General features: G+C 67.0%; 30 protein-coding genes and 1 tRNA gene (1 of these 31 only partly in view). 8 read left to right on the forward strand and 23 right to left on the reverse strand.

All coding sequences use genetic code 11. The annotated features are described in order from the left end of the window. From KA383_15090 to KA383_15105, 4 genes are all read right to left on the reverse strand, one after another. Positions 1-147 carry the 5' end (the start) of an endonuclease/exonuclease/phosphatase family protein gene (locus KA383_15090; GenBank protein MBP7747441.1) on the reverse strand. 651 nt of this gene lie to the left of the window's left edge, so 147 of the gene's 798 nt are visible here — the first part of the coding sequence; its start codon is at positions 145-147; its stop codon lies off the left edge, out of view. A 20-nt stretch (positions 148-167) separates the two neighbouring features. Beyond that, positions 168-2684: a tetratricopeptide repeat protein gene (locus KA383_15095; protein ID MBP7747442.1), complete on the reverse strand. Its 2517-nt coding sequence runs from the start codon at positions 2682-2684 to the stop codon at positions 168-170. Between the two features lie 123 nt (positions 2685-2807). After that, entirely contained in the window at positions 2808-3845 is a 1038-nt protein-coding gene (locus KA383_15100) for a type II secretion system protein (protein MBP7747443.1), read from the reverse strand. Beyond that, complete coding sequence (locus KA383_15105) at positions 3842-4291, reverse strand: hypothetical protein (protein ID MBP7747444.1); 450 nt, start codon at positions 4289-4291, stop codon at positions 3842-3844. The genes KA383_15100 and KA383_15105 overlap by 4 nt, the downstream gene beginning before the upstream one ends. Before the next feature lie 191 nt (positions 4292-4482). Here KA383_15105 and KA383_15110 point away from each other — a divergent pair, with 191 nt between their 5' ends. Together KA383_15110 and KA383_15115 are read left to right on the forward strand one after the other, a co-directional pair. Beyond that, on the forward strand, positions 4483-5172 hold the full coding sequence (locus tag KA383_15110) for a hypothetical protein (GenBank protein MBP7747445.1): 690 nt from the start codon (positions 4483-4485) through the stop codon (positions 5170-5172). Positions 5173-5254: 82 nt separating this feature from the next. Further along, positions 5255-6226, forward strand: coding sequence for a hypothetical protein (locus KA383_15115; GenBank protein MBP7747446.1), 972 nt, complete (start codon positions 5255-5257; stop codon positions 6224-6226). A gap of 137 nt (positions 6227-6363) precedes the next feature. Here the strand turns inward: KA383_15115 and KA383_15120 are convergent, their stop codons facing one another. Beyond that, positions 6364-9381, reverse strand: a complete 3018-nt coding sequence (locus KA383_15120; protein ID MBP7747447.1) for a hypothetical protein — start codon at positions 9379-9381, stop codon at positions 6364-6366. Between the two features lie 209 nt (positions 9382-9590). Here KA383_15120 and KA383_15125 point away from each other — a divergent pair, with 209 nt between their 5' ends. Continuing rightward, on the forward strand, positions 9591-10235 hold the full coding sequence (locus tag KA383_15125) for an RNA polymerase sigma factor (GenBank protein ID MBP7747448.1): 645 nt from the start codon (positions 9591-9593) through the stop codon (positions 10233-10235). A gap of 3 nt (positions 10236-10238) precedes the next feature. Continuing rightward, the gene (locus KA383_15130) at positions 10239-13619 is read left to right on the forward strand and encodes a protein kinase (protein MBP7747449.1); all 3381 of its coding nucleotides are present in this window, start codon (positions 10239-10241) and stop codon (positions 13617-13619) included. A gap of 121 nt (positions 13620-13740) precedes the next feature. Here KA383_15130 and KA383_15135 read toward each other — a convergent pair whose 3' ends face one another. The 15 genes from KA383_15135 to KA383_15205 all read right to left on the reverse strand — a co-directional run bounded on the left by KA383_15135 (position 13741) and on the right by KA383_15205 (position 37545). Continuing rightward, positions 13741-15042, reverse strand: coding sequence for an exo-alpha-sialidase (locus KA383_15135; protein MBP7747450.1), 1302 nt, complete (start codon positions 15040-15042; stop codon positions 13741-13743). A gap of 306 nt (positions 15043-15348) precedes the next feature. Then, positions 15349-16296: a hypothetical protein gene (locus KA383_15140; protein ID MBP7747451.1), complete on the reverse strand. Its 948-nt coding sequence runs from the start codon at positions 16294-16296 to the stop codon at positions 15349-15351. A 205-nt stretch (positions 16297-16501) separates the two neighbouring features. Next, complete coding sequence (locus KA383_15145; protein MBP7747452.1) at positions 16502-17503, reverse strand: SUMF1/EgtB/PvdO family nonheme iron enzyme; 1002 nt, start codon at positions 17501-17503, stop codon at positions 16502-16504. A 117-nt stretch (positions 17504-17620) separates the two neighbouring features. Continuing rightward, a complete protein-coding gene (locus KA383_15150; protein ID MBP7747453.1) occupies positions 17621-19438 on the reverse strand; it encodes a M48 family metalloprotease in 1818 nt (605 codons plus the stop codon). 12 nt (positions 19439-19450) lie between these two features. Continuing rightward, positions 19451-19858, reverse strand: coding sequence for a BlaI/MecI/CopY family transcriptional regulator (locus KA383_15155; GenBank protein MBP7747454.1), 408 nt, complete (start codon positions 19856-19858; stop codon positions 19451-19453). 126 nt (positions 19859-19984) lie between these two features. Further along, positions 19985-23458, reverse strand: a complete 3474-nt coding sequence (locus KA383_15160) for an N-acetylmuramoyl-L-alanine amidase (GenBank protein MBP7747455.1) — start codon at positions 23456-23458, stop codon at positions 19985-19987. Positions 23459-23635: 177 nt separating this feature from the next. After that, positions 23636-24769, reverse strand: a complete 1134-nt coding sequence (locus KA383_15165; protein MBP7747456.1) for a PEP-CTERM sorting domain-containing protein — start codon at positions 24767-24769, stop codon at positions 23636-23638. Positions 24770-25129: 360 nt separating this feature from the next. Then, a complete protein-coding gene (locus KA383_15170; protein MBP7747457.1) occupies positions 25130-25792 on the reverse strand; it encodes a hypothetical protein in 663 nt (220 codons plus the stop codon). Between the two features lie 307 nt (positions 25793-26099). Then, positions 26100-27362, reverse strand: a complete 1263-nt coding sequence (locus tag KA383_15175; protein ID MBP7747458.1) for a methyltransferase — start codon at positions 27360-27362, stop codon at positions 26100-26102. A 31-nt stretch (positions 27363-27393) separates the two neighbouring features. Beyond that, positions 27394-28941, reverse strand: coding sequence for a sodium/solute symporter (locus KA383_15180; protein MBP7747459.1), 1548 nt, complete (start codon positions 28939-28941; stop codon positions 27394-27396). 177 nt (positions 28942-29118) lie between these two features. Continuing rightward, positions 29119-29463, reverse strand: coding sequence for a hypothetical protein (locus tag KA383_15185; GenBank protein ID MBP7747460.1), 345 nt, complete (start codon positions 29461-29463; stop codon positions 29119-29121). A 161-nt stretch (positions 29464-29624) separates the two neighbouring features. Then, positions 29625-32099: an ATP-binding protein gene (locus tag KA383_15190; GenBank protein MBP7747461.1), complete on the reverse strand. Its 2475-nt coding sequence runs from the start codon at positions 32097-32099 to the stop codon at positions 29625-29627. Positions 32100-32255: 156 nt separating this feature from the next. Beyond that, a complete protein-coding gene (locus tag KA383_15195) occupies positions 32256-33554 on the reverse strand; it encodes a hypothetical protein (protein ID MBP7747462.1) in 1299 nt (432 codons plus the stop codon). Between the two features lie 326 nt (positions 33555-33880). After that, on the reverse strand, positions 33881-34840 hold the full coding sequence (locus KA383_15200) for a hypothetical protein (GenBank protein ID MBP7747463.1): 960 nt from the start codon (positions 34838-34840) through the stop codon (positions 33881-33883). 230 nt (positions 34841-35070) lie between these two features. Further along, positions 35071-37545, reverse strand: a complete 2475-nt coding sequence (locus KA383_15205; protein MBP7747464.1) for an NPCBM/NEW2 domain-containing protein — start codon at positions 37543-37545, stop codon at positions 35071-35073. A gap of 451 nt (positions 37546-37996) precedes the next feature. On the opposite strand from KA383_15205, the gene KA383_15210 reads away from it, so the two are divergent. Further along, positions 37997-38914, forward strand: a complete 918-nt coding sequence (locus KA383_15210; protein ID MBP7747465.1) for a PEP-CTERM sorting domain-containing protein — start codon at positions 37997-37999, stop codon at positions 38912-38914. Between the two features lie 115 nt (positions 38915-39029). Here the strand turns inward: KA383_15210 and KA383_15215 are convergent, their stop codons facing one another. The 3 genes from KA383_15215 to KA383_15225 form a co-directional block, all read right to left on the reverse strand. Then, on the reverse strand, positions 39030-39200 hold the full coding sequence (locus tag KA383_15215) for a hypothetical protein (protein ID MBP7747466.1): 171 nt from the start codon (positions 39198-39200) through the stop codon (positions 39030-39032). Between the two features lie 143 nt (positions 39201-39343). Continuing rightward, positions 39344-39823, reverse strand: coding sequence for a hypothetical protein (locus KA383_15220; GenBank protein ID MBP7747467.1), 480 nt, complete (start codon positions 39821-39823; stop codon positions 39344-39346). Between the two features lie 1177 nt (positions 39824-41000). Further along, positions 41001-41085, reverse strand: a tRNA-Leu gene (locus KA383_15225). Between the two features lie 125 nt (positions 41086-41210). Here KA383_15225 and KA383_15230 point away from each other — a divergent pair. The 3 genes from KA383_15230 to KA383_15240 form a co-directional block, all read left to right on the forward strand. Beyond that, positions 41211-42401: an AAA family ATPase gene (locus tag KA383_15230; GenBank protein ID MBP7747468.1), complete on the forward strand. Its 1191-nt coding sequence runs from the start codon at positions 41211-41213 to the stop codon at positions 42399-42401. Positions 42402-42674: 273 nt separating this feature from the next. Continuing rightward, positions 42675-43853 carry a PilT/PilU family type 4a pilus ATPase gene (locus tag KA383_15235; protein MBP7747469.1) on the forward strand — a complete coding sequence of 393 codons (1179 nt, stop codon included), beginning with the start codon at positions 42675-42677 and terminating at the stop codon, positions 43851-43853. A gap of 331 nt (positions 43854-44184) precedes the next feature. Then, on the forward strand, positions 44185-46105 hold a 1921-nt coding region (locus tag KA383_15240), incomplete at its 3' end, for a hypothetical protein (GenBank protein MBP7747470.1).

Below are 46105 nucleotides of genomic sequence, written 5' to 3' on the forward strand. Positions count from 1 at the left end.
TTCGAGATCCACCCGGCCATCCGCGCCTGCGGCATGGTGGATGTTGTAGGTCAATACCGCGACGTTCCGCTGACAGCCCGCGCTGCATGCCGTTCCGGCGATCAGAGCGGCGAGCACCAATCCGCGCCACATTCTGCTGTACTGCATGGTCTACTCCCGGGTCAGAGTCACGGACGTCCACCGGCGGGCGGTGGGGGCGCGGCCGGCGGCAGATATGCCTGGCCGCGCTGGTACGACTCGATCTGCTCCGCGATGCCGGCTGCGATCTGCGTCTCGCCGGAGTCCAGGGCCAGCCGGCGGGCCTGCTCCGCGGCGCGAATTGCATCGGGAAATTGCCCGGCGGCGGCATGGCAAACCGCCAGGACGCCGAGGGCGGCAAACGCCTGGTAGTCTGTGAATTCGCACGCCCGGCGAGCCAGTTGGATCGCGCGCGGCGCATCGCGCAGCCTCGGATCGGGACACGTTGCCAGCAGCCACGCCAGATCGACCAGGATGCGCGCATTATCCGCTTGCAGCGCCGCGGCGCGTTCCAGCGGACCGAGCGCTTCCGCACCGCGTCCCTGCTGCACGAGCAGTTGTCCCAGCAAGTGCAGTGCCTCGACGTACTCCGCGTTGAGCTGCACCGCCGCGGATAGTTCGCGAACCGCGTCCGCCATCCGCCCTTGCGCCGCCTGCGCCTTGCCCAGACAGAAGCGTGCCACCGCATCGCGTGGATCGAGGCGCGCGGCCTCCGATAAATGCCGTACACCCTCCGCGACCGCACCCCGGTTGCACAAGAGTGCACCCAACACGCGCTGTGCATCGGCGATTTCCGGCCGATAGCGTACCGCGCGCGTCAACAGCTCGACCGCTTCATCGACCTTCCCCTCGCGCGCCCGTAGCATCCCCAGGTTGTAGTACGGACTGCCATTCGTCGGATCGAGACGCAGCGCCTCCTTCAAGTGCGTCACACCCTCCTCCACGGCGCCCTGCGTGACCAGCACGCCGCCCAGATTGCTGTGCGCGATCGCGTTCTGCGGATTCAGCTCCAGCGCCTTGCGGAACTGCCGCACCGCGCCATCCACGTCGTGCGCCCGCAGAAAAGCGTCCGCCGCCCGCACGTACGACACGTCGTCGATGAACGCCGTGCCGATCTTTGCAATCGCGTCCGGCGTCGCGTTGACGAACTCCGGGATGTTCGCCGCCCGGTCCGGCGCCGTCAGCGCCGCCAGCCGCACCGCCGGCGTGCTGTTGCCTTCGGCGTTGATGTGTGTCAGATAGAGCTGCGTATACTCCGACGTCGCCTTCGACGAGAACACCAGCCACTTGCCGTTGGGCGACCAACTGTGCCACGAGTTCATGCGCCCCGTGTTGCACGGCATGCGCCGCGGCTCGCCCCCCGCCGCCGGCATGATGTATAGTTCGCTGTCCGGCTGCAGCAGCATGTAGCTGCGCGCCTGGCAGAACACGATCCACTTGCCGTCCGGCGAGAACTTCGCGAAGTAGTTGCTCCTGCCGTTCTGGGACGCGCCCGGCAGCGGCTCGGCCACGCCGGCGGCGCCGCCGTTGAACGGCACGCGATACAGATCGAAGAGAAACGTCCGTCCCTCCTCGAGAAACTCGGCGCACTCCTCCTTGGTTAGCAGCACCTGGCCCGAGTCCTGCTTCAGGTGATGCGCCTTCGCCCGCGCGAAGATGATGGTCTGGCCATCCGGGCTCCACGTCGCGTTGCTCTGCACGTACTCCGGATCGTCCGCCCCCGGCAGCGCGCTGAACGTCTGCGTCATCCGGTCGTACACCGCCAGGATCCCGCGGATCGGAAAAAAAAGCTGCGAAAACGCCAGCTCCGGCTTCGCCACGAATACCGACCGATCCTTCACCGTGCTGACCACGTAGCGCCCGTCCGGCGAGACCTGCGACAGCAGCCCGAACGTCGCCTGGCCATCATCACGGCGAAAATCACTCCAGGTGATCAGGTCGCTCGTCGCCAGCGGCATCTCACGCCGCACCGGCGTCAACGCATACGAACCTTTGTCGTTGGCGTAGTCCACGTCCATCCCGAGCATGGCGCCGTCAGCCGAGAACGAATGGCAGTTTCCGCAGACCGGCAGGTTTTCCAGCACGATCGGTGGCGGCTGGCGCGACGACACCGGCCCGAAACGCCAGCGAATGCGGCTCGGGTCCTTGACGGCCTCGGCGAACGGCAGGTTGACTTCGCGATAGAACAGCGGGGCGCCAACTTCGTCCGCCGATGTGCGAATGGCAATGCGCGCGCCCGACAGAATCGTCCCAGGCGCCGCCCGTTGCACACCGAGGACGATCACCCGCGCATCCTGTTCGCGCGTGCGGCGTTGAATCTCGGTCCATTGCGCTTCATCGGGCGTCCATTGGGGCTTGTCCGTGGTGCAGCGCAGCGGCGCGCGGCCATCGGCAAACCGGAACGCGAGCGCCCATGCATCGACACGCGGATTGCCGTCGTGCCACTGAAACGTCGGCGGCGCCAGCTCCGGCGGAAACAGCGTGCCATCAAGCGGATAGTCAACCGTCAACCCCGTGTATTCGGCGTCGTCGCGGTAGCTCGCCCACACGGCCGCGGGCACGTCCGGTGCGCGCGTGCAAGCCGTCACGCAACCCAACACCAGCACCGCACACCCCCACAGCCAGAGAGTCCGCCGGCGGGACCGTACATCCACGGACGACTGCATGCGGGATAGCTCCGCTGCCAACCGCGCAGCGCCAGCCACCCGGTGGCCGCCGCACGTGACAGCGCCCACGATAGCACGCAGGCCCCCCGTTGCCCAGTTGAAACAGTGCCGCCGCCGGCGCGCTCACTCCAGGTTGCACTCGTACGCCGGAAACGGCCACTGCGCCCGGTTGAGGCACGGCGATATGGCATCCGCGGTGAAAGGCGGCGGGTCGGCGGTCCACAAGCTGGGCGCTCCCCAGATGCGTGCCCCCGGCGTCGGCCAGGTATCCAGCCGCCAGCCTGGTCCCTCGCTGAGCAGCCCAGCGTTGCACGGGAGCGGCGGGCAAGGCAAATCCATCTTCACCAGCGTGCCACAGGCCGGCAACGCGTGGACCTGCGTCGAAGTCGCGCGGGCGCCGCCGTCCACAAACAGCACGTTCGCTTTCTTTCCGCGCGCGTGCCAGTCGCCGCCCGCGGTATCCAAGAACGGTGGCTCGGCGGCCAGCACGAGCTGACCCGGCGTCGGAAGCGTCTGCAGGCGATGGCCCCACACACCCCACGAGAAGGCCCCCGCCTGCGACGGGCTGTCGTCGATGAACGACGTCAGCGTCTGGGCCTGGTAGCTGTTGCCGAAGACCTCGTAGCACGGGAGGCCGCGCACGACGGGCGGCACCGCCGGGCTCTGCCCGGAAAAACCCCGGTCATCCGGGCAGCGGAACACGGCCATCTCCGCCGCGTCGCTCGCGTGGATGTTGCGGCCGAGATAGAAGCGGTTCAGCGGACGCTGTGCGGCCCCGTACATCGGCCCGCCCATTTCCGGCGGCACGTAACCCTTCGCATCGCCGGAGAGCCAGATGTCGCCGCTCTCCCCCGGCAATGGAAACTGCCCGTCACGACCACCCCACACGAAGCTGTGCCCGGTGCCGCTGATCCAGGGGTTGCCCGTCCGCCGGATCATCATGTCGTGAATGGGAATCACCTGGTCGGCCTGGTCTTCGTCCGCGTAGGCCAGCAGCAGGTACCCGAGCTGCCGCAGGTTCGAGAGACACACGGCGGACTTGGCCTGGTGGCGCGCCCGTGACATGCTCGGCAGCAGGATCGACATGAGCAGGCTGATGATTGACACGACCACCAGTAACTCAATCAGGGTGAAGGCCGGCACGCGTCGCTGATTGCTCATCGCTGTCGCACCTCCGGCTGGCCCGCGACCAGCACCCCGCGCGGCGTCCAAACTGGATACGCCGTCTGCTGGCGACATCGTTCACACTGGTACGCCCCCGCGCGACTGACGCCGCGATCCATCCCCGCCGCCCCCAGCGGCCGGGTCCAGCCGCACTGCCGGCAGCGAATGACGAACACGAAGGCCGGCTCTTCAGAACCTGCTACGCCGGACGGCCCACCTCCGACCGGCGTGTCTCCGCCCAGACGGATGCACGCCAGCACCACGACAAGGAGGGTGCCGCCGAACATCAGGCTTGCAGTCCATGTGCGCAGCTTCAGGGCCGAGAGGTTGCATGCCGGCAGCCGGCCGCAGGTCGCGATCGTGATGCCCTGATACCACGTCAACAGTCGCTCGCCCACGCCATCCAGACTGTCCACGAGGCCCCTCAGCCAACGCCTCGTCAAGTGTCCTCCCATCATGTCACACCGTCCCCGCGTCAGCGGCCTGGCAGTCGCATCCGGAAGTTTGGACGCCCCGACTGGCGAAGAAGTTCCCGCGGGTCCGGAAACTGCCCCCACCACCCATGCCCACCGGCATCCGGCAGCCCACCTGCATCGCCAGGCTTTGGGAACCGCCCTGCCCCGGATCACGCCCAATGACTGCCGGGAACCACGCCGCGCTGCAGCGCACCCCACAGTATCATGCCACCATGTCGCCCCAGGCAGTCCCGATGCGCCGCGCACCGCGTCCCCGCTGGCTGTTCGTCTGGCTGCTGCCGCTGCTGTGGTGCGCGACCAGCGCCGCGGCAACACGACACCCCGGCGACGAGTATGCGATGTTCGCCGTAGGCGCCCTCGCGGGCGCGTGGATCATCCCACTGGTGGGCGAAAGCGGCTCGTTCCTCCGCATCTCCGCCTATGTGATCGTGGCCGGAGGTGTCACAGTCGGGATGCTGGGCTTGGTGCTGGACCTGCTGCGGGCGCCGCGCCGCTTGTGGCTGATTGCCTGGCTGGTGAGCGCCGCCCTGCTCGTCCTCGGCGCCATCGGCGGCTACCCATCGTACCAGCGTGCGTTGTCGAAGCACGGCTCGCTGTGGGCCTACATACTCAACGCCTCGAACCTGGGGCTCTGCGCAGCCACGCTCATCGCGTTGCCCGCCGGCGTCGCGCGACGCCTGTTGGCCCGTCGCAGGCGGCCTCAAGACTGCATCCACTGCGGCTACGACCTGACCGGCAACGTCAGCGGCGTCTGCCCGGAGTGCGGCCGCGCCACGCCCGACCGCGTTGCCAACGTCAATTCTGGCGAGCCGCCGGCTGACGCCAGTTCGTCGGCTGTGCATCGCTGACCAGTCGCGACGGGCGGATACTCCGCGACCGCACGCGCTACACGGCAGTCGGATAGAATCACGGCACGAAAGAGGAGCGGTCGTGAACCAGGTTCGAACGCGCTGGCTGGCCTTGTCTTTGCTCACGGTGCCGTTGCTCGCGGCGGGTTGTACTGATCTTCAGTATTTCATTCCTGCTGTGAACTGCACAGCTCCGCCACTGCCGGAGGTGGTCGTCGTCGAGGAACACGGCCGGGCGGCCCGGGGAACGCTCGCGGGTGTCGACGATGCCCAGTGGCTGCAGGTGGCGCGGCAGAGCCGCCCCGGCGTGATCGGTGGCTACCTGTCACCCGAGCCAGGCACACGCGGCAGCCTCGTGCTCCTGCTCAGCGGCGCAAGCACATCCTACGCGGAAGCCCGGGTCGCCGCCGTGCTGAGTTTCTTCCGCGGCTACGGGGACGAGTTTCGGCGGGCGGGCTTCCGCCTGTGGGCGCCCGTCCTGAGCGAAGTCGGGCCGTACGCCACCGACGAGGTGGACGACGTCGTTGAGGTGCTGGAGTGGCTGGACTCCGGGGGTCTGGAGCTGCTCAGCGTTGACCGGGTCTTTGTGGTCGGGTACTCGACCGGAGCGACGACGGCCAACTTCGTGAACCTGCGGGCCAAGGCGACCGCGGTGGTGTCTCTGGCAGGCTTGACCGAGCCCGAGCAGTTACAGCGCAACGCCGTTTTGTACCGCCGTATCACCGACCTGTTTCCGTGCACCACCGGCATGCTCCAGTTCCGCCGCACGCTCGATCATTACGACGCCGTCGGGTGGGACGAGTTCAACGTGGTCGCACGGGTGACCGAGATGCGTAACCCGGCGCTGTTCATGACGGCCGCGGACGACATCATCTATGAGCCAGCCAACGTGCGAAACCTCCAAGCGGCGTACGAGCAGGCCCTCGCGGCCGGAGCGATGCTTCCGGAGCTGACGTTTGAGTACGTGCCGAGCGGTGGGCATTTCGCCTACGTGCAGGCGCCGGAGCTGTTTGACGTCGTCGTTCGCTACTTGGAGCAGTTCGAGGTGCCCTGAACGCACACGGGCTTCCGTGCCGTCGAGCCGCCGCGCAAAAGCGGACGGGCGGTCAGCGTCGCGCCAACCGCCCGTCTACTGACTCGAATCCCACCGGCAGCGATGTTGTCCGCCAGCGTTACAACCACGCGACCGGGTCAGCGACCCGAGCTGAGTAAGGCCACAAACGGGTTGATGTCGTCAAATCCGACGACGCCATTGTTGTTGATGTCCGCGTTGTAGCTTGGGCAGTTCGGGAACGTGCCGGCGTACGTCGCGGGGTTGGCCAGCCGCAGGACGAACGGGTTGATGTCCTTGAAGTTCGCCACGCCGTCGCAGTTCAGGTCGCCCTTGAGACCCGGCGACACGCTGATGTCCTCGATGATCAGCCCCTCTGGATCATCGCTGACCACCTCAAGCCGGACCAGCCGCCCGACACTCGACGTCGGGTTCAGCGGCTTGATGTCGAACGAGGTGACGCCGACCAGCGGGCCGACGCCGGGCACGATGAGGTCGATCGGAATGCCCAGGCAGCCGACAAACACCCAGACGGGGTTGCTCTGCGTGCCGTTGTTCTGCCAGATCGCGTTTGAACCCGGCGGGCACGGGGTGCCGACGACGACCTTGGGGCCGCCGTTGACGATCTCGGTACCACCCGGCGGACCGATGACCACGCCACCCGGGCCGTAAGCCGTCAGGATGTAGCCGCTGGCGCCGAGGTCGGTGAAATCCGCATCCAGTTCCTCGGTCCCGGATGAATCCGAAGCCTGCGTCGTGATGATGCGCTGCACCTGGCCCTCGTCATCGTACGCCTTCATGATGATCACGTGCCCGCGGCAGCAGTTGCCCTTCGCGAGGCTGAGCGAAACGCCGCCCTGCTCCTTCGGCACGTCGATGGCCACGCCGTCCTGCCCCGACGAGCCGATATTCGTCACGACGAGGCGCCGGTCGGTCTCATCGCAACCGCCCATGCCGTCGGGCGTGCACTGCTCGCCAAGGTGCGACGCGCCCAGGCCCCAAGACGGAAGGCCAAACGTCCGGACGTTCGCGTTCGAGACCACCAGCTCGGAGAGCCCGCTGCCGGTGATCGACAGCGACTCAAAGCCCGGGGTGTCCGGCGTGCCCGGGGGGAAGGTCGGAGTGATCACGCGCTCCGTGTAATCTGTGCTCCCGCCGCCGCCCGGACAGGTGCAGGTAAACACCCAGTGACTCTCGACCGGGCAGGTGGAACAAAGCTGGCCCTCCCACCAACGCATCGTCTTGGTACATCCGGGTGGGCAAACGAACTCTTCCTCGTTTAGCGGCAAGTCGACGATGGGGCCGGTGTACTCTGCGGAGGAAATCACGACGCCATTCGCGTCGAGCTGCTCGATCACGATGCTGGTCGCCCCAACATCCGAGTAGTCGAGCGTCAACATGGCCGAACCGTCGCCGTTGCTGGCCAGGCGGTGGTTTCCGTAGATCAGACCATCCCAGCCCTTGTACTTGTGGCGGAGCGTCGCACCAGGAGTGCTCAGGAAGGGTTCGAGGTCGACCTCGGCGCCGCCACCAAGAAGTGAGTGCAGTTGGATTTCGACGCCGTCCTCACCGGAACTGCCCAGGTTGCGCACGGGCAGCCGGCGGTCAGTCGGCGGATCGAGCTGGGCCGTGCCCAGCGCGGTGTGCAGCAAGCCGCTCACGTACGCAGTGGTGGCGGGCGTGACGGTGATGCCGGTGATGACGAGGCCCTGGTCATCGTCGCTGAGAACCTCCACGCGGGTGCGCTGGCCAAAGCTCGACGTCGCGTCGATCGGCTCAACGCTGAAGGAGGCCACGCCAGGCACTGTGCCGATGCCGGGCAACGTGAATTCGTACAGCCCTTCGCAGCCCGAGAAGACCCAGACGGGGTTTGCGGGCGTCCCCTGGTTCACCCAGATCTCCCGGTAGCCCGGCGGGCACATGTTGGTGAAGGTCGGCTTCGGTCCGCCGGCGTAGAACGCGGTGCCCTCGGGCGGGCCGAGCACGACCCCACCCGGTCCGAAGAGCCGCAGACGGAACCCAATGGCACCGAGCGACGAGAAGTCCGCGTCCAGTTCTTCTATTCCAGTGAGGTCGGTGGTCTGGGTCATCGAAACGCGCTGCTCATGGCCTTCGTCATCGAAGGCCTTCATGATGATCACGTGCCCGCGGCAGCAGTTGCCCTTGGCCAACTCGACACTGACGCCGCCGTTATTCGGGGGCAGCGCAACGGCCACGCCGTCCTGTCCCGAGGAGCCAAGATTGTCCACCACCAGGCGTCGGATGCTCGGGTCGCAGCCCCCCATGCTGTCAGGCGTGCACTGCTCGCTGATCTGCGCCTGGCCAAGCCCCCAGCGGGCGCTATCCAAAGCGTAATCCGGCCCGAGGCAGTCCCAGGGCGGGCACGGGATCGGGAACGACTTGATGTCGGCATTGCCCACAACGAGGTCGGGTACGCCGTCACCATCCAGGTCCGGCAGGTCGCGTCCGGTCACAACCAGCGCATCGACGTCACTGATGCCGGGGACGCCACCAGGGAAGATCGGAGTGACGACGATCGTACGCGCGGAGCTGATTCCGCCGCAGGGGGCAAACCACTGCCACGGGTCCGGGCAGTTGGAGCAGTAATAGTGCCAAGTCACTGTGAACTGCTTGGGTGGCCCGAGGCTGATGAGGTGCAACGACGCGTACCAGATCTGATATTGCCCCGGGCACGGCCCCATTGCCAGTCCTTCCGCGGGCAGCAAGCCCTCCGCAACGGCATTGCCGAGTTCGTCATACTCGACGTACGACGCCCCGGCGGCGCCGCTGTCGCTGAAATCGGCGGCGAGGTAGGTCACGCCCGTGGCCGGCTCGTTGTACGCGCGCATGGTGCCCTTGACCGTGCCGTCCCAACCCTTGGGCCGGATCTTGATTTCACGGTTGGCACCCACACCGCCGAAACCTGTGAGATCCACACCCACTCCGCCGCCCCATGCGCTGCTGCAGCGCACCGCCACGCCATCCTCGCCGCTGCTGCCGATGTTACCGACGCTGAGCACACGGCCGCTGACCGCGCCGAGGCTCGCGCTGCCGGCCGGCTCGTACAGGATGCCGCCAACGTACGCCGGCTGGGCAATGGCCCCTGAGACTGCGAATCCCGCCGCCACGACTACAATCATCGAAAGTGGAGGTTTCATGGTTCTATTCCTTTCCTTTGTTTCAAAGCCGCCCAGCGCCGTTTACGGCAGCGGCGGAAGGTGCCGCGCGGCCCAGCGCGACGCACCTCTGCCATGCTTCCGTCGGCCGTCGGTGATTTCTCCAAGTCAGATTGGACCTTTTTTGTTCTATTTACAGGAAAGAACGGCGACAGACCGACCTGCGGGATTGACTTGGATGTGCATAACCAATGAGCTACAATAACCTTACGCTAGTGGAGCACGCGTTGATGGAGCCCGGGGATCTGGCGCGGACGACGACGGAGCTGCTCGCGGGGCTCCACGAGCGCGGCAATCGCGCCGTGTGGGACGAATTCGACCGCCGGTACCGACCGATCGTGATCGGTTTCCTCTGCCGCATGGGTCTCAACGCCAGCGACGCTGCGGATGTCGCGCAGGAGACGCTGGCGTGTTTCGTCGAGGACTACCGGCGGCGCAAATACGATCGTCAGCAAGGGCGTTTGCGTTCGTGGCTGATCGCGATCGCGCGCTACCGACTCGCGGACTGGCGCCGGGCGGCGGGACGCCGGCGTGAGCTGCGCGGCGAGTCCGCGATTGAGGCGCTGCCGGATCAGGAGGATGCCGACGCGGCGTGGGAAGAAGAGGAACGTCGGCAGATCTTTGAGCAGGCCGTCGCCGAGCTGCGGCAGACCACGCGCTTCAACGAGCGGACGATCGCAGCGTTCGAACGGGTCGCCCTCCGGCAGGAGTCAATCGAGCTGGTTTCGGCTGAGCTCGGCTTGACGCCACAGGAAATCTATAACGCCAAGAACCGCGTGATCCAAAAGCTGCGCGAAATCATGCGGCGCTACGACGACAGCGTCGTGGGCGGTTGAGCCATGCCGGTCGCGTCGTGTCCCCCCGCGGAGGTGCTCGAGACCCTGGCCGTCGGTGGCGTGACCCCGCCGCCGCTCGCAGCACACCTTCAGGAGTGCGAAGTCTGCCGCAGCACGCTGCAGCGGATCCGCGCGGACAATCGCTTCCTGAGCCGGTTTCTGACGCGGACCGACCGGGCCGCGCGCGAACCCGCCCCGCCACCCGCCGTGATTGACATTCCCGGGTACCAGATCCTGGATGAGATCCATCGCGGCGGGCAGGGCGTCGTGTACCGCGCGGTCCAGCGCGCCACGCGCCGCCCGGTCGCGATCAAGGTCATGAAACACGGGCCGTTCGCGACCCTGTCGGACCGGGCCCGCTTCGATCGCGAGATCGACACGCTGGGGCGCCTCAATCACCCGAACATCGTGGCCGTGCACGACGCCGGCGTCGCGGCCGGGTACGTGTACTTCGTGATGAACTACGTGGCGGGCCGGCCGCTCGACGAAGCGCTGACGGCGCTCCCGCCCGCGGCCGGCGGCAGCGCGGTGGCCGGCGGGGCCGCGGGACCGACGGACCCGCGGCGGCGCGTGCGGGCGATTCTCGAGCTTTTTATCAAGGTCTGCGACGCGGTGCAGGCCGCCCACCTGCGCGGAATCATTCATCGCGACCTGAAGCCCAGCAACATCCGGGTGGACCCGCAGGGCGAGCCGCACGTCCTCGACTTCGGCCTGGCCAAGTCCACCGATGCGGAGCCGGACTCGGCGATGACGCAGACCGGGCAGTTCGTCGGGTCGCTGCCGTGGGCGTCGCCCGAGCAGGTCGCGGGAGAATCGGTCAAGATCGACCTGCGCACGGATGTGTACTCGCTCGGCGCGATCCTGTTCCAGCTCCTGACGGGTCACCTGCCGTTCGACCTGGGCAGCAACCTGCGCCAAGCCGTCGACACGATCCTGTTCCGCGCGCCGCCGCGCCCGAGCGCGCGGATCACGGCCACCGGCGGCCCACCACTGGACGACGAGCTGGACACGATCGTGCTGAAGTGCCTGGCGAAGGACCGCGAGCGGCGCTATCAGACCGCCGGCGAGCTGGCCCACGACCTCCGCCGCTATCTGGTCGGCGAGGCGATCGAGGCGAAGCGCGACAGCGCCATCTACATGCTGCGCAAGACACTGCGCCGCTACCGACTGCAAGTCGTCGTCGCCACGGCCTTCGTCGTGCTGGTGACGGCGTTCGGCGCGGTCATGGCCGTGATGTATCAGCAAGCGGCGCGCATGCAGCAGGCCGCGGTGCAGACCGCCGGTGTGCTGAACGACCTGCTCTCCCAGGGCAGTGTCGAGCAGGGACGCATGGCGGGCATGCTCGGCAACATGGAGCAGGCAGAGCAGTTGCTGTGGCGCGAGTTGCTCACGCATCGCGAGCTGAGCGGCCCGCACACCCTGCACCTGAACACGCCGCCCGGACCGCCGGAAGCCTACTGGGGTCTTTGGGAACTGTATCGCCGTTATCCCTGCCGGCGCACAATCACGCTCGATCCCCCGGGCGTGCGTGCCGCGACACTCTCCACCGACCGCCAGAGCCTCTGGACCATCGACACGGATGGACGCGTGCAGCAGCTCGACGAATTCGGCACGCAGCTCGACTCGTATGCGCTCCCCGTCCCTTGTGGACACGCGCTGCCCACGATCGGCGCCACCGGACATTTCATCGTCCGCTTCGACGGCCAGCGATATGCGGTCTACCGGCGCGGTGCCGGCGAAATCCCCGCGCTGGAGCTGCCGGTCGGCGCAACTGTGATCTGCCTGTCACCGTCCGGACAGCACGTGGCCGCCGCGCTTGACGACACGGCGGTCGTGTGGAATCTCAATCCAGTTGCGGAGCTAGCGCGTCTGCGCTGCGATGGCGGCGAACTGACCGCGCTCGCGCTGTCGCACACCAACGGGCGACTGGCGGCGCGCGATCGGCTCGGCGGCCTCCACGTCTGGGAACTCGCGTCGCAACAACGCGTCGCCCATGCCACCGGCACGGCGACGCCGCGCGTGGCCACGCAATCGCTCGGCGAGCTGCTGTTTTCACCCGACGACCGGCGGCTCGCGGACGCGTGGATGGCAACCCCCGGCCGCATCTGGGACCTCACCACCATGCCTCCCACCGCCATCGAGTTCGCGGAGCGGCCGGGCGATTACCGGGTCCAGGGCTTCAGCCCGGACGGTGGCCTGCTGGCAATCGGCGATCTGCGCGGCGCCGTACGCCTGGTCGACACCACCACCGGACAGTGCCGCGCCACGTTCGTCGCGCACCCCGGCCGCGTGCGCACCGTCGCTTTCACCGCCGACGGGCAACACATCTGGACCAACGGCGAAGGCGCTCTGCGTCTCTGGGAGGTCAACGCGCATGCCGGCGTCCGCATCGTGCGAATCGCCGGCGAAGCACTCCACAGCGTCGATATCAGCCCCGCCGGAGACTGGCTCTGCGCCGGCGGCGGACTGGGCAAGCTGTACCGGATTGACGCCACGACGCTCGCCGTGAACACGCTCGATTTCGGCAATGAAGCCACCGTGCCGTGCACCGCGATTTCGCCGGACGGGCGCTGGACCGCCGCGGCAACGTACGCCAGCGCCGTGTACGTGTGGGACAACCAGGATCCCGGGGCGGCCCCGGTCCAGTTGGCACACGGCAGCCTCGTCAGTGATGTCAGTTTCAGCCCGGACAGCGCCACGCTCGCGACCGCCTGCAACGACGGCATTCTCAGGATCTGGCGCGTGGCCGGCGGGACATTGGAGCGCGAGTTGCCGCCCGCGGGCGACCGCATCCCGCACCTCGCGTTTGACGCGACCGGCCAGCGTCTGGCCATCGCGCTGCGGAACGGAGCTCTGCTCGTCTGGAACCTGAACAGCGACACAAGCGAAACATGGAAGCCGCCGACCCAGAAGCCCCTGCGGACCGTGTCCTTCTCGCCGGATGGTCGCTGGCTGCTGGCTGCCGGCGCGGACAGGATCATCGAAATCTGGGATACGTCCACCCGCCAGCAGGTCGGGACACTGGTCGGCCACACCCAGGAGATCTTCTGCCTCGACATCAGCCCCGACGGCGAGACGATCGCGAGCGGCGACACCAGCGGAGCCATTCGCCTCTGGCACCTGCCGCTGCGCCGACCGCTGGCTGCGCTCGAGGGGCACACGGCGCCGGTGATGACGCTGCACTTCGCGGCCGATGGACGCACGCTCGTGTCCGCGTCGCTGGACGGCACATTGCGCGTGTGGGACCTCACCTACTACGCCCAACACATCGCCGGCAATCTGGAGACGCAACTGCGGCGGGTCGGCGCGGAACCGGCCAATCCGGACGAGCTCGCGGCCTGGCGCCACTGGGCGGCGCAAGCGCCCGGCGTGGGGCAGCGTTGAAACGCGCGCTCCGCCGCACCTCAGAACCACTCCAACATGGGTGGTATGGGCATTTTGCCCGTTCCTGCGGCGGGCGGGACGCCCGCACCACCCCGGTTGGCGACCGTTTCGCGGTCGCGGTCTATGAACGAACGCGCGCCGCACTGAGCGCGCTGAACAGCGCGAAGTCCGCCAGATCCACGTCCAGGTCGTCGTCCAGATCAGCGCGGATGAAGTATGCCAGCTCGCCGCCGGGCGGCACCGCCCGCACCGTCGGGCCGTTCATCGCACTGGCGAAGAGCACCAGATCGTCGAATTCGATGCCCGCGTCGCCATCGATGTCCCCCGGCATGCCGCCATCAACGCCCACCGGCATCGGCCAGCGCAGAATCGTGCTGTCGGGCTGGCACCCGGCAAACACGACGTTCAGCTCCGTGGCACACATCTGGTAGATCGCCTGCATCCCGCCGTATGGGCCGATGTAGGGGTTTCCGAGCAACACCCAGTCCGTCCCGTCGTTCGTGGACAGGAACAACTGCATGTAACGCTCATTGCTCGTGCCTTCCATGCAGCACGCCGACGCCAGCAGGCTGTCGCCGACCTTGACGATGTCGCGCCAGTACGTGTAAGTCGGCCGCTGCAAATTGACCTCCACGACCTTCGACCACGTCTGGCCCATGTCGAGGCTGCGATACAGGGCGATCGGCGTGTTGGCGGTCGTGCGGACGTCGCCGCAGAAGTAAATCCCGTTGCCCGCGTCGCACAGCGGCTGGAACAGGGCCGCATTGGGCACGGTGGCGTAGGACCAGCTCGCGCCTTGATCGGTAGAGCGGTACATCCGGTTGCCCTGGCACGATGGCCACAGCAGCACGTTGTCGCTGGTCAGGATCATCCGTCGCGCCCACGCCGACGCGTTTTGCCCCGGCTGCGCGGCGGGCACGTACCAAGTCGCGCCGTTGTCGGCGGACATGATGACCTTCTTCGTAGTGTCGAAGCTCTTGACGTTCACGATCCAGCAATCCGCGCCCAGGTAAACGGGGCTGAACACGGCCAGCACATTCGCGCTGCCGATCAGGCCGCGAAGTTGCGCGGAGGTCAGCGCCACCGACCACGTACAGCCGGCGTCCGTGCTCTTCATCAGGCACGCGTTGCCGGTATCGCCCGTGCCGGAAAACACGGTGTCGCCGTTCTGCCCGAAGAAGTAGGTGTGGGACCCGGTCGAGCCGGGGCAGCCGACGACCGTCCAGGTAGCCCCGTAGTCTTCGCTAAGCAGAAAGCGCGTGGCGGCCTGCGACGAGCGCTTGCCGGCGATGATGCGTCCGTTGCCGAGATAGTGAATGGCACTGAACGCATCCGAGGCCTGCGCCCCCTGATAGACGGCTTGCGCCCCCAGCAAGAGTTCGTCCTGCGCCGGTGCAACCGCCGGCAGGAATAGCGCGACCAAGCCCACAAGCCAAGCCCAGAGGTGGCACGGCCGGGCGCAGCCAAGCCGTGGAGCCGCTCCGACCTGTCGACACGGAACTCCCTGCGGCATACTGTCTAGTGCTCCTGCTAGAAACCCTCATGTCAGGCCCGCGCGACGCGCCGACCCGACTGCCTCTCTCCGCGACGCACGACAAGCAGTGCAGCGCCATTGTAACAGGCGGAGCCTCGATCTCCGCGCTGCTCAGCGCTCGTTATCGACAATTTCTCCCACCAACGCGTACGTCGCCGAGCAGCACGCCGCACGGCGCAGAGCCCGCAGTCACCTCTACTCGATGTTGACGTCTAGCTTCTTGCGCCCCGTCACGCGGGCCGCGTAGTACGCCCCGAACAACCCGCTGCCCAGCGCGAACAGCGTGTCGCCTCCGCCCTCGACGAGCAGTTGCGGGATCGCACGCGCAAACGCGAGCCAGTCCACCGTGTCACCTTGCGCCGTAATCTCCTTGTTGGCTGCGTATGCATAGATCAACACGTTGCCCACCAGCACAGACACGACGGTCGCGAGGACCGCGAGCACCTGAACGGGCCAGCCACCCTTGCCCGCCGCCTTCGCCGTCGCAACGCCGATCAGAGCGCCGATCCCGATGGCCAGCAGCCAGAACATCCGCTCGGTCGCGATCACGATGCCCGCCCACACCGCCGCCCCGACCGCGGCGGCCACCACGGCCGTCGCCACCGCCAGCCCCATCCGCGTGGGCTGCGCATCGTACGCTGCCTGCGCCTGCTGCGCCGCGCTCTGCACGCCGGCGAGGCACGTCGGACAGAGGCAATCGACCGCGCCGTTGATCAGAATCGCCCCCGCCTGCGCACCGTCGCCGCAGACACGGCACGTGCAGGGCGGCAGCGGCACGACCCCGCGCACCGTGTTGAGCAGCGCGTCAACGGTCGCCCGCAGTTGCTCCGGCTTGAAGCCGCCGGTGAAGCCCGACCCCTGCACGTACGTGAGCACCCCGTCCTGCACGTGCACGTGTTTTGCCGTCACGCCCGCTTCGGCCAGCGCCGCACTGCTCGCCAGCCCCTGCCGCACCGGCTCGTCCAGCGCGGCCGTGCGGTAGTTGATCGACACGGCAACCTGCGCCGCGTTCTGCTGGTTCGTACCCGGCGTCAATTGCACGAGATAGCCGTCACAGATGCCGTAGCAGATGCCGGTCTTGCCCGGCGGCGACAGGTCATACTCGCTGCCCACGGCCGCCACGGCTTCCTTCGCACTGGCCATACGCGAACCTCCCGAGACTTACGACGATCTGGTGCACGCATGACACGCGCAGCACCCGCTGTAAGTCTACCACGCGCGGCGCGCGCATCACAAGACTGCTCCACCCCGCTTGAACCTCGCTACCGGCATATTGGCCGCCCGTCAGGCAGCGCGGCCGCCAGGTTGGGATTCCCGCTACCCCGGTATCACGCCAGACGTGCGCAATTCACGGCTCCACCGCTGCCACACCACCGTCCCGCGCCTGCAGATGACCGACGCGGAACCCGACGAGGTGATGCTCCGTCGCCGGCTCGAGCCCGAAATGACGGTCGTTCGCGCGCAGGTGCTGGCCCTGCGTGTAGTAGGACGCGCCCCGCGCGCCACGCCGGGTCTGCCCCTGCTGCCGATGGACCGCCTCAATCCACTCCCACACGTTGCCACCCTGGTCACACGTGCCGTAGGAACTCTTTGAGTTCTCGAAGGCACCGACCGGCGTTCGCCAATACGGCGGACCCAGCGTGGGGCCACCGTCCTTGGGCTGGAAGTTTGCGGAATTGCCCGGATCGGGCGCTTGCAGCTTGTTGCTCGGGAGAGCGTCCGCGGCGGTGGCGTAAATCCAGTAATTGCCCGTGACGCCGTCGTTCTTGTGGAACGCCGCCTTGTACCATTCGTCCTCGCTCGGGATGACCCAGGTCGCCTTCGGGCGGCGCTTGATGCGCAGCAGCGCGGCGTTGTCCTTGGCGCCATTGAGCTGATACGAGCCGTCCTCGGTGGTCTTCGAATCCTGCGGGCCAGTGGGCTGACCGTTGTGCAGCCAGTTGGCAAATCGCGCGGCGTCGCCCCAGGAGACGAAGTTCACCGGCCGCTGCGCCCACTCGGCCGCCACCGCGTACCTGTAGCTGCCGGCCTCGCCCGTGCGCCGAATCCTGCAGCCCTCGGCGTGCAACGACATCTGTGGGTTGTACAGACCGTGGGGGTCCGCCGCCGCCACCGCGTTGAGGAACGCCGTGTACTGGGCGGCGGTCACCTCGAACTTGCCGATCTCATATTCGTACTTCACCGCTCCGCAGACGCGATCCGGCCCCATGCCGCCGGCGCCAACGCCGGACAGCTCGCCGGCATTTCCGGGGTTGCCGACCGTGACGCACTCGATGGTCACGTCGGCGGGCAGCGTCACGCACATCCCCAACAGCCCAACCAGGATCGGTGGATACAGCCACTCCCGCATGGCACGCTCCTCGCGCGCAGACCCAGAGCGTGGCCGGTCCGGCCGGCCGCAGTCGCGCGGCGCTGCGACCGGCCGACAACCAGACCACACCCCGGGCGGCGCCTCCTGCCGTGGCGCCTACAGCGACTCCAGCTTCTTCAACAGCCCCCGATACCTCGTCGCGTCTTCGGTGGCCCCGTTCGCATCCGCCGCTTCGACGCGGGCGGCGATCTCCGATTGCAGCTTGCTGGTAAGCTGGGCCGCCTTCTGCTCAAAGTCGCCGGCCTTCGCTTCCAGCTTCGCCTTGTGCGCGTCGCTCGCGCCCGCGGCCTTGTCGCGCAGCTTCTTCGCTTCCTGCTTGAGCTTGGCCACTTCCTTGACGCCCTGGACGCACTGTTCAAACTCACCCGTGGCCAACAACTCCTTCATGTCGTTGTTGAACACCTTGCGCACAAACTCGGGCGACGGCAGCTTCTTCGCCGAGTCGATGAGCTGCGCACGCCGATCGAGGATCACGTGCCAGGTGGCATACTCGGCCGTCGCCATTTGCTGCTTGAACTCCTGCACCTTTTGCTCGTCCTGACCTTCCCCGAGCAACTTCTTCTCTGGGCCGAGCTTCTCGTGGAGGTCTTCGAAGTCATAGTCGCCGCGGCCGAAGAAAAACGCCTCCGGCACCTCGAGCTGCTTGTTGCCGTTGCGGTCCGCTCCGGGATACTCTGCGAGCACCGCGTCCGGCTGGCTGAGGATCACCGCCGTCACGAACGCCCAGCATTCCTCCTTGGTGACCTGACCATCCCCGTTGATGTCGCCACCGGGCAGTTCTTTCACGTGTGCGAAGAGCACGTCGGCGTGTTGCCGCATGCCCGCTTCGGTCGCGGCATACTTCGCCGTCGCGCCGGGGGTCTTCTCCTGCGCCCCCGTCAGGCTGAATCCACACCAGGCGACCAGTAACACGGCTGCGCCGAGGCGGCCCAGAACCCCGCGCGGCGCGCGCGCTGTCTGTGTCAAAATCACGTCGATTCTCCTTTCAAGCGTGCTTGGATGCCCGGCCATGCACGCGGGCGCGTACGTCCACCGCGACAACCGCCGCCAACGCGTCACCTCGAACAGGCAACGCGCGTACTGCCCGGGCGAGAGCCTGCCGCAACGAAGGGCCCATTCGTCGCACGCGTACTCCCGCGCCCGGTCAATCCGACGGTTCACCCACGCCACGACCGGCCAGAAAAAGAACACCAGTCCGGCGACACATTGCACACACCGCACGAGCATGTCACCTCGCCGGAGATGGGTGACCTCGTGGACAATCACGGTCTCCAGCTCGTCCGGCCGAACGAGTTGCCGCCGTGAGAGCACCAGCACTGGACCTAACACGCCCATCACGAAGGGCGCCCGCTCATCTTCACTCACACGCACCCGCGGCATGCGCCGCATCCCGACGCGCACGCAAACGGCGCGCACGACACGCTGCGTCTCGGCATCCGCCTCCGGCAACGCCAGGCACGCCGCCCGAAAACGCCGGTACGACACGGCACGCACCACGCCCAACGCAATCAAACCGGCGGCGTAGACCGCCACACTCAACGTGGCCCACCCCGGAGGGAACGCGGTCGCGGTCATGACAGGTGTAGTCGCATCCCCCGTCGCGGCGTCACCGGGCATCGCCGGCGTTGGCAGCGCCTCGAGCTCAGCCCCGGCGTGCGTCTGGGCGGGCACAACCGCCGTACACAGGCTCGCGAGCGATCCCGACCATCCCGGTCCCCCGGGAATCACGAACCGGAGCAGCACGACACACCACAGCGCCATCTCCAGCCCCGGCGAAATGCGTTTGTGCAGCACGCGAACCACGATCCACGTCAGCACGGCCAGCACGCTGCCCAGGAGCAAGGCCTGCCCCAGCCCGGAAAGGGCCGCGCTGCACACGGCTTCCCAATCCAGTACCTTCATCGCATCGAACATGCCACACCCCTTCTACCTGGTCGGCTTGCTCCGTTCGGCCTGCTCGCGCTGTTTGATCTTCGCTTCGATCTTCTGGAGGTCCTCGGCTGACAGCTCCTCGTCTTCCACCAGCCGCAACACCAGATCCGCCGCCTGGCCGTCAAAAACCTCGTGCAGAAACTGGGACACGCGGTGCCGAAAAACCTGGTCCCGGCGGACCGCCGGCGTGTAGACAAACGGCTGTCGCTCGCGATCGACCGTTAGCGCCCCCTTGTCGGCCAACTGCTTCATGAGCGTCATGACCGTCGTGTACGCTGGCCGGTCGTCGCCGCTCGCCGGCAGCGCCTCGAGCACCTGGCGGACCGTGCCGGAGCCGAGCTCCCACAGGAGTTTCATGATGCGCAACTCGGCCTCGGTGATATGGGGAATGCGTTTGGGCATGCCAGGGGACTCCGCTACTATGCTCATAGCAATTCTACTATGAGCATAGTAAGTCGTCAAGCCCCCCGACCATATTTCGTGGGGCGTGGGGCGACCATTCCGCGTGCAAACCCGTTCCGCGCGCAACTAGCCGCCGAACGCATTCTGGAACCCGACAAAATCCGACAAATCAACGTCGCCGTCGAGATTCAGATCGAACGCCTCGCAACCGGAGTCACCGTACGCGACGCCGGGCCCTGTGATGCAATCCGGCAGCACGAGGAAATCGTCGAGCTCGACGTGCCCGTTTCCATCCGCGTCGCCGCTGGGCCACCACGCCACAAACGCCAGCTTGAGCCCGTCCGTGTAGACGCGGTAGTTCCAACTGGCGCTGGGCCGGCCGCTCACCGTCTCCTCGGACACGTTGACCGATGCGCCGGCGATCGACTGCCCGGCGTCGAACCAGTATTGGCCGAGCGAAATCCACGTGTTGTAGTTGGCGGGCTCCGGCGCGCCGGTCGGAATCTGATCCACAAGCATCTGCGTCTGCCCATGGTAGTGCCGAATCGTATACCGCGCGTCGTAGCAGTTGGCCCCGTTGGCCCAGGTCACGAACACCTCGTATTTTGCCCGCGTCGTGATGCTCGGCACAAAGGTCGCGTTATCCGTGCCCGTGTTCGGAACCTGATACTCCATGAACCGGCTGCCCGTGCCCTCCAGCCCCGGCGCCGTGCTCTTGATCGAGCTGTTCGCCCACGCACCACTCTCGACGTACGCCGGCGGCGGCGTGACTGTCCCGTCGGCCGCGCGCGATTCGACGATGACGTCGGCCGGCGGCAGCACGGGCTCGTCCGGGTCCAGGCCGAAGAAATCCAGGACCGCGACCATGATCTCGATACGCCGGCTCGGGTCCGTGATCGCCTCGAACGGGAAGGCGAAATGCACGAGCTGGAACGCACCGTCGTAGACGACGCCGGCCGTTCCGCCGGTGCCGCCCACGTAGCTCAGCGCCGCCACGCTGCCGCTCGCCGTTGTCATCACGTCCGGCGAGTCCACATTGAAGATCGCAGTGCCATCGTCGAACGTGAACGACCCGATGCCGTCGAAGATCGAGCTGGCCACGGGCGCGACGGTGTAAGTTCCGGCGTCGTCCGCGACAAAGTCCGCCTTCAGAAGGTTGTTGTAGAACGACGCGCCATGACCAAGCTGGTCCAGATCCAGACCAATTTCCGAGCCCGACACGAACAGCCGCCCACCCGCGACCAGGTAAGCCCAGATCCGATTCTGCTCCACCGAATCGAAGGTGCTCGTCTCGTCCGACTCCTCGCCGCATTGCCAAATCACGGCCGCGTACGCACCCAGCGCCACGTCATTGTCACGCACGGCCTCGTTCGTGCATGAATCGAAGGCAAGCCCCGTCGGGTTGAGCGCGTCGGCGAATGTGCGGATGTAACCGTAGTGGTTCATCCGTTCGAGCCGTTCCCGCAGCATCGCCTGGCTGTCATACGGGTCGTCTTCCGCCAGCATCGCATCGGCGTCGAGCCGGTCAAAGCCGGTCACGACCAGAATGGGAGCCGCGCCGTCGCTGTCCAGCTTCACGCCGCCGATCTCGGTCGGGAACGACTGCCCGCCCGCGTTGGTCGCGAGCACCCGGAAGTAGTACACGCCGCCGATGTTCAGCCCCGTGAAATCGAGATACGTGCTCGTGGTGGCCGCGCCGTCGTTGAAGCCGAGCCCGTCGCGGCTCATCTGCACGAGGTAGCCCGTCGCCGCATCGCCCAGCAGCCCGTTCCCGGTGTCATACGGCGGCGGTCGCCAGCTCACGCGCACCGCGCCCGGGCCGGTCTGCCGCACCGCGAGATGCGTGGGCGGCTCGGGCAGCAGCGTATTGGTGGGGATCGGCGTCGCAGAAGGACCGTCCGCGTGGAAGTACCACCACTTGACGATGCCCTGGTAGCAGGCCCGCGCCACCAGATCACGAAATCGCGGATCCAGCAGCGACGGCTGGTCCGCCGCGCTGTCGTGGTACGCGACCTCGATCAGACACGCGGGCATCTCGTCGTTGTTCGACGGGTTCAACTCCCCGAAGTACGCCGAGTACTTCCCGCCCGGCCACGCCGGGTCCCAGGCCACGTGGATGTCATTCATCACTTCGTCGAAGATCCGGGTCGCCAGCGTGTCCCCACCCACCACGCCGCCGAAGGCGTTGAACGGCCCGGGCGGCGGCTGCCCCGGGGCGTACACGTACATCTGCGTCCCGTGGCCGGTGTGGCTGCCCGTGGCGTTACTGTGCCAGGAGAAATAGATCGAGTCTTCCCAGCTCTCACTTTCCCACTTGGCGTACAGGGGCATGCCATTCACGGTGCCGTACGGCGCGCCGGGCTGGCCCATGAACACCGGGAAGTAGCTGCCCGACTCCTCCCAGCGCGGCCACCCGCTCACGGTGCCGCCGTCCACGTAATCGCCCATGCCGCCGCCGAAACGCACGGCGTCCGCGATCACGTATTTCGACGCGTCCGAACCCTGGTTGGAGATCTCGACCGCTCCGCTGGTCGTGTTGCGGCCCGCGGCGAAGTGGTACATCCCGAGAAAACGCCACGTGTTCCCGTCGCGCTGCATGTTGATCACGTGCGTGGTCGTGCCGCCCGTGTGCTTCACCCGCACGATCGCATCCGTGGACCGGTTCGAGGCGCTGGGCGTCCAGACGTACACGGAGTAGTAGTCCGCCGCCGGGATGTCCGGCGTGTACGTCGCCACCGCCGTCTCCGTCGCGCTCACGGCGCTGTACTGGTAGTTGCTCCCGTACCACGTGCCCGCCCCGGTGCTGTTCGTCCAGCTTCCGGATGTCGTGTAGCTGGGCGCGCCGTCCGTGTTGTCAATGATCACCATGTTCGTGTTGAAGTCGCGCTCGCGACAGGTCCACACGTTCGCGCCGGCGTTGTGCAGATAGCGCGCCAGGTGGTTCAGCACGGCTTCGCCGTTGCTCAGGTCCTCGATGAGCCCGCCCCAGTTGCCACGCTGCGTCGCCCACCGGCTCAGCGTCGATGCGTAGTACCAGCCGTGCCCCGGACTGAGGAACACCGTCTTGCCCGACAGCGCCCCAGCCGGCTTGCCCGGGTTATAGGTGGGCGACCCGCCTGCCCGCTCATCTGCCGGCCACTCGTAGACCTCCGGCTCCGGCTTGTTCAACTCGCCCGCAGGCCGCGGGAGATAGTCCGGCAGCGGCCGATAATCGGCATCCGGGTCGCCAGCCGGCCGCGCGAAGACCATGAAGGTCGTGAGCCCGTCCACCACACGGAGCCGCTCCACCTGCTCGCCGATGATGCGTTCGCATTCAGCGCCGGACATTTCCGCGAGAAACGTATCGGGCAGCGTCAGCCAGACTCCGACCCACGGCCCCTGGGCGTCCACGCGGTCGAGCTGCGTACCCGGTGGCAAGGCCGATGGGGCCGGGCCGGCGGCGTCGGCGAGCGTTCCAGCGACCCAGGCCTGCGCCAAGGACTCGGCGCGGTCCGTATTGGGTGAGTCCGCCGCCAGCGCAGTGGTCGCGATGACCATTACCAACATCCCCGCGGCCACGACGGTGAGACGCTTCCGACCGCCATTCACGGCATTCTGCATGGTGTGCCTCACATTATTGGAATCGACTTCGGCGGGGCCGGGCGGACGGGAATGCCCACCGGCGCGCCACCGCTCCGTCTTGGCGCGGGCTTCTCTCGCGTTCCGCAACCCAGCGCGCGCGATTATACCCGATTATTCGGCCTGATTCTCGACGTGACTCCGCCGTCCAAACCGATTTCATGCGCGTCGGCGGTGCCTCATCGACAGCGACGCCGCCAGCAGCAGCCCCAGCGCCGCCGTCGGCTCCGGCACCGGCGTCAGCAGAAACGCGTGCCAGCCGTCCATCCGCAGACCGTAGCCGACAATCTGCCCAGCATCGTTGATGCCGCGCGCCTCGCGCAGCCGAATCCAGCCCGAATCGGCGGGAATGAGTGCATTCAGATCGCGGACCCCATGGGCCGCGTCCCACACGAACGCGACGCCCTCACTCTGCGCATCATCGGCAAAGCCAACCGCCACCGGCGACGCCGCGTTGTTGATCCCCCACGGAATGATCGTGTCGCCGCCGAGATTGCCGAGGTCCTGCAACCCCTGCTGCTCGTCCCACAGGAACGCGGTCATGTACTCGGCGTACGAGGTGCTGAAGCCGATGACCTGGCCGGCCTCGTTGATCGCCTGGGCCGAACTGGCCCGTGCACCCGCCGGCCCGAGCGGTACCAGCTCTCCGCCGTCGTAGATGAACGCGCGCATCTGCTCATCCCCCTGGTTGTCCGCCCGCGTGGTGGCCCAGCCCACGATGTGCCCCGCGGCATTGATGTCGAGCGCCTCGCTCTGCGTGCCGCCGAACGTGCCCAGGTCGAACGGCTGGTTGGTGGCGTCCCAGATCGTCGCGTGCGTCGAACCATCGGCCAGCTCGGACCAGCCCACGGCCACGCCGGCGTCGTTGATGCGGTTGGCATTGCCCGCCTCGCCGCCCAGCGCGCCGAGATAGACCATGCCCATCCACGGGTCGTAGCGGAACGCGTGCGCCCCGCCGCCGGGCAGCACGTGCGAGTGCCCGACGATCTGCCCGGATTCGTTGATGCCCCACGCCTCGCTGAACAAGCCGCCCAGCGTGCCGAGATCGTCGGGCGTCTCCGGCTTCAGCCAGCGCACCGCATGAAACCACCCGTCGGGCGCCTCGGCACGCCCCGCGATGACGCCGGCATTGTTGATGTCATACGCCCCACTCTGCGTCCCGCCGAGCTCACCCAGACTGGTAATGAAATACTCGACTTCAGCCGCCGCCGGCGCAACCACGGCGAGGACGCCCAGCAGGCAGACGAGGCAATGGCGGTGGCTCAACCGAGGCAGCGTTCGTATCGGTGTCATGTGGGTCGTACCTCGCATGGGGCGCGTGGCGTCACGAGGGACCAGGCACGGGCTCCCTCCATAGGTATATGCGCACCGGAACGGGGGGGTCAATTGGGGGTGGTGGATCCGCGCGGCGCCGACGCCACGGCTCCTTCGGCCGAAACGACTGGACAGCGCAACACCCGATCGGGATCAGATTGCACGTCGCCCCGCTCCCCTCACAGCGCACCGGCACGCGGACCGAGCGCTCGGGCGGTGCACACACCAGAACCCGCTTCTTGGGCCGCGTGCTCTCAAAGCAGAACGGGCGGTCAGCGCCCGGCTGACCGCCCGCTTGCTCCGTTATCTACGGCTCATTTGAGCTGAACCGGCTTAGGCTCACCGCGAGCGGCGGAGCAGCAGCACACCCAGCAGCGCCAGCGCCGCCGATGCCGGCTCCGGCACGGCCAGGACGGTGTCGATCTCGGTGTCGCCATCGTAGAAGTAATACTGGTTCTGGGCCAGGCCCGTGGTGGCACCAACCAGGTCCACGGGGTAGCTGAATACCCAGCGCGAGGTCCAATCCTCGGTTACGGCCGGGGTCATGCCCAGGTCGTAGACCTCGACCAGTGTGCCCTTGACCCACGTTGCGCCGCCATTGTCCGAGCCCCACAGGGTCGCCTCGAGCGACTCGTGCGGCACGGGTGCGTGGTCGATCGCCGGCACCAGCAGAAAGTCGGTCCCGCGCGCACCGAATTGCCAGATCGTCGCGTTCGCCGAGGACGTCGGCCCGGAGTTGGTTTCGTGCACCCACTCATAATCCACGAAGTCGCCGGCCAGCGGCGGATTCGTCGCCGGCGTCGTGTAGCTGTAGTCGACGAACGGATTGAGCATGTACCCGGTCCCGTCCGGGCCGCTGATAATCTGGCCGCTGATGCCCGCGGGGGCATAGCCGGTGTTGTGGATCGCGCCAAGATCAGTGTACACATCGGCCAACGCCACACCCGGAAGCACACTCAGTGAAGCCAGAGCAACAACCAAAGCACTTGTACGCATCTTCATCACATTCCTCCTGTAGAATGCAGCTCCATTTACGAACCGACAGCGCCCGCGCGCGACCTACAAGGCCGCGTTCGCACACCGTGCTGCACCCGGTGTCGCCCGTTTCTGGCGGGCGCTGACTGAACAATGGACAATAGGAAATTGGCCGCCCGATCGCGGCGTGCGCAACTTCTCGTCCCGAACACACTGAAGCATAGGCGCGTTCGCGCGAGATTCAAGTTGACGCGCCAACCAATCTCACGAATCCGCCCGGCCGAGAGTGACTACCCGGGGCTAGCCCACCCTCGCCGCTGTTCCTGCGGATCCACTAAGTTTGGCTGTCCCGGACGGCCCGAAACATGGCGAGGATATTGTCCGTCGGCGTGTCGGCCTGGACGTTGTGGATCGCGCTGAACACGTAGCCGCCGCCCGCACCGAAAACGTCGATCCGCTCGCGGACCTCGCGGTACACCTCCTCCGGCGAACCGAAGGCCAGCGTGTGCTGCGTGTTCACGCCGCCGCCCCAGAAAACCAGCCGGTCGCCGAATTCGCGCTTGAGCCGGCGCGCGTCCATATCGGCGGCCGAGCACTGCACCGGGTTGAGGATGTCAAACCCGGCGTCGATGAACTCGGGAATCAGCTTGTAGACCGACCCGCACGAATGGATGAATGTCCGCCACCCGGACCGCTCGTGAATGAGGCGATTCAACCGGGTGTGGAACGGCTTGAACAGTCGGCGATACATCGCGCTGGACAACATCGGCCCGGTCTGCATGCCGAAGTCGGTGCCGGTCAGCATCGCCACCTGCACACGGTCGCCGAAGATCTCGATGAGCGTCGCGATGTTCTGCTCGGCACATTCGCACTGCCGCTCGAACACGGCCTCGATGTATTTGGGGCGCTTCGCGAGTGACGCGTACCACAGCGCCACATCGCGGATGCCGCGCGGCTGCTTGACGAACGTCGCCGGCACGAGGGCGATGTCGCCGAAACCCGCGCCGGGGATCGTCAGGACGGCGCCGCACGCGGGTCGCGTGTCGAGCCACGCGGCCATTTCCTGGTAGTACGCCCGATCCTCAGCACTCAGCACGCCAAATTCTTCCATGTTGTCGGCCGGGTCGAGCCGGGCTTCATCGAGCGGCTGCTGGCGGATGATGGCATCGAAGAAGTGGCCACCCTTCGGCATGCGCCCGCTCGCCGGCACGCCGGTGTCGCCGCCCGGAAAGCTAAGCCAGTCGCCCGTCGCCGGATCCACGGTGATCCGCAGGCCGCCGGGAATCAGGACCTCGGTGCCGTCGAACAGTGCGCACGGCTTCCAGTCGCCTTGCGGCGTGCCGAACATGTTGAGCCGCGGCGCGATGCCCACCACGTCGATCTGCAAGGCGGCGCGCAGCGCCGCGTCGATCTCGCCTAGCATCTGGTACGGTTCGCTCACGCGCACCCGCAGCTGCGCTTCGCCGAGCACGGCCCGCCGCAAGCGCGTGACCGCCGATACATGTATCCCGGTGACGGACGTGGCCCCGAAATCCACGCACACGCGGTCCGGTTGCCGGTGCTCCAGCGTGGCCGCCAGTCGCTGTCTGCCGTTCATGGTTCTCCAACCCGCGTGCCGGCGCTGCGACTCACCAGAACACGACGAAAAAGGCGACGACCGCCGCGATTACGAACCCGCCGAGCACCATCGCGAGCGGCGAGGAGGCCGCGTTGAAATCCGCCCGCACGGGGATCTTGCGCGGCTCCGGCAGCGGTGCGGCCAGCGTCATCATCCACATGATCAGCGCCACCGCCACGAATGTCAGCAGCATGCGGACCAGGTAGTGCAACTCGTGCTGCGTGCCCGCGCCGCAGAACAAGTGCAACCCTCCGTAGATCGGCGCGCTGACCAGCAGGGCCACCACGCCCGCCGTGCGCGGCGCGCGCGGCAGCACAAAGCCGACGACGAACGCCGCGACGATGCCCGGCGAGATATACCCCTGAAATTCCTGGATGAAGTTGAACACGCCCTTGAACTGGGGGTGCGCAATCGCGGGCGCCAGCAGGCAGCCCGTAATGACGAACAGCAGCGTCAGCCCGCGGCCGAGCAGGACCAGGCTGCGCTGCGACGCCTGCGGCTGCCAATGCCGGTGATACAGGTCCATCGTGAAGATCGTCGCCGCCGAGTTGAGCATCGACGCCAGCGAGCTGATCACCGCACCGGCGATCGCGGCAAACAGGAAGCCCCGCACCCCGATGGGGATGAGGCGACGAATCAGCGTCGGATACGCCTCGTCCGTGCTGCCCAGCGTGCCGCCGTACAACTGCTGCGCCATGATCCCGGGCAGCACGATCGCGAACGGCACCAGCAGCCACAGGGCGGCGGCGAACACAATGCCGAGCTGCCCTTGCCGCAGATCGCGCGCCGCGAGCGTGCGCTGGACGATGAACTGATTCAGACCGCAATAGTAGACAATCGGAATCCACATGCCCGCCAGCACGCCGGTCCACGGCAGCGTCGGATGATTGGCCGGCAGAATCATGTGCAGCCGTCGTGCGTTCTGCTCAAAGAACGCGCCGGCGCCGCCGCAGGCCTGCATGCCCAGGAACATCGTGATCAGGCCGCCGATCATCAGCGCGGCGCCCTGGAACAAATCCGCCCACGCGATCGCCTTGAGTCCGCCCCACACGGTGTAGATCGTCGCGATCCCCCCGATGATCCAGATCGCGTGCGTCAGCTCGAGCCCGAAGATCGTCTTCAGCGCCAGCCCGCCGGAGTACAGCACGGCCGTGATGGTGACCGTCACGTAAATGACCGTCGTGAACAGCGCCATGATGCCGCGTGCGGCGGCGTTGTAGCGGTACTCCAGGTACTCCGGCATCGTATAGATGCCCGCCTTCAGGAAGCGCGGCAGAATCGTGAACGCGATGATGACGATCCCGATCGAGCCGGTGAGCTGCCAGGCGCTTACGGCCAGACCGACGTCCCCGGCAGACTGCCCCGCCATGCCGACAAATTGCTCGGTTGACAGGTTGGCGGCGACGATCGAAAAGCCGATCAACGGCCACGTGAGCCCACGGCCGGCCAGGAAATAGTCCTCGCAGTTCCTTTCGCGCCGGCTCTTGACCAGGCTGATGCCGACGACGAACGCGAAGAACGCCAGGAAGATCGCGACATCCAGCCACTCCAGACTCACGTCACCCACGCCTCCCGCGTACTCACCGCGTTACCGCCGACAGCCCCGGGCTCCGGCCTGCGCATCCGGTGTCTGCGCTCGCCGGCCAGCCGTGGCACTCTACCGGTGAGCCCCGCGCACCTCAAGGTTGCCCGTGGACCCGTCGCTGCAACGACGCGCCACCGACGCCCGCGGCCGCTAGCGCATGCACTCGACCGCGAAATCGCGCAGCACGTGGCTCTCGTCGAATTTCAACCGCAGGTCATCGTACTGCTCGTACGACTGGCCCACCGACAGGATGTAACCCACGCCGCTGGAGCGCGAGCCGCGCGAGATCCGCCAGCAAAGCATCACCCCGTCGGGCACGTCGATTTGCTGCGTGGGCGTGCCCCAGCGCTTGATGTAAGTCTCGACCGTCTCCACGCCGACCTCCGCCCGCAGCTCCTCCTCGTAGCGCTGCACCGCTTTCTTGTCACGCGTCGCGGCGCAGCCCACGAGCGCCAGACTGACGGTCACGATGGCGAAACCGTAGAAGAATCGCATATCACCTCCCGGCGTCCGCCGAAAGCGCGCGCCTGTGTCAATGTGAAAACCCCGCCGACCGCCGTACTGGCCGCCGTGCCGCCGATGTTCCGCCGTGGCCGGCACCTGCGCGTGACACCGTCGCTGGCAGGTCATCTGCGGCTCCCTGTATCGCTGGCCCGTCACTTCCACGCGGCCGCCCGCCGGCCCGCCGCGTCCACGACGTACGGCGCCCACGCCAGTACGACGGCGCGGACCGTAATGTCGCTCTTTTTGGGTTTGACCATGACCGACTCCAGCGGCTCGCTCGCCGGATCCACCCTGGCGCCCGCTGCCGCGACCTCGGCCTCAAACCGGGCCTGCAGCTCGGCGAGCTGGCTCTGGAGTGCCGTGACGTTCTCCTCGGCGCGCGCCACGTCCTTGGCTTCCTGCATCGAGCGCCCGACGCCGCGCATCGCCGTCGTGGCCTTGCCCACGCTGCCAGCGCTGACCGCCTTGCGCCCCAGAAAACCGGACAGGAGCGCGGCCCCAAACGAGAGCGCCGTCTGAAACTTGGCCTGCTTGGCCTGCGCCTGCTGTGTCTCCACGACCTGCTGCGCCCGGCGAATCCGGTCCTGGAGTGTCGCGATCTTCGGGGCGTACTTCTGGCGGAGCTGCTCCGCGAACCCGTCGCGCTGCTCCCGGGCAGCCTGCCCCAGCCGCACGCGGAAATCACGCTCGCTCTCACCCGGCTTCGACACTTCCCTGAGCGCGGCACTGCGGTAGAGCTCGAGCTTGCACGACCGGTAGAGCACGTCCGCCAGGTTCTTCTTCCACTCGTCGTAGGACTTCACCTTTGAGCAGTCCGCCGGCAACTCGGCAAAGGTCGCGCCGGCGGCCGGGGCCGCGTCAACATCCGACTCGGCAACCTCCGCCGGCATGTACGCGTCCCATTGCACCGGCACCGGACCGTCGCCCACCGGCACGAGGCCCGACACCGACTGCTCACTGTCCACTCCCAGTTTGGTGTCGCGAAAGTACACGTTCGCGAAGCCGAGAATCATCGGAGCGTACTCCAGCGCTGCGCCCGCGGCCGCCGCGGTTCGCAACGGCAGAAAATACTGCCGGATCTCCGGCGGCAGCACCGGGCGCTGGCGCGCACCACCCACGGACTCCGGCGTTCCCGGGCGCGGCGCAGCCTGCGGCGGCACGACGGCCGGGCCGACGCGCGCCGGCTCCGGGGTCATCCCCGGCAGGCCCTGCGCCCGGCGCGCGGCCGTCAGCGCCTTGATGTGATCACGGGTCAACGGACCCCGCAGATACGACAGGCACCAGCGCGTCTCGAACACCACCGGCCCGCGCTCGTGCACGTTGTTCATCAGGAACACCCGCTGGGGTAGCGCTGCCAGGGTGCGTTGCACGGCGGCGCGGTCGAAGCCGGCCGCGGCCTGCGCCGACGCGCCCTGCAGCCCGTCCAGCACGCGGGCCGCGTCCTGCTCCGTTTGCAGCCGGCCGATGAACCATGTGCCGGCATTCGCGAGGCCCTTGTAGTCCAGGTCAACCGGGTTCTGGGTCGCCAGCACGACACCGAGCCCGAGCGCGCGGGCCTGCTTCATCAATGTCAGCAGTGGCGCCTTGCTGGGTGGGTTGGCCACCGGCGGACAGAAGCCGGCGATCTCATCCATGTACAGCAGCGCCCGCAGACTAGTCGTACCGGATTGGCGGCGGACCCAGCCAAGCACCTGGTTCAGCAGCAGCGCGACGAAAAACATTCGTTCGGCGTCGGAGAGGTGGGCGATCGAGAGGATCGACATCCGCGGCTTGCCGGCCGGGCTGTACAACAGCGCGCCGACGTCCAGCGGCTCACCTTCCATCCAGCGCGCGAAGCCCGGCGCCGCCAGGAGGTTGTTGAGCCGCATCGCCAGCTCAAACCGCTCCGTCCCGGGATAGAACGCCTCCAGCTCCAGCATGCCCACGCGCGTGAACGGCGGCGCCTGCACCTCCTGGATGATCGCGCCCAGGTCCAGGTCGCGACCGGCCGACCACGCCGTGCTCAGGATCTGCGACAGCAGGATGTGCTCGCGGCTGCGGACCGGATCGGCACTGACCCCGACCAGCCCGAGCAAGCTGCTCACCGTGGTCCCGATGCGCTCGCGGAACAGCTCCGCGTCATCGATCAGGGCCTCGTCGGGCGCGGCGAAGGACGCGACGATCGAAAGTGGCAGCCCGGCCGTCGATCCCGGTGTGTAGATGGCGAAATCGGCCGCGTCGCGCAGCCGCGCAATCCGCGCTTCGTCCTGCCCCCACTCCGCCAGGCCGGCCTTCCATCGCTCGGCCTGCTGTTGGGCAAACTGCACCGGCGTCAGACCTTTCGTCGCGGCTTCGCCCTCGTTGACCCACGGCAGCAGGTCCTCGCCACGCAGCGGCGCAAACGTCAGCAGAAGGTTCCCGAGGTCCCCCTTGGGATCCAGGATCAACGCCGGGATGCCGTCGATGGCAGCTTCTTCCAGCAACCCAATGCACAAGCCCGTCTTGCCACTGCCGGTCATCCCGACGCACACGGCGTGCGTGACCAAGTCTCTGGAATCGTACAGCAGGAGTTGGTCTTCACGGCGCCCCGCGGTCAGATCGTACGTTTTGCCAAGATAGAAGCTGCCCAACTGCTCGAAGACCTGCATGCGTGGCCTCCTCCAGCCGACCCCGCCCGACCACGGCCAGTGCGTGCGCAGCAGGAATTGTAGCGGACACCCACCCAGGCGTCTGCCCCGCGTGCGCCTGGGTTCGGACGCGCGTCCCCCGGCGCCGCCGCGGGACCAGCGCACCGAGAATGACCGCTAGCTGTGACGCCGATTCAATCGCCACGCGCTCTTCAGCCCCACCAGCGACATCAACGACAGCGTCAAGCCCATCGTGATCCCGGCCCCGCACAGCGCGACCGGCAACGGCGTCAGCACTGCGCCTGGCCCGCCCTGCAGCTCCTGCGCACCCGCGACAGCCCCGCTTGAGTCACCGTTCTGCTGGTCACCATTCACGCCCGAATCCCCCGCGTCGTCACCGCCGGACGATTCATCCTCTTCCGCCGACAAGCCCGAAGTCTCCCAGACAGTCGAACTGCCGTCGGCCGGCTGCCCCCCACCGCCCTCCGCGTCGCCGCTTTCCGGATCGGTGTTCGGGCCTACATCCACTCCCTGATCAGAGCAGTCCGGAACGCCATCGCCATTGGCATCCGCGTCGTCCACGCCGCAACCGCACGCGCCCGGCGCAACCTTGTTCGGGTCGTTCGGGCATTCATCCACGCAATCGAGCACGCCGTCCGCGTCGGAGTCCACGTCCGCCACTCCGCAACCACACGCGCCCGGCTCGACCTTGTTGAAATCGCCCGGACAATCATCCACACAGTCCGGCGTTCCGTCGCCATCGTTGTCTTCGGTGCAGCTCGGCTCGGGGCGAACCCAGAACTTAGCGAACACGTAGGCACGGTCATTGGCGCTCAGGAGCAATCCGACTTGCAGACTGCTGCTGCTGACGGCGCAGCCCGTCAATCGATAGCCCGCGGGCGGATCGGTCTGCGTGCTGGTCGCCATGCCGCCGACGCCGCTCGCGACCCCGCCGACCAGGCCGGTGAAAGTGGTGCCCGCCGGCACAAGACCGTTGAGCTGGGCCAACACGATGCCGGTGCCCGGTGGGCCCAGCGCGGCGACAGAGGCACCGTTATCGTCCAGATCGCTCGCCGTCAGTGACCCGGTCGCTTGGCCCTCGGCCACGGCTGCACTCAGCTCCGGAAAAAACAGCTCCGCGGAGCTGACCACGAGCTGCGTGTCGCTGCTGCCGGCGTCCACCTCGAAGACGAGATTGAGGCGGCAGTGACGCCGATTCGTGACGCTGGCGCTGCGCAGCGTGCACACGGTGTTGCCGCTGGTCGGATCGACGATCGGCATCGGCGCCGGCAGCGCCCACGCGAGCTTCTGGTATACCGGGTCCCACGTGCCGTCCTCAAACCTGACGACATAGGTGCCCGACCCGGATTGATTGCTCGCCTGGAGCACAAAGACCTGCTCGGAGCTGCCACCCAGCGCGCTGCCGCTCACACCCAGTGCCGCCAGCAAGACCGCCACAGCGCGAATGCCAGGCACCGATCGACAATCTGACGTTATCTTAAGGCTCGTCATCGAAGTGACTCCTCAAGCTGCCCAGAGTCGGCAATCTGGGCACATTACATAGTTTTCAAACCAAGCGTTCCCCCGCCAAGCCAGGCGGAAACTCGCAGAATGTGGGCCGCTGGGTTTCGACTGGGACGCGGCGCTTATCGGGAGTTGCGCACGCGCGGGCGAAAAAAAGGCTACGCGCCATCCGCGCGCCCACCGGCGGTCATTCTCACGCACCGTCCCAGCCCGCACCGCAACTGCGACCCGTGCCCACCGCCTTCGCCTCTGCCGACAGGTCCGCCCAACGGTCGTGCTCAGCGCGGCTCGAACGATCGGAGGTATCTCACGATCTTCGGGCGCGTGGCACGATCGTAACCGGCCGAGAAATGATCGCCCCAGCGGATATAAATGAACTTCAGCGGCGGAAGATCACGCCGCCCCGCCCGCCGCAGCTCGCGATAGCGCGCTTCGACGTGCCGCGTGTTCGCGGTGAAGTACACCCAGTCCCAGACACCATGCACAAACAGCGTCGGGTTGCGAAACCGCCACACCTGGGCCACCGCGTCCAGCTTGTACCACGCGACGGAGCCCGGCGGCCCGTACGCGGTCAGCGTGTCGGCCAGTTGACAGAAGCCGGCGTTGTTGGGGAACCGCGCCACCAGCCAGCGATAAAGGCCGTGGAGGGCCTCAAACTGCACGGGGTCCGCCAGTCCACACAGGGACACCATCGCCGTGACGCGCCGGCGCGGGTTCAGCAGGTTCACCAGCGTGCCGCCCGTCGAGTAGCCAACGACGTAGACGCGCTGCACACCCAGGAACGCCTGCCCCTCGGATTCGAGCCAATCCAGTATGGCCTCGGTCTGGGCCAGGTCCTCGCCCCCGTAGGGCGTTCCACATTCGGCCAGCACCGGTGCGTACACCAGGAAACCCGCCCGCCGCAGATGAATGCCGAAGTCCTGGTAGAAATCGAGCGTCGCCGCGTACCGACCGAGGGGGTCGAACGTGCTCGCACCGGCCAGCAAGACGACCAGGCCGCCGTGGTGCGGCTCAAGCGAGAGAAACCCGCCGATACTGTCGGCACCGTCGCCGCGCGTGATGGTCAGCCAGTGGGCGTCGCCCACGCCGTCGATCTTCTGGAGCGTGGCGAATTCGGACGCCCGGAGGTCGCGCCGTTTCGCCGGGGGCACGGCGGGGACATGCGCGTTGTCGACCAGTATGTCGCCGCAGCCCGTCAGGCTCAGCAGCAGGGCCAGCGGGAGAAGACGAAGCACCATGCAACGAATCCCTGGGACGCCATCAAGAGACACGCGACCACGCGCAAGTTCACATCGAGCGATTGTACTGGCCCGGCCGGATACGAGGTAGAACGACCGTGTGAAGCCTGGTCCGAAGCCCTCACGGAAGCGTCGCGACATTGTGGCCCTGCTCCGATGAACCAGCGCGCTTGCGAGCATGGACCTGAGCGGCTGTGCGCACCATCCACGCGCCGGGCTGCGCGGCGCGCTCACCGCGCGCGATACGTGATCAGGTCGGAACTGTGCTTTTTCGGCAACGTGATCCGGAACTCCCGGGCGAGTTCGGCGCCGGTGAATGTACCCAGCAACCCCGTCGAGTCGGATACCACCTCGTACCGCGTGTTCGGCTGAAGGCCGCGGAGCGGCGCATCCACGGCCGGATACGGGCTCTCCGCCCGGCGGAAGACCAGCACCAGCCCCTCGTCCAGATCGGCCCGATGGTATTGCGCGCCACTCCAGTCCGTGCGGTCCCGCGAGTAGGGCAGCAACGGATACCACGCCCCGATCAACAGGTGACGGACCGCGAAATAGCGCTCAGCAAGCTTCTTCGCCCGGGCGTGGTCGAAGTCCGGCGCGTCGGCGATCCAGCCGAGACACAACGACGACGCCAGCGTCGAGTGAAACGAGTAGTCGTCGAGCCGATTGAGGTGGGCGACGACGGTGCTGTTCGGCAGGTACTGACTGACGCCCCACAGCGCGGCCTGGTCCGTATCGTCGTCAAACCAGTAGTCGGTTTTCTGATGCACATGCATGCGCATGATGGTCTCAAGGTCGATTCGATGGCCTCCCCCGGCACACTCCTCACGCACGCCATCGGGCCATACGGCCGCGAGGCGATCCCAGTACGCGTACAGCCCCTCAACGTACTTCATTTCCGTGACGCCCTGGCGGTCGGGCGCATCGCTGAAACGCCAGTACGGCAACGGATCGATCGTGAAATCCTGCCGGTAGAAACGAAAGCCCGGCAGGTCCATGTAGCCCTTCACAATGTTGAAGAAGTGCTCCCGCGCGGCGGGCAGACCGAGATTGAGCAGATACGTGTCGTCATCGCCCTCCTGGCGGCGCAGCAGCCACTCAAGATGCGCCTTATGGAGATCGGTGTGGGCGACGACGCGCTCCGGCTCGAACCAGAGGCCGTAGATCATGCCTCGCGCGCGTGCGGCCGCTGCCACCGGGCCCATGCCCTCGGGATACGCATCCTCGCGCGGAGTCCAGTTGCCGGCGCCGTGCGGCCAGCCGCCGCGGAACCAGCCTGCGTCGGTCAGCAGCGCCTCGAGACCGAGGGGCGCGTACGCATTGATCAGCGCAATCTGATTGGCGGCATTGCATTCGTTCAGCCAGCCGCCGCCGCGCGTGAAGCACGTGTTGCAGAAAAGCAGCGGGAGGACCGGCCGGTTGTCACGCTTCGCCGCGTAATGCTTGTAAATCAGCTCGCGAAAGCGGGCGTTCGCGTCCCAGCTCTCGCCCTCCCAGAACAGCACGAGCATCCGCGGCATCCGCACGCGCTCGCCGGGCCGCAGGCGGAAGTGCGTCCGCTCGAGGCCGGCGGTCAGGCGCAATGCGCGGCCGTCCGGACAACTCAACTCGGCGGCCCAGCACCCGGACCACCCGACGGCGACGATCGCGGACCCGCGCCCCGTGTCGATCTTGAAGAACGGGAAGTCGACCGCGCTGGAATGCCCCGTGCCGGCGGTCAGGCGCTGCGGATGCGCACGGTCGACCGTCACGTTGCACGCCGCGAACTGCGCCGGCGTCGGGACGCCGCCGTTCGTGCGGTGCAGGCGATATGGCACGCTCGTGGAAAGCGGCGAATCGAGCAGCAGATCGCACACGTTGACATCCTGGATGATGCCGGTATCGCTGTTCCCGGTGTTTTCCAGGTACAGCAGCCACTCCGCGGCGGGGAAGTCGGCGTAGCGGGTGACCTCGTACGTGACTTGCAGCCCCGTATCAGGATCCGTCCAGCGCACAGTCTCCCTGGATCGATCGGCATGGGGAGCAGCACCGGCTGTTTCGTGCTTCCACCCGCTCAACAACTCGGCGACAGGTCGGCCCGCGTAGGTAAAGGAGAACGGAAACGGCGGGCGCGCGCGGTCGCGGGCCGCGCGCGCCAGGTCGTCAAGCCAGTATTGCCGGCCGCTCTTCGTGGTAATCTGCGCTTCCGCCCAGTCGGCGTGATCGCACGCCGGGCCGTCGCCGCCGTCCCCGACTTCCAGGTCGAGCTCACGCATTCCGTCGCTGCGGACGTCCACGCGCTGCGCCTCCTCGCCGCCGCGCGCCGCCTCCGAACGATAGAGGCCCCGCGTGTCGCCTGTGACCGTGAACGTCACCGCTCCGGCGCCGCCGGTCGTGCGCTCGTTGTGGTCGACACCGACCCACGCGGAAAAAGCGATCATCGGTTCTTCCGACGTCACGCGAATGCGGCTGATTGAGTGCGTGCCGAGACCACGCGCGAACGTCCGACTCCCGATGCGCAGCGGCGTCCGCAGCACCGATTGTCCCAGCTCGAGCGCCTCGAAGTCCTGACGCACGAGCTCAAGACGCGGGCCCGTTGGCACGACCGCGCCCGGGTCGCGGAACGCCATGACTTCATCGCGCCACACGCCTGTTCCTTCGCGAGCACCGGCGACCAGCGCCGGTCCCGCCAACCCCGCCGTGATCGCAAACGCAAACGCTGTCCTCACGCTGGCCGTCCTCCGTGCTCGCTTGCGAAATGCGCTGCGGGTTGCGGTGCAGAGGCGACAATCGTTGCGAGCGGTCAATCCCGCCCGGCAATTCGCGGGGCCCATTTCGGCCTCAGCTTCGCCACGTCATCGCGCCCGGCGCAGCCACCATGCTGACACTGCGACCTGTTGCGCATCGCCACGGAACCCATCGCATCGCCCTACGATCGCCGCGAACGGGTACACGAATTGTGGGCCGCGGACGACATGCGGGTCAAGCCTCATCGCGCCAGCCGACGGGCGGTGTCCGGTGGCTCCCGCGCGCCCCGATGCAGACGGACCGCCGGCACCGAATTTCGCCGCCCATGCCGTCCGCAGCGCGCTACAATGCCGCATGTTCGACGTTCGGACGCGCGACCGGACAGCGCTCGAACGTAGTGGCCGAGTTTCAGAACCAAGTGGAGGAAGGAACATGCTCAGGAATCTCAGTAGCACAGTGGTGATATGCGCCCTCGTCTCATCAGCCCAGGGCAGCCCGACTCTCGACGGCGTTCGCGACGCGTCCTACGGCTCCGCAGCGGCAGTGCAGACGGTGCAGACCGGCTTCGGCGACGCCAACCCGAGCGGCGGCAGCGAGCTCGACGCCGCCTACGCCCGCGTCGAAGGCGGCACCCTGTACCTGCTGCTCACCGGCAACCTCGAGAGCAACTTCAACAAGCTAAATATCTTCATCGACTCGCAGGCCGGCGGGCAGAACGTCCTGCAGAACAACGCCAACTCCGGCGGGAATAACCCCGAGAACGACGGCTGGGCCGGCAAGTACGCCGGCTTCACGTTCGACACGGGCTTCCAGGCCGACTACCTCCTGATCCTGCGGAATGGCTTCTCCCCCGGCGCCCGCTTCGACATCGACTACGCCGTGGTCGGCGGCGGCCTCGGAAACTACCTGACGGCGGGTGATGTCTTCGCCGGCTCGCTCGTCGGCGCGAACGCCGCCGCCCTGCCCAACGGCATCGGCGTCGCCTTCGACAACAGCAACGTCGCGGGCGTCACCGGCGGCAGCGACGCCGCGAACCAGGCCGCTGCGGCCGCCGTCGCGACCGGCCTCGAGCTGTCGATCCCGCTCGCGGCGCTGGGCAACCCCGTCGGCGCGTTCAAGATCAGCGCCATGATCAACGGCAGCAACCACGACTACCTGTCGAACCAGTTTCTGGGCGGGCTGACGCCGCCGCAGGGCAATCTCGGCGGCGACGGCGCGGGCGGCTTCAACGGAACCGTCGGCCAGATCAATCTGAATAGCTTCGCCGGCGACCAGTATTTCACGGTGGTGCCCGAGCCCGCCTCGTTGGCGCTGCTCGGCCTGGTGTGCCTCGTTCGGCGCCGCGCTTGAGTCGTTACGGCTCAGCATGGCCGCGTTTCGGCGGGCGTGCGGACCTACACGCGCGACGACTGAGCGCCGTTCGTCCGCACACCTCGTGCAGCCGCCGATCAGTGCACGTGCGCCATCAGCCCTTCGCCGGCCCCGGCCCGGCTAGCAGGATCAACACGACATCCGTCAGCAGGATGGCGACGCCGGCCCGCCACAAAGTATCGCCGGTCTCGCCGCCGGCGAACACCCCGGCGGCTCCGAAGGCAACGATGCCAGCGAACAGCCCGATGATCTGGATGATCCGCATCAGTGACTCCCTCTGTCGCTGTGACGACGCAGTTTGCGTTTCGCTCCGGGGCCAATCCCGGGCGTGTACAGTGCGATCCACGACTCCGACAGCGGTGCGCCGACGCACGCGCAACGTCGTAGCCGCACGCCCGAGTCGCCCGCTTACCGCAGCGGCTTGCCGCCGTCCGGCGTCGCCCAAGCCGGCGGTTCGTCGTCCGGCCCGGTCGTGGCATGGGTCGTGAGGTCGACGGTCGCAATGACCCGGGACGTGTCGCGCTGCACGAACCACACCCTCCGTCCCGCCTCGTCCCGCCGCGCCTCCACGTTGTCGAACTGCCACTGCCCGCCCGGCACGCCGGCCTTGACCTCGACCGTCTTCACAGTCTGCTCGAAGGCAAGCAGCTCGCGGGGCTTCACGACAACCCGCAAGAGCTCATAGGTACGTTCCGGTTTCCCGGCATCGCGATCCCACGATCGGTCGCACGTCAACTCGATCTCCCGGCACTCATCGAGCCCCGCGCTGCACAGCGTCTTCATCCGGATTTGCGTGGCCGAACTCCCCGACGACGAGCACCCGACAGCCGTGAGCACCAATCCCGCCACCAATGCCGCCACACCGCACTGCGCTGCCTGCCGCATCATGCCTGTCTCCTTGTCTGAGCACCCGACCGCTCGAATGTCGCGCCGCTATCCCGTGCCGCTCACGACCTGTGCCGCCCGCGACCCGTCCGGCGACCGCCGGACCCGACGCGCCCTGAGTGCGTATCTACTTCTGTCGACACCGCCGCGCCCGGTCAACCGGCCCGTACAACTTGCGACAACCGCGACCTGGGTGCTCACATTGTGCCCACCGCGCACACATCTGGCCATCTTCTAAGTCGGGATTGCAACGCGAACCAGCGGACCAGCGTTTCGCTCGCGGCCCCCTTCTAACTGGCGTGCAACTCACCGGCGTCGCATCAGCATGCGCTCCTCTAGGCCCCATTGAGCAGTCCCGGTGACAGCGTCATCATCCTTACGGGTGCGGCTCGGCCCAGCGCCGTGATGGCGTGAGCGCAGCGCCTGCAGGCAGGTCGCAATGAGCGCGAACGGACCCACTCCCCGTCAGACCAGCGGACGGATAAGGGACGCGCGCGGTCGCCGCGTCACGCAACTCGACCCCGTTGCCCTTCATTTGCTTCGCCGCCACGACGTGGTCGCGGCCGACGCACTCCAGGCCATCGCCAACGAAAAGGAGCGTGCGCATCGCGGCCCGGGAACGCGTCGCCTTGGTCGGCGGTCTGTGCGGCGTGTTGCTCGTGGTCAGTTTCTTCACGCACGCATTGATCACCGGCGACATCCGCGACGCGCCGTAAGCGAAAACGGGGAGTTTGCTCTGGTTCTGCTCGGTTCCCTGGATCGTCTGGTTCGTCATCAAACGGAAACGCTTCGGCGCGGTCGCAGCGGCGATGCTCAAGCACCGCCACTGCCCACATTGCGGCTACGACCTGCGTTTGCTGCCCGCCGACCCGGCCAACGGCGCCACGTTCTGCCCCGAATGCGGCTGTGCGTGGGTGCTCGCTGCGGCGGACCATTCATCGATCGGTGCATACGAACCCCCCCGGCGACGGGCATCTCAACGACCTCGCCCGCACCTGAACGGCCCCATTGTCTGACGGGCGCGGCTGGCAGGCCGATGCCATCAGGTCCGGTTGCTCAACCGGTCCCAACTTCGGACGAGGAGGGGATCAGTTTGTGCACACCTGGCCCTCTCTCGTGGCGTGCATCCTACGAAAAACGGACGGTCAGCCTCTGGCTGGCCGCCCGTTTTTCATTGCCATGCGGCTGACTGGAGTCGAACCAGCACGAGCTTATCGCTCACAAGGACCTGAACCTTGCGCGTCTGCCAATTCCGCCACAGCCGCTCGATGTCCGCCGCGGGCCATTGCCAACCCGCCGCGAATTAACCATCATAAGGCATGCCCGGCAGGCGTCAAGCGCCGGGAGCCCTCGCCGCCCTACGCGGCACTTGCGCACGAGCACCAGCACCATGACCCAGGGAAGCCAGCCCGGTCTCTTCAGCCACCCCCGCCACACCGGCCGCCGCGTCGTCGTCACCGGTCAGGTCGGCGTCGACAAGAAACCCTTCATCGAAACCGTCGCGCGCCTCGCCGAATCCCGCGGCCAGGCCGTCCGCCGCTTCCACGTCGGCGACATGATGTACCGCGAGGCGCCCGACGTGCGCCCCGGCCGCATCCTCGACCTGCCCCTCGCGCGCCTCGCGTCGCTGCGCCGCTCCGTCTTCAAGGACATCCTCGCCGAGGTCGACCAGCACGAGACCGTGATCGTCAACACGCACGCCTCCTTCCGCTGGAAGCACGGCCTCTTCCCCGCCTTCGACCACGACCAGATGGTCCCCCTCGACGCCGACCTTTATATCACCCTCGTCGATAACGTCGACGCGATCCACGAACGCCTCACACGCGACTTCGACCTGCCCCACAACCTCAAGGACATCCTCGTCTGGCGCGAAGAGGAAATCCTCGCCACCGAGGTCCTCGCCAGCGCCGTCCACGGCCACGGCTGCTTCTACGTCTTCGCCCGGGGCGTCGAGAACCACACCGTCGAGTCGCTCTATCGCCTGATCTTCAAGCCGGACACCAAGCGCGTCTATCCGTCTTTCCCCATGACCCACGTCATGGACATGCCCGACACGCTCGCCGAGATCGACGCCTTCCGCGCCACCATCGCCGAGCACTTCATCACCTTCGACCCCGGCGACATGGACGAGAAACGCCTGCTCTCCCACGCCGCCACCGCGATGCAGGACGGCAAGACCCGCTTCACCATTCAGGTGCATGGCCGCCCGGTCGAGTTCGACGTCGCCGAGGTCACCAGCGTCGCCCGCGACATCGACGCCCAGATCTACGCCCGCGATTTCAAGCTCATCGACCAGTCCGACATGATTGTCAGCTTCATCCCCGAGCTGCCCAGCGGCAAACCCGGCCTCTCCTCTGGCGTCGAGCGCGAGCTCCAGCACGCCTTCGAGGGCACCAAGGAGGTCTACGTGGTCTGGCAGCCCAAGGTTGACCCATCCCCCTTCATCACCGAGACCGCCACCCGCGTTTTCGCGACCATCGAGGAGCTGCTGGCCCATTTCCAGAGCCTGGGTTACCTCGGCGCCTACCAAAAACCACTCTTCAAGCCCGGCGCCGCCCGCGACCGCGGCCGCTTCGGCTAGCACACTGCCTCGTTCAAAGTGGCTCACAAAACGGGTGGTGCGGGCGTCCCGCCCGTCAGTAGAAACGGGCAAGGTGCCCGTACTACCGGAGTTGCAGCCATTACGGGACGTTGCGCCACCCGTGCGTGCCCGCAACCGCGCACGACTCCGCCCTGGTCACCCGCAACCGCCACGCCCCGCCGCCGTACAAACTGTCGGCGCTCGCTTCGTTAGCTCAACGCTGCCACGCTCGGCGAGCCGGCAGCCGTTGGCTGGAGCGCGGAAAGGCGTACCATGCTCGATGTCGATTGGACCTCCATGAGCCCCGAAGCACTCGACGACGTGCTTGAACATCTGCGGGGTAACGGCGATACGGAGTCCTTCATGCCCTGCCCGGACCTGGTGAAGCTGCTGGAAGACGCCATCGCGCGGGAAGCCTCCGACGTCCACCTGTGCCCCGGATACCCGCCGACGTTCCGCGTCCACGGCCGCCTCCAGTCCATCGGCGACGAAGCCCTGACATCGGACGAGACCCGCCGCATGGTCGAGACGCTGCTCCCCGAGCGCTCGCGCAGCGCGATGGACGCCTCCAAGAACCTGGACTGCTCGGTCTCGCTCCCCTACCGCGGCGGCAACCACCGCTTCCGAGCCAGCGTATACCTTTCGCAGAAGCAGTGGTGCGCGTGCCTGCGCCACATTCCAAGTCAGATTCCGACGCTCGAGTGGCTCGGTTTTCCCGAGGAACTCGCCACACGCCTCGCGTCGCACAGCAACGGCCTCGTCGTCATTACCGGCGTCGTCGGCTCGGGCAAGACCGCCACACTGGCCGCACTGGTCAACCTCCTCCGCCGGGACACTGGCCGCCGGATCCTCACCGTTGAGGAACCCATCGAGTACCTGCATCCGCCGGGACTCGGCGGCATCGTCACGCAGCGCGAAGTCGGCCGCGATGTCGACTCGTTTGCCGACGGCCTCAAGCACGGCCTGCGGCAGGATCCGGACGTGATCCTGGTCGGCGAGATTCGTGACCGCGAAACGGCGCAAATGGCGATCAGTGCCGCCGAGACTGGCCACCTGATCCTAACGACGTTGCATACTCGCGACGCGAAGGGCGCCCTCACCCGGCTGGTCGATATCTTCCCTCAGGATGCCCAGGACGACATCCGCGCCCAGCTCGCCATGAGCCTCCGCTCCGTCGTCTGCCAACACCTCCTCCCCGCAGCCGACGACGGCGAACGCCGGGTGCTCGCGCTCGAGGTCCTCCACGTCAACCAGCAGGTCCAGGTCGCCATCCGCACTGGCAAGATCGAGATGCTCGAGTCCGCGATTCAGACCGGCAAGCGCGACGGCATGCTCAACCTGGACGACGATCTGCAACGCCTGGTCAAGGCCGGCCGCATCGCGCTCGCCACGGCGCGCCGCCTCGCCAAGCAACCGGACGCGATCGTCGGCACCCCCAATGGGTGGACGTAGCGGCAGCGACGTCGGCAACCATTTCCCGAGCTCCGTAAGCGCACAAAGTGCGGTGCGCGAAAATTCGCACCCGGCTCCGCGCGCTGCCTCGACGGGGTGGATTCAGCCTCCCACGGTCGGTATAATGCGGTATCCCGACATCGTTCGGTTCCGGGGAAATCTCGCATTCGCGATAGTACCCTGGAATGTGCGTGCATTTGTGACCGATTGAAGACTCGCAATCTCTGGCTCATCTCTCCGCCTGGAGTGTTCCCAGGCGGGCCGGAGCACTTGGCCGGCGGTCGGGCGCCGTCCGCAGTCGCAGTCACAACTCGAAGGAGGACAAGCGATTATGAAGAAGCTCGGACTACTGTGTACCTTGCTTCTGGGCGCAACGGTTGCGCTGGCCCAGGAACAGGCGGCGCTGCGCGACGTGGGCTTCGCGCAGGTCAGCGCCGGTGTGACCGCCCAGGATGCTCAACCCCAGTTCAACGTCACCGACGAAAACGATTCCGGCCGCGTCATGGCCTGGATCGACCGCAGCAACGCACGCGGCTCACGCTCCGGTGAATCATGCCCTGAAGGGTCTTACTACGGTCAGGATGCCGACCCGAGCTGCAACGGGTTTTGGTATACCGACCTCAACTTCTGCAGCGGCTCCCTCTGCGGACGCGTGCGTTACGACTCGTTCCCTCCGCCAGGCGTGAGCCCCGTGACCACCCCGATCGGCATCATCACCTGGCGCGGCTGCTTCATCGACAATGCGTCGAGCGGCTGCGACAAGCCGAACGCGACTTTCCGGATCCAGTTCTTCCCGACGGCCACCGGCGGCGGCCCCAATATCGGCGCCGCCTACCCCGCTGAGATCGTCCTGCCGGCTCGCGTCGACACCGGTGAAACCGCCAACTTCGGCAGCGGCAACCCGGCCACGATCTGGCAGTTCACGGCCGTCCTCGAAAACGTGATCCCCCTCCAGACCGGCTGGTTCTCCCTCACGTGCGTCACTCCCGGCGGCCTCTGCTACCACCTGATCGAGGATTCCGGCGAGGGCGACAGCCTGGTCTACGAAGACTGGGAGTCGGATGGCGTCAACCCGGTCGCGCGCTCCGGCGACTGCGACCTGAACTACTGCTTCGCCGAGAAGGTCGTCGGCGCTTGCTGTGACGATCGCACCGCGGAGTGCCTCAATAACAGCAGCGTACAGTACTGCGAAGCGCTGGGCGGCCGCTTTATCCAGAATGGTAACTGCTCCCAGTTCAGCCCGCCCTGCGGCGAAGGCACCGGCGCCTGCTGCTACGATGACGGCAACTGCAATATCACCACCTTTGGAGCATGCGAAGAAACCACTCCGCCGATCTGCTACGGCGACCTCAACTGCGACGGGCAGGTCAGCTTCGCGGACATCAACCCGTTCGTGCTGTATCTATCGAACAACCCCGTCTGGGTCGTGACGTACCCCGGCTGCGGTCCGCAGAACGGCGACATCAACGGGGACAACACCTTCCCGTCCTTCGGCGACATCAACGCCTTCGTCACGCTGTTGAGCACAAACTCACTACCGATCATCTGCGACACGCTCCGCGCTCAGGGCCCCTACTGGGCCGGCCCCGGCACCACCTGCGATCCGTGGCCGACCGGCGCGTGCTGCACCGTGGTCGTCCCGCCCGGTGCGGTGCTGGAGAACGAGCCCGACGATTGCGCGCCCGACGTCTTCAACGGCGGCTGCAATCTCGATACGCCGCTCTTCTCGCCGATCACCATCGGCACGACCGTCTACGGCGAGGCCGCGACGTTCGACGGCACGCGTGACATGGACTGGTACCGCTTCACGATCGGCGGCGCCTCGCCGGTGACCATCAGCGTGGCCGTCGAGGCCGAGTTCGACCCGGTCATCTTCCTGCTCCGCGCAGGTCCGGGCGGCGTGAATGACTGCGACGGCTCGCGTGACGTGGCCGCCCCGGTCGCCGGCACCAAGTGTGTGCTCACCACGCTGACCAGCCGCTGCGTGCCTCCGGGCACGTACTACGCGGTGGTCGCGCCGGCGACGTTCTCCGGCATCCGCTGCGCGGAGGACTACAAGGTCACCGTGACGACCGCGGGTTGCGAGCCCTGCACGCTGGCGGCTTGCCCGGCGGGCTCCTATGTGGAGAACTCCACGTGCGACCAGGATCCGGATCCGAACGGCGGCTGCAACTCGACGCCGTACGCCTTCGAAACCCTGCCCTACACGCTGGGCACGCCCTTCACCGTCTGCGGCACCATCTGGGCCAACG

Source organism: Phycisphaerae bacterium, from assembly GCA_017999985.1.
GTDB lineage: Bacteria > Planctomycetota > Phycisphaerae > UBA1845 > Fen-1342 > JAGNKU01.

Bases quoted from the DNA above. Each gene is read 5' to 3' on its own strand.
- KA383_15095 (MBP7747442.1), bottom strand. From the start codon at position 2,684: ATGCAGTCGTCCGTGGATGTACGGTCCCGCCGGCGGACTCTCTGGCTG.
- KA383_15100 (MBP7747443.1), bottom strand. From the start codon at position 3,845: ATGAGCAATCAGCGACGCGTGCCGGCCTTCACCCTGATTGAGTTACTG.
- KA383_15110 (MBP7747445.1), top strand. From the start codon at position 4,483: ATGACTGCCGGGAACCACGCCGCGCTGCAGCGCACCCCACAGTATCAT.
- KA383_15120 (MBP7747447.1), bottom strand. From the start codon at position 9,381: ATGAAACCTCCACTTTCGATGATTGTAGTCGTGGCGGCGGGATTCGCA.
- KA383_15125 (MBP7747448.1), top strand. From the start codon at position 9,591: ATGAGCTACAATAACCTTACGCTAGTGGAGCACGCGTTGATGGAGCCC.
- KA383_15130 (MBP7747449.1), top strand. From the start codon at position 10,239: ATGCCGGTCGCGTCGTGTCCCCCCGCGGAGGTGCTCGAGACCCTGGCC.
- KA383_15140 (MBP7747451.1), bottom strand. From the start codon at position 16,296: ATGGCCAGTGCGAAGGAAGCCGTGGCGGCCGTGGGCAGCGAGTATGAC.
- KA383_15145 (MBP7747452.1), bottom strand. From the start codon at position 17,503: ATGCGGGAGTGGCTGTATCCACCGATCCTGGTTGGGCTGTTGGGGATG.
- KA383_15150 (MBP7747453.1), bottom strand. From the start codon at position 19,438: ATGTTCGATGCGATGAAGGTACTGGATTGGGAAGCCGTGTGCAGCGCG.
- KA383_15155 (MBP7747454.1), bottom strand. From the start codon at position 19,858: ATGCCCAAACGCATTCCCCATATCACCGAGGCCGAGTTGCGCATCATG.
- KA383_15160 (MBP7747455.1), bottom strand. From the start codon at position 23,458: ATGCAGAATGCCGTGAATGGCGGTCGGAAGCGTCTCACCGTCGTGGCC.
- KA383_15165 (MBP7747456.1), bottom strand. From the start codon at position 24,769: ATGACACCGATACGAACGCTGCCTCGGTTGAGCCACCGCCATTGCCTC.
- KA383_15170 (MBP7747457.1), bottom strand. From the start codon at position 25,792: ATGAAGATGCGTACAAGTGCTTTGGTTGTTGCTCTGGCTTCACTGAGT.
- KA383_15175 (MBP7747458.1), bottom strand. From the start codon at position 27,362: ATGAACGGCAGACAGCGACTGGCGGCCACGCTGGAGCACCGGCAACCG.
- KA383_15185 (MBP7747460.1), bottom strand. From the start codon at position 29,463: ATGCGATTCTTCTACGGTTTCGCCATCGTGACCGTCAGTCTGGCGCTC.
- KA383_15190 (MBP7747461.1), bottom strand. From the start codon at position 32,099: ATGCAGGTCTTCGAGCAGTTGGGCAGCTTCTATCTTGGCAAAACGTAC.
- KA383_15200 (MBP7747463.1), bottom strand. From the start codon at position 34,840: ATGGTGCTTCGTCTTCTCCCGCTGGCCCTGCTGCTGAGCCTGACGGGC.
- KA383_15210 (MBP7747465.1), top strand. From the start codon at position 37,997: ATGCTCAGGAATCTCAGTAGCACAGTGGTGATATGCGCCCTCGTCTCA.
- KA383_15215 (MBP7747466.1), bottom strand. From the start codon at position 39,200: ATGCGGATCATCCAGATCATCGGGCTGTTCGCTGGCATCGTTGCCTTC.
- KA383_15220 (MBP7747467.1), bottom strand. From the start codon at position 39,823: ATGATGCGGCAGGCAGCGCAGTGCGGTGTGGCGGCATTGGTGGCGGGA.
- KA383_15230 (MBP7747468.1), top strand. From the start codon at position 41,211: ATGACCCAGGGAAGCCAGCCCGGTCTCTTCAGCCACCCCCGCCACACC.
- KA383_15235 (MBP7747469.1), top strand. From the start codon at position 42,675: ATGCTCGATGTCGATTGGACCTCCATGAGCCCCGAAGCACTCGACGAC.